Genomic DNA, 53,137 nt, shown 5'->3' with positions numbered 1-53,137 from the left:
CTAATTTTATTGAAGTCAATCATGTGGAAATGTATTTAAATATTTGAATTTCAGACACTTAAATATACTTACATTTCCTTTGATTGGCAAATCTATTCTCAATTATTAATCGAACTCAGGTATATAGTGATTTTCGCCGTTGTTGGTGTTGTCACCAACAACTTACCGGATGTCTTTATTAAACAAAATGCCCGCGCATTTTTCGGCCGTTGTAGCAAAACGGTAAATACGTTGTATTTAAACATCGCGGTTTGTTGGAGACAACTCCAACAAAGGGGTAAAAATGAGGTATTTACCTATAACTCTTCTATTTTAAATTTAAACTGCCCCATACATCGTTCGGATCAACGGTTTTATAACTACCTCTTTTTTCGGCGTTTTTTACCATCGCCACAAAATCAGGGGCGTAGGGGCTTTGCTCTGTTTCAACACTTATTTTTAATGCTTTAGCATTGGCTTTTAAAACTCGCAATTGCTCTTTGTTTTCGGGTTGCATTATCAATTCTCTACATACAAATATAAGAATTTATGACCTGGCAATTACCTGCCCCATCGGGGCAAAAACGTCGGTAGCAAAACCAAAGCAGAATTGCCGTGCCATAGGTACGGAACAACACCATGCAATTTGCGCGTTGGTTAAGTGGCGTACCTACGGCACGCAAATATCAATTCCATTCGTTTCTACCGACGTTTGGCCCCCATGGGGCAGTAAGAGGGAAGTTGAATTTCCGCTGTTGTCAATAGCAAAATAATACTAAACACATTTCCATTGCCCCATCAGGGCAAAACGTCGGTAGCAAACACAAAACAGAAATTTTACCCGTGCCGTAGGTACGGAACAACCGCCATACAATTTGCGCGTTGGTTAAGTGGCGTACCTACGGCACGCAAATATCAATTCCATTCGTTTCTACCGACGTTTGGCCCCCATGGGGCCCATAAGAGGGAAGTTGAATTGCCGCTTTCGTCAATAGCAAAATAATACACAAACTTTGCCATTGCCCCATGGGGCAAAAACGTCGGTAGCAAAAACAAAACAGAAATTTTGCCCGTGCCGTAGGTACGGAACAACAGCATGCAGGTACAGCCGAATCGGCGAGGGCCGCTTTTGCCATTGTTGCCATTGTCACCACCAACACTGGCGGAAATTTATATGGCTAATAGCAAAGTTTTATATCTTAGCTATAATCTTTTATGCAATCATCCAAAAAACAACCAGCCACTAAATTTATCGACCTAAGCCACACTATCGAACATGGCTTGATAACCTATAAAGGCTTGCCCGCGCCAATTGTGTGCGATTACCTAAGCAGGGAAGACTCTAAAAAGTTTTATGACGAAGGTACCGAATTCCAGATAGGTAAAATTGAAATGGTTACCAATACCGGCACTTATATGGACTGCCCTTTTCATCGGTTTGCAGATGGGAAGGATTTCTCTCAGATTGGCCTGGAATGCTTTACCGACCTGGATGCCATTGTAGTAGGGTTGCCGTTTACGGATGAGTTGGCCATTACCGCAGCACACTTAAAGAATTACGAATTAAAAAACAAGGCGGTTCTGCTTTATACCGGATGGGCAGAACATTGGAACACAGAACTGTATTACGATAATCACCCTTTTGTAACTGACGAGGCCGCCCTTTATTTGCGGGACAGTGGCGCAAAACTGGTAGGTATTGATAGCCATAATATAGATGATACCTCGGGCCGTACAAGGCCAACGCATACAACACTTTTAGGAGCGGGTATTTTAATTGTAGAGCATATGTGCAACCTGCACCTGCTTCCATCACATGGTTTTACTTTTAGCGCTATCCCGCCAAAATTTAAGGGTGTAGGTACCTTCCCGGTAAGAGCTATGGCAAAAGTGCCTTGTTAAGGCATTGGCAATTGTAACATCTTTAAAAGCAGGTTTATTAGCGCCTTTGTGGGTGACAACAACAACACCAACAAAGTCGGAACCCTCGAAATAAATTTGGCTTTGTGTCCTTTGTGTTTCTCCCTTTGTGGACTTTGTGGTAAAATTTAACCACCAAGTCCGCAAAGATTAGCATACCGTTTAGCGCAAAGGGCACAAAGCCTATCTTGACCAAATTTAGTTTTGTTGTTAAACACTGTATTATATTTATGATACAGACTCTTCATCCAGGCGGTTACCATCAACACTAATTTACCCCACAGATCTGGTATAGCCTTTTAGCTTTGTTCTATCTCTTTTAAGCTATCCATTTTTTTGTAGGCCAAAAATCCTTTGATATCCTCAAAGTGCTCGCGAACGCGTTTATTGCCAAACTCGAATACTTTTTTGGCCAGGCCGTCCAGGAAATCCCGGTCGTGCGATACCAGTATCAGTGTGCCGTCGAAATCTTTCAGCGCATCTTTGATGATATCTTTCGTTTTCATGTCCAAATGGTTGGTGGGCTCATCCAGTATCAGCAAATTCACGGGTTCTAACAGCAGTTTGATCATGGCTAAACGCGTTTTCTCTCCACCGCTGAGCACCTTTACTTTTTTGGTAATGTCGTCGCCGCTGAACATGAACGCGCCTAAAAGGTCCTTGATTTTTAGCGAGCCATCGCTTAAGGGTATCTGGTCGATGGTTTCGAATACCGTTAAGTTGCCATCGAGCAAGGCGGCCTGGTTTTGGGCAAAGTAGCCTATCTTGGCATTATGGCCCACCTTTAAGCTCCCTTCAAATTCAATCTCGTTCATGATCGCTTTGATCATGGTAGATTTACCTTCACCGTTCTTGCCCACAAAAGCAACCTTTTCGCCCCGCTCAATCACCATAGATGCGTTTTTGAACACCACGTGGTCGCCATAGGTTTTGGTGAGGTCTTCTACCATTACCGGGTATTGGCCCGAACGTGGTGAGGGTGGAAATTTCAGCCTTAATGCCGAGGTGTCTACTTCGTCTATCTCAATCACCTCCAGTTTCTCCAGCATTTTTACGCGCGATTGCACCTGCAGGGTTTTAGAGTAGGTACCCCTGAAGCGGTCTATAAATTCCTGGTTATCGGCAATAAAACGCTGCTGCTCCTCGTAGGCTTTTAATTGGTGTACGCGGCGGTCGGCACGCAATTGCAGGTAATGGCTGTATTTGGCTTTATAATCGTATATGCGGCCCATGGTAACCTCGATGGTGCGGTTGGTAATGTTATCTACAAATGCCCTGTCGTGCGAAATCACCATCACCGCCTTGGCCGAATTGATGAGGAAATCTTCCAGCCACTGTATACTTTCGATGTCCATGTGGTTAGTGGGCTCATCTAATAGGATCAGGTCCGGTTTTTTCAATAAGATTTTGGCCAGTTCTATACGCATGCGCCAGCCGCCCGAAAACTCCGAGGTTTGCCGCGTAAAATCCTTGCGTTCGAAGCCCAGGCCTTTGAGTACTTTTTCTGCCTCGGCATCGTAATTGGTATCTTCTACCGAATACACTTTTTCACTCAGTTCCGATACCCGTTCGATCAGCTTCATGTAGTCGTCGCTATCGTAATCGGTACGGATGGTGAGTTGTTCGTTTACTTCATCCAGTTCCTTTTGCAATTTATTCGCCTCGGCAAAGGCTTTCATGGTCTCTTCAAAAACGGTAACCTTGTCTTCGGTAAGCAGGTGCTGCGGTAAGTAGGCAATTACCGCCTCTTTAGGGCCGGTAACACTTCCGGTAGTTGGTTTGGCTTCACCGGCAATAATCTTGAGGATGGTAGATTTACCGGCGCCGTTCTTACCCATCAGGGCTATCTTGTCGTTTTCGTTGATGGGGAAAGTTACGTCGCTGAACAGGGTGGTTCCGCCAAATGAAACGGAAATGTTATTTACATTGATCACAGTGTGGGCATTTTGATTTGCGGGCAAAGATAAAGAAAGTGATAAGTTTACGGAAACCAGGATTGCACCGGTTAGGAATTGATTCAGGGGAATCGCTTTTAGGTTTTTCATTCCCCTCTTGAGAGGGGGCGTGGTGGATTGTGTAATGGGAGGGGTGTGTTCGCAACATTGCAATGGCACAATGCATAGCGGCAAACACACCCCTCCACCCCTCTCAAGAGGGGAATCGCACGTTCCATCGCGCGCAATATTTTAAAAGCGATTTCCCTGGGAATTGATTACACCGATTTTGTATCTTCTCCCTGAAAATTCTGATTTAAAACCGGTTACTAATTCTCCTCGTTATACGCCAGCTTCATAAATCCAAGCACCTCATCGTTCAAATCTTCAGGCGTCAGCATTCTGAAATGGTGGTTATATTGCTGCTGCCCCGGCACCTGCGCAATCTTCTGAAAGCATAAGTTATCCGGGTACACCTGCTTAAAGGGGAATACCACATGGACGAAGTTCTTCCCCAATTGCGTAAGCCAGGCGATGCGCTTATGGCTGTTGGAGATGCCTATCATGGTTTTGGTAGCTTCCACCTGTATATCGCCTACCTTCCCGAATTCTACTATGAAATGGTGAAATAGCATTAAAGTATGTTCGGATTTACCTGTGAGGAAGGCGGAGAGTTGGAGTTCGTGGGCGGGAGTCATGATTTAAAGATAACAAAATTGTCATATCGAACGAGCGATAGCGAGGAGATATCTTGTTGTTGATGCACGGCCAACCACTTTGCATGACTGCTTTGCATTACTAACAAGATTTTTCGCTGTCGCTCAACATGACAAAGAGAAAAACAATGCCGCTTGTCATGCTGAGGAACGAAGCATCTAATCGCCACAACGCAAACCGGCTATACTTCGTGGCTATTAGATCCTTCGTTCCTCAGGATGACAAAAGAGAAATAATCTTGTTGTTGATGCAAGGCTCACCAATTGCGTGACTGCTTTGCATTACTAACAAGGTTCCTCGTCGCTTCGCTTCCCTCGACACAGGGAGGAGTGTTTTTGGTTAAAACTCCGGCAATATCCCCTCTAAGCCCCACCTTTCCTCAATCCCCAAGCCAAACAACGCGAAATCATATTTCACGGGGTCCAGCGGGTCAAGTTCGCGCAGGTTTTGGGTGAGTTCGAGGGCGGTTTGCCAGTCGGTTTGTTTGCGGGTGATGAGTTTGAGTTTGCGGGCAACACGGTCAACATGCAGGTCGCAGGGGCAAATAAGGTCGGCGGGCTTCAGCTTGTTCCATATGCCGAAATCTACGCCTTGCTCGTCCTTCCTAACCATCCAGCGCAGAAACATGCACAGCCGCTTGCAAGTGGATTTTTGCGAGGGCGAAGAAACATGCTTTTTAGTGCGGTTGGGGAAATCGGGAAACGACATGAAGTAGGAACGGAAATTATTCAATGCAACCGTAGCCCCCTCCGCCCCCTGAAGGGGGAACTTTTGATTTGCACCTTTGGTAGCTGGCTCCCCCTTTAGGAGGCGGGGGGGGCTTGCCATAAAAGCCTCTTCAAGCGATTGATGGCGTTCATAATGATGCCTGAAAAACGAAATAAAGTACAGCGTATCGATATCGTTAAAAGTGCGGTGCTTAAAGTTGAGCAGTTTCTTTAAGTCAGGTTCTTCGTGATTGATGATGAAATCATAAGGCGCGCCATCCATCAGCATAATGAGTTCTTTGCACTTATTGATGATGGTAACGCGCTGCCCCCAGGCTAAGGTTGCCGCCCAAAAGCCCATGATTTCGATATCCTGCTTTTTGGTGAACAGGTGCGGGATGCTCACAGGATCGTTGGCGATAAATTCGGGGCGGCTGTATTGGGAAACTTTTTGGTCGAGGAATGCTTTGAGGTTGTCGTTCATTTTATCTCAAAGCGTCATTGCGAGGCACGAAGCAATCTCCCGGGAAGCAGAGCTCCTTTGCGAGTCGCTTTTCCTGCTTAGAGATTGCTTCGTTCCTCGCAATGACGCGGTGGTTATGTTTTCGTCTTTCTTGACTCTTGCCTCTTATCTCTTCACTCTTCTTACGCAAGCGCCTGTTTCAAATCTTCCAGCAAATCTTCAATATCCTCTACCCCTACGCTTAGGCGTAGCAGGTTATCTACCACGCCGGCTTTGTCGCGCTCGGCTTTGGGGATGCTGCCGTGGGTCATACTTACGGGGTGATTGATCAATGATTCCACGCCGCCTAATGATTCGGCCAAAGAGAACACTTTAAATGAGCCGGCAATGCGGAAGGTTTCCTGTAGGTCGGCATCTTTTAATACGATGGAGATCATGCCGCCAAAATCGCGCATCTGCCTTTTGGCAACCTCGTAGTTCGGCGAATCGGGGAAACCCGGCCAGTAAATTTTTTCTACCCTTGGGTGGTCCTTCAGGAACTCCGCTACGGCCCTGCCGTTCTCGCAATGGGCCTTCATACGCAGGTGCAGGGTTTTAATACCACGCAGTACCAGGAAGCTGTCCATAGGCCCGGGTGTTGCACCGCAGGCGTTGTAAATGAACCAAAGCTTTTTGTATAGCTCCTCGTCGTTCAGCATCAACGCACCCATCACTACATCGGAGTGACCGCCAATGTATTTGGTTACGGAATGCATCACCACATCGGCACCCAAATCTATCGGGTTTTGCAGGTATGGCGAAGCGAAGGTATTATCCACCACGAATAGCAGATTATTTGCCTTGCTTATCTTACCGATAGCCTCGATATCCACCACCTGCATGGTAGGATTGGTCGGCGTTTCTATCCAGATGAGTTTGGTTTTATCATTGATGTATTCTTTTACGATTTCAGGATCCTTCAAATCCAGGAAATGGAATTTGATACCGTAGTTAGCAAAAATTTTGGTGAAGATACGGTACGAGCCGCCATAGAGGTCGTTACCGGTAATTACCTCGTCGCCCGGTGCCAGCAATTTCATCACGGCATCGGTTGCGCCCATACCGCTGGAGAATGCCAGTCCGTATTTTGCGTTTTCCAAAGCGGCTAAGCAATCTTCCAGCGCCTTGCGGGTTGGGTTGGTGCCGCGCGAATACTCGTACCCCTTGTTATCCCCCGGCGATTTTTGCCAGTAGGTGGAGGTTTGGTATATCGGCGTCATGATAGCGCCTGTAGTTGGATCGGGCTCCTGCCCTGCGTGTATTGCTTTTGTTGCGAATTTCATAAGCCCTGTAAAGTCCAGCCCCCCAACCCCCTGAAGGGGGAGCCGAAGGTTGTTATTTAATTATTAATTCCTATTCCCCATGCTTTTCAAAAGCTCCCCCTTCAGGGGGCTGGGGGGCTACCACCCTGCTTTTCAAAAGCTCCCCCTTCAGGGGGTTGGGGGGCTCACCACTTAGTACGCTCGGGCAAACAGCACCCTCTGCGTCGACGGATTCCCCGTCAGGATGCACTTGCCTTCTTCCTGCTTATTGTTCAAAGGTATGCAACGGATTGTAGCCTTAGTTTCATCTTTTATCTTTTGTTCCGTTTCTGATGTGCCATCCCAGTGCGCCGATATAAAGCCCGGTTGCTCATCCAGCATGCGTTTGAACTCTTCGTAAGTATCTACCTCGGTAGTGTTCTCCGCACGGAAGGTTGATGCTTTGGTGTAGATATTCGTCTGTATCTCTTCCAGCAGAGCGGTAATATGCGCTGCCAAACCATCCTGTTGAACGGTTTCCTTGGTTTTGGTATCGCGACGTGCCAATTCTACAGTACCGTTCTGCATATCGCGACTACCAATGGCTACGCGCAATGGTACGCCCTTCAACTCGTACTCGGCAAATTTGGCGCCCGGGCGGTGGGTATCGCGGTTATCGAATTTTACGGTAACATCTTTACTGCGCAGTTCCTTTGTTAGGCCTTTTACGTATTCGCTGATGGCATCCAGCTCTTCGGGGTGCTTGTAAATAGGCACGATAACCACCTGTATAGGTGCCAGCTTTGGCGGCAATACCAGTCCGGCATCGTCCGAGTGGGCCATAATCAAGGCACCTATCAAACGGGTTGACACCCCCCATGAAGTTGCCCAAACAAAATCTTGTTTATTATCGCGGGTGGTAAATTTCACGTCGAAAGCCTTGGCGAAATTCTGACCCAAAAAGTGCGATGTACCTGCCTGCAGGGCCTTGCCATCCTGCATCAATGCTTCAATGCAATAGGTATCCAGTGCGCCTGCGAAGCGCTCGTTGGCGGTTTTGCGGCCTTTTACTACCGGCAGGGCCATCCAGTTTTCGGCAAATTCTGCGTAAACGTCCAGCATTTGTTCGGTTTCTGCTACAGCTTCTTCGGCGGTTGCATGGGCAGTATGGCCTTCCTGCCATAAAAATTCGCTGGTGCGCAGGAACAAGCGGGTGCGCATTTCCCAGCGCATTACGTTGGCCCATTGGTTCACCAAAATAGGCAAATCGCGGTAACTTTGTATCCAGCCGCGGTAGGTGTTCCAGATGATGGTTTCGGATGTTGGGCGAATGATTAATTCTTCCTCCAGTTTTGCTTCTTCATCCACAACAATATTGCCGTTTCCATCGTTCTTTAGCCTGTAGTGCGTTACAACCGCACATTCTTTAGCGAAACCTTCCACATGGCTGGCTTCTTTAGAGAAGAAAGATTTTGGTATAAGCAGCGGAAAATAGGCGTTTTGGTGCCCGGTTTCTTTGAACATTTTATCGAGCTGGGCCTGTATTTTTTCCCATATAGAATAGCCGTATGGCTTAATGATCATACACCCTCTGACAGGCGAATATTCGGCCATATCAGATTTAATTATTAAGTCGTTAAACCATTGCGAATAATCTTCGTCTTTGCTAATAACACCTTTGCTCATATATTGATTTTTGGAATAGAATTTGACTTTATAATTAATAATACTAACCGCCAAATTTATAAATTTATACGTTTATTTGAACTCGAACTTTATACTCTCTGCAAAATGAAAAGGAACCTACTCTTAGGAATCGCAATTATCGGCGCCGTGGCGCTGAGTTCCTGCTCGGTAAATAAAACCGCATCTACCGCAAAAAACAGCGACGACGTGTACTTCTCGCAGGCAACAGCTGGCGAAGCACCCGAATATATAGCACCGAAACCTGTGTACCAGCAGCAGCAGGACGACGTAGCCTATGACGGTGATAACGGCGACGACGATTATTACTACTACGATGATTACTCATCGCGTATTAATCGCTTTGGTTATTATTCACCCTTTAGCTATTACGATAGTTACTATGGCAACTACAACCCATACAATTACAGCAACTACGGTTTTTCTGTAGGCTTAAACTGGAGCCCCTTCACCCTGCCCTATGGTTCGCCTTACGGGTTTTATGGTGGCATAGGCTATGGTTATGGCGCATTTTCGCCTTATGCAGGCTTTGGCAACTACTATGGTTATGGTGGCGGCTTCGGTTATTCGCCTTATTCTTACTGGGGTACCGGTTATGGCTACGGGGGCAATTATTGGGGTGTAATATCGGCCAATAGCACCTACGGTACACCACGGCCTAACCGTGGCGCAGGTAGTCCGCGCGGCATAGGCGTTGGCGGTCGCAATGGTGTAGGCTATAGCGGTGTTGCTAATAACGGCATTGGCTACTATCCAAACCGCCCAACCAGAGGCTCAGACGGCAGTTATACAACCAGACCGGCAGCCAGAGGTTATAGCAATAACGGCAGCTACAGCAATACCCGCCCAACCAGAGACGCACGCGGCGGTAACGACAGCTACCAGCCACAACAACGCCCGGCAAGCTCAGCCCGCACGCCAGATAGGCAACCTTCCTATTCTCCTCCATCTCCTTCACCATCAAGTGGCGGTGGTGGTGGTGGCGGCTCAAGCAGCGGCGGTGGTGGCGGTGGCGGCAGACCTGCACGACCATAATTTTATCACGATACACCTCTTATTTTATGAAAATTAAATATCTACTCAGTGTAATTGCTATAGTAGCAATTACCCAAAATAGTTTTGCCCAATACGCGCAGGATGCGGTGCGTTTTTCTACCGGACAAACCGGCTCTACAGCACGTATTAAAGGCGTGGGCAATGCCGGTACAGCCATTGGCGGCGATCTTAGCTCGGTTAGCGGCAACCCCGCAGGCCTGGGTTTCTTTACGCACTCGGAGTTAAGCATTACCCCTGAATACAATAACATCAAAGTTAACTCGAGCTATTTAAACAGTTCTAAGTTCGATACCAAATCTACCGGCAACCTTAACCACGCTGCCTTTGTAATATACCAGCAGTTGGATAGGCCAAAAGGCTCCGATAAAACCAAAGGCTGGCTTAGCTTTAATTACGGTGGCGGTTACAGCCGTACGGCTAACTTTTACGAGAACATCAATTACGCAGGCAAAAATAGCAACAACTCTATCAATGATTATTATGCAAATCTTGCCAACGACCCCAACGGATCAGGTATTGCTGTAGGAACATTATCGGGTAATGCTTACGACCATAACCTGATCGATAATTACGGAACCAATGCCAATCCCCTTTACAAAAGCAACTCGTTGCCGGGTGTAAATCAGCAGAGCATCGCTACGCGTAGCGGGGGCCTATCGGCTTTAGATTTTGCTTTTGGCGCCAACTACAGCAACAAATTCTACATCGGTGCGGGCGTAAGCTTCGTAAACGTAAGATTCAACTCGTTGAGCAATTTTTATGAGGATGGCGGCATATCTGTATTAGAGGGGCCAGCCGGCAGCCAGGTTCCGGTTAGCCGTAACTACTCATCTAACTTTACGCAAGACCAGGACACCAAAGGCTCCGGCGTTAGTGGCCGCCTGGGTGTTATTTTTAAACCTGCCGATGCGTTTCGTATAGGTGCGGTAATCCACACGCCTACATATTATACCATTGATGATTCGTACAGCGAGAGCCTGGGTACCACCATCAGCAACGGCAGCCGCTTTGAAGATGGTCCGCAAAACTATTCGTTAACCTACACCATGCGCACACCGTGGAAATTTGCCGGTGGTGCATCGATATTCATCAAATCGTTCGGCTTTATTACCGGAGATATAGAATATGTAGATTACAGCAGTACACATATCAGCAGCGATGAAAACTTCAACGCCGATAGGGACGACAACCCCAATATCCGCAGCCTGTACCAATCGGCAGTGAATTACCATTTAGGTGCCGAAGCCAGGCTTACCAGCTTCTTCTTGCTGCGAGGCGGTTACGGCATACAGGGCAAAGCCCGCCGCGATGGCAACGATAGCGACATTAAAACTGTAAGCGGCGGCATGGGCCTGCGCTTTGGCCAGTATTACCTGGATGCTACCTACACCCACGCTACCGGCAGCCAAACCGTATTCCCTTATGAAGTAGGTTCTGCCAGCCCAAGCGCATTGCTCAATAAAACCTTGAACAATGGTTATTTGACTTTGGGATATAGATTCTGATAGATGTGAGACTTTATTGTGGTGATTTAACCGCAGAGTGCGCAGAGTAGCCACAGAGGTTCACAGAGATTTTAATAACTGAGGCGATGAGATTTTTTCATCGCCTCCTTTGTTTGCATTGACTTTAAAATATGGAAATAGAATTGCTGCAAAATCTTAAGGATAATCCCAACTTGAGCCTCTTTGAAAATAAAGGGATATCATTACAAGAAATCACTTTACTGGAATCAGTATATAACAATGGCAATCCATTTCCAACTGCCTTGCGCGAAATGTTATTTCTTGCAGGGGAGTTTTGCGCTGTATTTGATTTTGGACTGGAAGAAACTCAACAAGAAATGCAAGAAGCCGCAAGGAGTCCGATGCCAAAATATAACAGGGAAATATTAAGGCCTTTTTATGTAGTCGATGTTTATAATGCAGGCAGTCAATTTTTATTTGTTTATTTAGATGAAAACCAATTCGACCCTATCATTTACGAGGCTGTTTTACATGAGCGCCATAATGATAGCACACCATGGATACATGCTTTGTTAGATAGAACATTATCCCAATTTATTGACAGTAGATTAGAGAGACTTAAGAGGGGCGAAAATCCTTTTTGAATACGATACTGCATACTTAATATCATAAAACGTTCCGATGGAACGTAAAATGGACGATTTACATGTTTCTACCCATAAGCCGTCCCGAAGGGACGAAGATGGTAAATGCGTATCCCTTCGGGATACCTTATCGGTAGATAAAGAAAGATATGAAAGCGCGTTCCATAGGAACGCTTTATGGGTTCTGACGATTTGATAAGTGGCGCCAAGATTTTGCGGGTTAACTTAAATCTATCGAGTGCCCCTGCGAGGACGGCAAATAAGCAAGGCGATGAAAAATTTCATCGACTTGCTTATTTATGTATGATTGAGCGTATCGATCTTGCAACCATTCACCACTCTCTATTCACCATTCACCCTAAAATTAATCTTCATTCACAAAAGACCTCAACATCCAGGTGTTTTTCTCCTTGAATTGCATAAAACGGTTCACCATATCGTTGGTGCCGCCGCAAGATTTGAGACAAAAATCACGTCCGTAAAAAAAGTGATAAGGATGACTAATCGCTTTTTTTAATTTTCTACCTTTAATAATCCGATTGTTCCATTTGCGATAATTATGCTATTAGGATATCATCTTTTGATTTATGATAACAAAAGCAGCATGTTCAAAGACCTGCAGCTAACGGAATGCGACAGGTTCAGAGATATTTATGCTATCGACAAAATAGACCCGACTATTAAGATCAAAACCAAAAAAACGTTCTCCAGCACGTATGATAACTTCACCATTGTTAACGAACAGGTAAAAGCCTTCTGCGAAGCTGAAGGGTACCAGGGCCTGGAATTCGTACCCCTACCCGCCTCGCGGGGCTTCTATTGGTTCAAAATCCATAACGTGCTTGAGTTCGATCCAATTGCACGCGGAACGCGCTTCTTGAATTATAACGAATCCTGCCAGGGTTATGAAGAAGTAATTGGCGCAACGCCGCCGTGCTTAATATCAAAAGAAGAAATAGGCGACGGCTTTTACCGTACCGACCTCTTTTTCGGCAGCTTCGCCCATAAATCGCCGGTGGAAATCATCGGTATAAAAACAAAAGAGAAGTTGAAAGCAGCCGGCTTGAAGGGGATTGATTATGGCGAGATACATGACAGGTATGAGTGGCAAAAGTGAGCCGGTAGGGGTAGCACGTCTTGGAAAATCCTAAATGGCGACCAAAAGCTTTAACCAGTTCTTGCAATTATAAAATGAGGTCTTTCTTTCTGACCCAACAAATGAATTTTGGCTTTTTAAGATATATTACCTGGCATAAGTCTTTGTCCTCTGAAATTATGCTAACGATGTCCTTGCTTAAAAAATATCCTTTTCTCTTCCCGTTTAAATCGGCAGTTGCATAGCAGATAGCTTTTTTTGATTTCACCATGCTAAAAGTACCGTAGGCGTGTATTGCGCCGTCTAAATCCGTAACATATCCTTTCTTAAAATTGGCAATACGAGAACACGATACATAGTCGCTATTATCAGTTGTAATATGGATTGTACCGGTGCGGCCGCTCTTGTCTCCTTTAGTAAAATAAAATGTACCCTTATAGGCAACTGTATCTCCGTAATAATAAACCCTTAATTGCACTGGCCGCCTCACATTCTTTACATTCTCAGCCAACATCAATGTTTGGCAATTCGCAAAATCGTCCTCAATATCTATTACGATACTGAGTTTCTTTGCTTTTTGATCATAGCAAACTTTCATAACACCCCAATCTCCGGAATAGAGCGAATCGGGTAACAAAGATTGGGCATTACATACCGATGGCAATCGGAAAAAGAGAAACAAAAAAGCTGCAATTTTTATTCGGAGGAATAGCCTATTCATTGGAACTGTATGCTATTTTTAAAGTTGACTAAAATAAACAACATCAAATATAATGTGTGTGTATTTCGATTTTTTGAGGTTGGGATCTTCTAAAAAGCCCCACGTGGAAACGTTGAGAAAAAAAAACGATGAGGGTGACTCATCGCTTTTTTTATGACTAAACTTGGTCTATTAATTTATTAAACTTCAAGATTTCGTCGATATTAGAACCTGTAAGCTCCACTTCTTCAAGAATAGAAATAATGACGTCGACGTTTTTTTCAGACACAGCTTTGTCAAACTTGTCCATTAGGCCGCTTAAATACAAGCGCTCGTTAACGGTTGTTCCTTTATATTTGTCGTCCATCCCTCAACTTAATCTTCATTCACAAAAGACCTCAGCATCCAGGTGTTCTTTTCTTTGAATTGCATAAATCGGTTCACCATATCGTTGGTGCCGTCGTCGCCTGCTTTGTCGGTTATTTCCAGTAGTTCGCGCTCCATTTCAATCAGGGTGGCCATATCTTCGATGATGGCTTTTACCATGTCGGTATCCTTCAGTCCGATGGTTTGGATTTCTTTTAAGGTTGATGTGCCGATATAGTCTTTAAACGTGCTGTAAGGTGGTTTGCCCAGGGTGAGGATACGCTCGGCCAGTTCGTCGATAGTAGTAAGCGCAGCGGTGTATAATTCCTCAAATTTTACGTGCAGGGTAAAAAAGCTTTGACCTTTAACGTTCCAATGGCAGCCGCGCAGTTTTTGATAGTGGATGTGGTAATTGGCCAGCAGGTCGTTCAGGTGATCTACAACCGGTTTTACTGCTTTTTCTTCTAAGCTTATTTCTTTTGCGTTCATAGTGTTGTGATGTGTATGTTTTGGTGTTAACATGCCTTAGCCGACATGGTTTATTTAATTTTGCTTAATTACGTTCAAATGAGGGAACTGCTACGGTATGTTCTTTCATTTTTTGACTCCGGCAGGCACCTCCCCTCTGCGCCTTACGCTACGTTATAAAGGTAGGGTTTTTAATAATATTGACCATATTTGCTTTACAAATGACAATGCTACAACCATTATTCAGCCATCAGTTCGGCGGCACCATCTGGCGGATGGAGATAGACGAGCTTACCGATATCCTGCTGCTGGAAATACGAAATTCCGACGATAAGCAGGTGAGTTTTGCCTCCCTTTCCTTAACTACCGGCCAGCTGTACTTCGAGGGTTTTACAACAGAAGAACGCTGGCTTACGGGGCTGGAGGCAGTGTATGATGGCGTTGCTTTACTTCACTATTACAAGCACGAGGGCAGCCCCGAGCATAAAGGCATCGTCGCTATCGGCGCGCAGGATGCTACAGCCCTATGGAGCAACTACAGCCACGCGTTCGACCATCTGAGCACTAACGGCCCTATAGTTTACGATACCAGCCTGCAGCCCAAAAAACCAATGCTGGCAGATATGATTACCGGTCGCCCGATGCGCAGCTACCAACCGGCCGATGCGCCCCTGCCTAATAGCATAGCCGTACCTGCAAATGCCCCCGCTCGTGATTTCGTCGCCGGCATTTTGCCATTGGAGCCGTATGGAAATATAGTGCACAGCCTGGATTACAATAACTATAGAATCGTATCTTTGCACACTTTAAAAAATGGGGCGCTGCAACAGCACCTGTATATAATGGAGGACCCGGGCGTTGTGTACACCGATTTATTGAATACCAATATACAAAAACTACAACCCGAGGCGTTTGTATTACATAAAAATGTACTTGTTTACATTAAAAATAAAACCGAAATTATCGTATTAGCCCTCTAAAAATACTGTATAATAGCAAATTATGAAGCATAAGTTCTTAGTACTATCTTCCATATCGCTTTTTGCGTCTGCCTCGTTATACGCCCGCCCTGTAGTTGATTCTGTAGGCGTAGAGAACATCAACGGCAAGAAAGTTATCCTCCACAAGCTGGACCCAAAAGACAATTACTACTCGCTCGGTCGTAAATACGGTGTTAGCCCAAAAGCCATCGTTGAGTTTAATAATAACGCCAGCATGCAAATTGGCAAAATTATCAAAGTGCCTACAGAGCGTCCCTTTGGCGATGCACCCGCAGTGGTAACCACCACCCCGGCCCAGCAGCCAAAAACCAAACCGGTAGTGCAGCAACCTGCAACCACGCCCGTAACTACTACCCCGGTAGTAACTACCCAGCCCGTAACCAATACGCCAGTTACCACAACCGCTGCCGACCAAAAAGCAGCTCAACAGGTGGCCAACAGTAACAAAAGCGGCATTACCACGCAGGAATATAAGATATCGGCAGGGGAAACACTTTACTCCATCGCCAAACGCTTTGGCACTACGGTTGATGAAATTACGCAAACCAACAAACTAACCGGCCCTATCAAGCCAGGCCAGGTGCTTACTATACGCTCGGGCGTACCCGCACCGCAGCCCGTAGCTCCACCGGTTACTACGCCTGTGGTTACGCAATCTGTTGCAATGCACACCGATACCTCGCAGGCCAAACGCGACAGCACTTATGTGGCATCGCCTGCAGATTCATTGGCCGATAAACGTGCCGGTAATGCCAAATACGGCTTATTTGAAAAGAACGAGAAAGGCGTAGCCACCTGGATTGAAGACACCAGCCTCGATCCCAATAAAAAACTGATATTGCACCGCACAGCGCCAATTGGTACCGTGATGCGCATCACTAACCCCATGACAGGTAAAAGCACCTTTGCCAAGGTAGTTGGCCGCTTTACCGATAACCAAAACACCCAGGGCGTTGTGGTTGTAATGACCAAGAATGTTGCCGACACAATCGGCGCTATTGACAAACGTTTCCAAGTAACTATTAGCTACGGTACGCCTAATGAATAAACCTTATGTAGTTGGTGTTGCCGGCGGAAGCGGAAGCGGCAAAACCTTTTTCCTGAAATGCTTTCTGGAGCATTTTACGCCCGATGAAGTGTGCCTGGTATCGCAGGATGATTATTACATCCCCGTGGCGCATAACATGACCAAGGAAGAGAACAAGCTCTATAATTTCGACCTGCCGAGCACTATCGATGCCGATCTGTTCGAAAGCGATATCAGCAAGCTGATGCGCGGGGAAACTGTTTATCAAAAGGAATACACCTTTAATAACCCCGATATCGTACCACGGATACTGGAGATAAAGCCCGCGCCTATTATCATCGTTGAAGGACTATTTATCCTTCACTTTAAAAAGGTAGCCAACGATTTGGACATGACTATCTTTATAGAAGCCGATGAAGACGTTGCCCTGGCACGCCGCCTTAAGCGTGACCTGGCCGAACGCGGCTACTCCAACGAAGACGCGCATTACAAATGGGTGAACCACGTTGTACCGGCCTATAAAGAGTACCTGCTGCCACACCGCGACAGATGTGCCAAAGTAGTCATCAACAACGGCGCCGTTGCCGATGATATCCTAAAGGTAACAGATGAAATTTCGCAGGAATTGAGGGAAAGGGTATTCGGGAATAGTTAAAGCAATTTATGAATAACCTGATTGTGATAGAAAGCCCTTTCAATTTGGGATTGAAAGAACTTACGCCGGGCAAACCGCCGGGTGTAGACAAGCTTCCGCAATGGTTAAAGCAACATGGGTTATATGAAGCCCTCTTGCCTAAACAAATCATCAATGTACCCGCACCACCCTACAGCATGGATATTGATGCTGAAACGGGCTTAAGGAATGCGGACGCTATTGTAAATTACGCCAAAGAGTTAGCCCTTACCGTACAGGATACTTTGGCAAAAAAAAAGTTCCCCTTAGTTATCGGCGGCGATTGCAGCATATTGATCGGCTGCATGCTTGGTGCAAAAAAGCAGGGCAAATACGCTTTGTTTTTTATGGATGGGCAGTACCCATTCAATTTTCCGGCACCAAAGCCGCAGCGGGCATGGACCTTGCCTTAGTAACCGGCAACGGCGCAGACAAAATCACCAATATCAATGGCTTAAAACCCTACGTTGAAGAAGCCGACACCCTTGCTTTTGGTAACCGTTGCGAAGATTCCGATTATGTAGGCCTGATCCTCAACTCAGGCATTGCCTATCGCAGCCTGGAACACATCAGGCACATCGGTATCGAAACTATTACAGCTGAATTCATCGCCCAGACCAAATTGAAAAATTCAGACGGCATCTGGATCCATTTAGATGTAGACGTACTGGATAACCACATAATGCCCTGTGTAGATTCCCCGCAGCCAGGCGGATTGTCTTATAGCGAACTGAACGAAACGCTTACCGCGCTTTTCCAATCGGGTTTAGTAAGCGGTATGGATATTACTATCCTCGACCCTGATTTGGATGAAAAGGGCGTATACGCTGGGATATTTGTTGAAGAAATAGCAAAGATTTTTAATCTTGACGAGGAGGATTAGCACGTAACCGTGATTCTGCAGGAATTAAGGGGGAAGACGGTCGGGAAATAGGCACGCAGTCGCAGCTTTGACATTATATACATGCCTTTTTTACTATATCCATCGTTTGCTCGGCAATATTAGCAATCGAATCGGTTACCATATAGTTTTTATACCTTGCATTCATGCATGCATCAAATAGCCACCTGTAGTTACTGGATACTGTTGTGAGATAAACATCAACTAATTCAATTTTCGCTTCGTGTTTACTAAGCGAATTGTGGGTATTCACATAAAAGGCATGGTAGTATGAATTGAAATTCTTGTAGACATTACCATTGATGGTGAGCGGAAAAAGTTTGTGTTCAACAAAGTGAATACAGGAATAAAACGCGGTTGTTACAACCCAATCGTTATACTTATTACCGGGAAGCGCTTTTATAATCTTACATAACTCTTCGTTATGCTCTGCGTGCTTCAGCCTCATCTACAGGTGTAAATTTTATCTTATAGTTATCGCTCATTAAATCCTCATCCAAAGCATCAGGGACCCCATTTAAGAAAGAAATCTTCATGGTATAAAACTCTGTTTTTATCCGCCTTTCAAAATCTCTTAAAAAATCATAATTTTCTAAGAAAGAAGTTTCAACAAAATCCTCCTCTTTAACCAATAAAATAGCTTTGAACGAAAAAAGGGACCGAAACTTAAGATATGCGCCAAGAGGCGTAACATTATGCTTTTCGAGTTGATTTAAAGCTTCGATAACATGCTTTTGCGCAAGCTCGAAGTTTTCAGAAAACTGATTAAATGACAGCTTATCTTGTTGGGCAAGTCCGTCGGCCTTTCCTTTAAAATAGGCTTCAATAATGGCATCTCCATCACAGTATTGTGAAGGGTCGGAGGGCTTAATTACTTCCCATTGACTTAAAGAAAGGCCGGTTATTGTTTCTGCTTGGTTCATCGATGTACGAATACAATACAAATATACTTACAATTATTTTGTAATATATATTTGGCCACGAAATTTGCAAAGGCGTGACGCGCTGAGACTAAAAAAAGCCATGTTGAGGAAACAAAAAGAAACGATGTCGTAAAATAGACCTTACTAATCGCAATTCAGCAGCAACTCGTAGTATTTCTTCATCAGGATGGTGTCGTAGTTCACGAGAGAATTGTAGGCTTCGGTAACCAATTCGGTCAAAATAGACGAGCCGAGCTGCCCTGCCCCGTTTGGGATAGAGTCGTAATACGTAATAAGCTCTTTAACCCTTATAATTTCGTACAATAACTGCTGTATGAGGTCGGTTTGTTGCCCGTTGCCCATACTTCGCGAATTATTGAGAAAACCCAAAGGATCGTTGGTGGTAGATGTCATTTGCAAAACAAAGATCCGTCTAAATATTTCCCGAATTAATTATACCTAACTTGATGTAATTCTACTTAAATAAATGCAACCGCTAAGGTTTGTATTTTGTTTTAAATATTTAAAAAAACATTAAAATAACAAAACCCTCTTTTTAGGGAGGGTTTTGTCTTATACGGATTACGTATGTTATTTGTTCGACTCTGGCCTAGGCAATAAAACCTTACGGGAAAGTTTCAGTTTACCTTGTTTATCCACGTCTAACAGTTTCACACGTACTTCGTCGCCGATGTTGAAGATACCATCCATAGTTTCTATCCTGCGGTGATCTATCTCAGAGATGTGCAGCAAGCCATCTTTACCCGGCATAATTTCTACGAATGCGCCAAACGGCATAATCGATTTCACTTTGCCTTCGTATATCTCGCCAACTTCTGGTTTAGAAGCGATGTTACGGATACGGGTTAAAGCCGCATCGATAGATGCCTTGTTATCGGCAAATACCTGTACTATACCCACGTTGTTAACCTCTTCAATAGAGATGGTAGCGCCGGTTTCGCGTTGCATTTCCTGGATGATCTTGCCGCCGGGCCCGATAACTGCACCAATAAATTCTTTATCGATTTTAATGGTAACAATACGTGGCGCGTGTGGTTTGTAATCTTCGCGTGGCGCGGTCATGGTTTTTGCCATTTCGCCAAGGATATGTAAACGACCTTCTTTTGCCTGGTCTAAAGCGTTAGTCAATACCTCGTAAGAAAGACCGTTAATCTTAAGGTCCATCTGTACAGCAACAATACCGTTTTTGGTACCGGTTACTTTAAAGTCCATATCGCCCAGGTGATCTTCATCGCCAAGGATATCCGATAGGATAGCGTATTTGGTACCCATTTCGTTGGTGATCAAGCCCATTGCAATACCTGATACCGGGTTGGTGATTTTAACACCTGCATCCATCAAAGCTAATGTACCGGCACAAACCGTAGCCATTGACGATGAACCGTTAGATTCCAAAATATCAGAAACGATACGGATAGTGTATGGGTTCTCATCCTCTTGTGGCAACACGCGTTTTAACGAACGCATAGCCAGGTTACCGTGACCAATCTCGCGACGGCCTGCACCCCTGTTAGGCCTAACCTCACCGGTTGAGAAACCAGGGAAATTGTAGTGCAACAGGAATTTTTGGTAACCGTTGATGAAAGCACCGTCAATCATTTGCTCATCGTCCTTAGCGCCTAAGGTAACGGTGGTTAATGCCTGAGTTTCGCCACGGGTGAATACGGCAGAACCGTGTGCAGATGGCAGGTAACTCACTTCGCTCCATATAGGGCGTATTTGTTTGGTGTGGCGGCCATCTAAACGTTTGCCTTCATCTAAAACAAGGTTACGGATGGCATCGTATTCCACATCGTGGTAGTATTTTTTGGCTAACGATTTGGTAATATCGTCAATTTCGCCTAAAGTAGCAATGTAAGCATCACGTACCGCTTTAAAGCTTGCAGAACGCTCGTCTTTTGCAGATGCAGAAGAAGCGATGTCATAAACCTGCTGGTAAGTAGCTTCGTAGATGGCTTTCTTCAGGTCTTCGTTGCTGTGCTCGTGGCTGTAGGTACGTTTAACGGTTTTACCAACTTCTTCAGCAAGCTCAATTTGCGCTAAACACTGAATTTTGATAGCCGTGTGCGCAAATTTAATAGCTTCAACCAGTTCAGCTTCCTGTATCTCGGCACTTTCGCCTTCCACCATGTTGATGTCGTGCTGGTTACCTGCTACAATGAACTCAAGGGTTGCAGTTTTTAACTGGCTAAGGGTTGGGTTGATAACTAATTTGCCATCAACTTTAGCAACGCGCACTTCAGATATCGGCCCGTTGAAAGGGATATCAGAAACAGCTAAAGCTGCCGATGCCGCTAAACCAGCCAGTGCATCCGGCATAATGTCTTTATCGGCAGAAATCAAAGATATCATCACTTGTGTATCAGCGTGATAATCTTCTGGGAACATTGGGCGCAATGCGCGGTCAACCAAACGCGAGATCAAAACCTCGTAGTCTGACAAACGTGCCTCGCGGCGTAAAAAACCACCCGGTATACGACCGGTGGAAGCGTATTTCTCCTGATAATCTACAGAAAGAGGTAAGAAATCAACGCCCTCTTTTGCATCCGGTGATGATACTACGGTAGCCAGTAACATGGTATCACCCATCTTAATCACTACAGAGCCATCTGCCTGCTTAGCCAGTTTACCAGTTTCGATCTCAATGGTGCGGCCGTCACCTAAATCGATAACCTTTTTAATTACATTTAAACTCATCTTGTTTGTGTTGTGGGGCGCTTTTCATCTTCAGGAGCACCCCGGTTTTTATGTGTGTGTATATTGTTTCGATGCGTATGTTTTTGCCGTTCCCTAAGCGGCTTTTGAAGCTATTTCGTTGCGTTAGTTATAGGTTTATAAAAGGCTGCAAAAAATGGTTTCAAAAAGTAAAAAAGCCATCCTGCACAATGCGGACGGCTTTTTGAAAAATATTCAGGAGGATTACTTGATGATATCCCTTAGCGCTAAAGCTTTGATGATAGCACGATACCTGTTGATATCTTTTTTGAAAAGGTATGCCAGCAATCCGCGGCGTTTACCTACTAATTTTTGTAGCGATAACTGGGTAGAAAAATCGTGTTTGTTTTTCTTCAAGTGACCAGTTAAGTGCGCTATGCGGTAAGTGAATAATGCTACCTGTCCTTCGGTTGTACCGGTATCAGCGGCATTCTTACCATGTTTTGCAAAGATCTCTGCCTTTGCTTCGTTACTTAAATACATTACGTAAATAATATTAAAGCGGTTAAAATTCTATTAATTGTGGGGCAAAGGTACGGTTAAGCTTTTACATGTGCAAGGGGTGGTTATAATGTTTTACAGTGCTGTTGTAAGGTTGAAAGATTTTAAAGTTGAAAGGTTAAGGCGCTGGTTTTGATGAGGTTGTTTATTGTCGAAAGGTGAAGGTTGATAGGTTTTGTGAAGATGTTATTGGGGGTGGTAGGATGGGTGATGGTAGATTGAATTCGTTGGATGGTTTTGGTTTTGCGAGTTGTGAATGAGGTTACTTGGTAAATGCTGACTGCTGATAAAAAAGCGGGGCCATGTGCGATTCCCCTCTTGAGAGGGGTGGAGGGGTGTGTTAGCCAGTTGGCAATTCCTCACTCACCAATTATGGCGTTGACTGCGGCCCGCGCTATCCGTTGCAACTCCTCATTCCGCGCTGCTGATAGAAGCAGCGCTGCATTCCGGGGTTTTCGCTACTATCTACAACGCACCCTAAACGCCTGGCTACTATCGCAACTACTTTAATAATATATCCTTTGCCCTATCAAGCAATTCATCGCTGCCTGCTTTTATGCCTGCAATGGTTGGTTTTATGGGAACATCTATTTTTACACCTTTCCGCTGCGTTTCTGTACCATCAGGATAGTAAACACCTATCCCCGATATCATGGTAGAAATTCCGCCGGGCAGAGCTATGGAAGAAACGTTGCCATCTGCCCCGGCGGTTGTACTACCTATTACCGTAACATTTGGCGAGCTTTGGAAACACATAGTGGTGTATTCTGCCTGGCTTTGCGATGTCTCATTAACAATAATTACTATTTTACCTTTATACACACCGGAGGGTGCCGGCGGTATAGCTATTGGTTCGCCAATAACAAATAAACCCGGCCGGCCAATGCTGCCCGTGGAAAATTTTACAAATGGAGTATTATTGGTTTTTATGTACGGCCCGAAAGTGTAGGGCATAAACTCCGATGGATAGCAACGCATATCTATAATGATTCCTTTGGTTTGCTCAAACAGGGCCTTGATACTGTCAAGATCATTATTGTGATACTTACCAGGATATAAATAGCCTATGTTTTTATCCATTATATAAAACCCTTTTGCTTTTGGGTTGGGGTAATAATCTGCAGCGTAATTTATCTTAGCCATTGGCAGCGTGTAAACTACGGCCGTGAATTGTTTACCGTCGCGTTGCAATTTAAGTGTAAGCTTACCTGCATTACTCCGCAATAAAAAGGCTAGAGGCAAATCCCGTAATTGCGCAGCGTAATTAGATGCTGGCGTATAAGGCAGGTACTTTTTTATAAGTTCGGTTACCGGTTTGCCGTTTATCGCGGTGATCATATCCCCCGGCTTTACCAATTCTTTAATGTTTAAAGTATCGTTATAATAACCTGTTACCACCAACTGCTCTTCTACAAATTTGGCCTTAAAAGGAACCGCATTTTTGCCCTTATAATCATTTAGCACCCGGTTGCTGCCCCAGATATTGGCATGCGTATCGTGCACACGTGCGATGAGGGCTAGCGTATTCAGCGTATATTCCGTCGCATTGGCCGATCGCACAAATTTCGGTATGCAATCTGCCAGTACATCGTTCCAATTCTCAGCAATCAGATATTTGTAAGGAAAGTAGTAGTGAATCATGTTCCAATACCTGAATAAGCTGAGCAACCTGAAGCCGGCATCGGGGTATTTCATGTCGCTATAGGCCATTTCGTTTGTAAAAACAGGGTTGCCAACGCCTTGCGCCAGGCTCACATAATAGTTTTTGGCGATTACCTTGTTATTCAACAAGTTACTTAACTCATCCGTTAAGGTCTTGCTTAATATCGTACCGTTAAATAACTGCCCGTAATTAGGTTCCAGTTTAATGTTATTGCCTTTATAAGGCACGCAAGCAATACATTTTGGCACAGGCCCAAGGCTTTTAAGCCAGTTTGCAAGTGACGCGCTTAATTCTGCATTGTTACCTGCTTTTAATACAGCAGGCATTACCCTGAATAATTCGGCATCCATATTTACATCACCATTGGCAACATTTGGATGATGATACTTCACAAAACCCCATACTTGCCCAAGCATAACTAAATTGCTTACTTGCTGCTTGCCTAACAATACCGTATCTATTTTCGAACCTTTGTTAAAAGCGGTGTCGCGTTCTGCTCTCGCCAACTGCCTTTCTACCGCTTTTACCTGCTGTATAGGCTGCCCATCAATAAACAGCCTAAAATTATCAACCCACATTTTCCCCTTGCCCACCAGCAACGCACCCAAGTGTATGTTTACAGCTTTAGTTTCGTTGTAGGGCAATTCAATAACATATTCTTTCCAGTCGGTAGTGCCGGTAATCCCCCTGCCCTGCATGTTATCAAATGCCTCGCTGCCGTCCATACGCATCCATAAGCCGGCATAGCCTGCAGTTACATTTTCGGTTTTAATATATCCTCTCAGCTCTATTTTGCTGCCTTTAAATGATTTGGGAATAACATAATCTATCACACCAAAATCTGCGGCCTCGCCAGTTTTCTCAATAGATACCGCGTATTTCCCCTGCTGTTTTGTAACGCTGTCTATTTTTACAGGGTACGATTTTAACTGTTCGGGTTGAAAATAGGTGATCCACCCAACCGGTTTCGACCTGTCGGCGCTCAGCGTTTCTAAATCACCATTAAATTGGGTTTGAGAAACAGCAGGCCTGCAACTTAGTAAGCCAAAAATTAAACACAACGGAGAGAAACACTTCATAAAGGCGGATTAGGTGGTGTGATTTTATTAGTATGGTATCTAACGGGCTTTTATTGGTTTTAATATCAAGGTATTGCCACTAAAACAAAAAACGTCAATTATACTTTTTACTTTTGAATTTAACTTTTGATTTAAATGCCCTACTCCACCTTCGAAACCGAGCACCGCGTACGCCCCGATGATATCGACATGTTTCGGCATGTGCATAACAGCAAGTATTTTGATTATGTGCTGGCTGCCCGTTACGAGCAGATGGAAACCTGCTACGGCATGGGCATGGAGAAATTTATGGAACGCGGCTTTGGCTGGGTGGTGCGCGCTGTGTATATGGATTACAAACGCGCCCTGGTAATGGGCGATTACTTTTTAGTGCGCACCGGTATAGAAAGCATTAACGATAAAGGCTGCCGCGTTGCCTTCACCATCACCAATAAAGCCACCAACAAGGTTTGCTGCGATGGTTATTTTGATTATGTAATGATTGATATGGCCACCGGCAGGGGTGCCAAAGTGCCCGAGGATGTGATTGAGCATTATGGGATTTGATGCGTTTACCCCCGTGATTGCGACCGATAGCGTGGTAACCATCGGTGAGCAGGTGCATTAAGCAGGGCAGGTTTTCAAGGTGGCTCTTCTTACCGATGATTGCCGCGTCGCCCCGTTGCTCAAGCCCTCCGCGCCGCTCCATATAATGACGTGATATTAAGTTATTGATTATCAGTATATATTTTTGCACGTCATAACCTTTTTTTTCAGGGTTACCCCCTGATGGATACTCGCAAGGACGATGAGGAATTATCGCTTGTCTTTCCCATCACCTGCACATCTGAAATCCGCACAACCGCAGCTTAGTTCGCCAGTATTGCATCTCCGCAGCAGTTCACATCACTTACCAATAAGCCTTTTGAGCCATTGATGGTTTCGATGGTATGAATGTACTTGTTGGTTTTAGTTAGATGGTCAAAGCCCTCACCTATCAATTTTATATTGAGGTCGGCAATGTCAAAGTCTACACTATCCTGTAGGCACAGGAAATGCTGGTTTTGCATAGGCAAAAAATCGTGGGTGTAGCCTTGATCGTGCAGGGCTATAACGCGGTTGGTAATGGCGTTATTGAGTTTACGGGCGCTGTTTTTTAGGATCTTCATGGTCTCTTAAGATTTTTACGGTGAATAGGACGCTCGGCCCGGATAAACTGTTACAAATGAACATTTTAATACCGGCAGGTTTATCACAACAATATACGTACCAAGAATACAGTAAGTTTCAATTAATTTGAATTTAACCGAAGAAGGGACAGCCGTACGGAGATTTTAGAGGAGATAATCTCCAGCTTTGCCGTATTTTTCTAACTGACGGATTCCGGTGCTGGAGATATGCTCAAACTCCATATCGCAAAAAATGGCAATAACGCTGATATTTTTATCACTCAGCTCCTGCAGGTAGCGATATTGATTAAGCTCGTACTGCAAGTCGCTGCCGTTGCGCAAGCCGCGGATAATGGCAACATCATAACCAAGGCTTTGTGTAAAATCGGTTAACAAGCCCTCGTATTGAGACACTTGCCTAAAATTCAATACAGCAGGCAAGGAATAAGTAGCCGCATCCTTACCCGGGTTTAGGCCTCGGGCGATGATCACCTTATCAAATAGCTGCTCGGCCTTTTGCAAAATGTTATAATGCCCTTTATGGAAGGGGTTAAAACTGCCGGGGTAAACCGCAATACGGGGCACACGGCTGTTGACGTAAGTTATGAGTGCATCCACCGCTGGGTTATCAATACTTTGCCTTAACGTTTGCAGCACCTCTACTCTCTTTTGCTTATAAACCTTGTAATCAACAAACTGAAACTCTTTAAATATCCGGTGTTCGTAGTCCAGCAGCCTGTCAAGTGGTTGGTATAAGATATTTAAATCAGCTGCAGAAAATATTTCGGACAGCGGGGTTTGAGGCTGATGCGTTTTGGTATCCAGGATAATGGCTGTTACCTCTTGTTTCAGCTGCTCATCGCCATGAAAAACTTCTTGAAAATAAGCGGCGGAATCTTCCTCGTTGGTGGACGATTTGGGGTCGTAAACGATGTCATGAAAAACGGTTGCCAATAGCAGGGCATCGTTTTCACCATGGCCTTGCATGGTCAACAGGCTCCATATCTCATCGAGATGGGCAAGGGTATGATAAAAACGATACGACTGCCGGTAATTATCCAATACACCGTCATCGATGCCTAAAGCTACGAGCCGCGCCGTTTCGTCTGTAATTTTCATTTGGTAAGTATCCACTTTATGTAACACGCTTGCGTTCCGCCGAAGTAATTTTCTTAATTCGTGAAATTCGAATCAATTAGCGCAATTCGTGTTAACTTACATGGCACCTTCTATCAGTTCGCTGTAAAACTCAGGAACGCTCATGCCTGCTGCCCTTACCTGCTGCGGTATCAAACTGGCGGACGATTGTCCGGGAGTGGTATTTACTTCTATAAAGTAGAATTCGTCGGTATCCTCCAGCAATATAAAATCAATCCGCACCATGCCACGGCAATTGAGGCGCAGGTATATCTGGGTAACAATCTCCCCTATCTCGTGTACTTTTTCGGCAGGGAGACGTGCCGGGGTAATTTCCTCGGTAAAGCCAGGACTATACTTGGCTTCGTAATCAAAAAACTCTTTGGTGGTAATCAGCTCGGTAGCGGGCAGTACGGTTATCTTGCCCTTCAGGCGGGCAATACCTATGCTGAACTCGCGGCCTTTAATGAATTCTTCTATCAGTATCTGGCTATCCTCGTGAAAGGCTTTGTCCAGCGCATCCTGCAAGCCTGCTACGTTTTGCACCTTGCTCATGCCTACACTACTGCCGCCATTGTTGGGTTTAATAAACAAAGGAAACTTAAGGTTAGCCGCAATGGTAGCGGTATCGTGCATATCGCGCTGGTGCAACTGCATCGATTTTGCCGTATGCAAGCCATGAATGCCATGCACCAGGGCCTTGGTGTAGGCCTTGTTCATGGTAATGGCAGATGTGGTAGCATCGCAGGTGTTGTATGGGATACCCATCATATCCAGGTAGCCTTGCAGCTTACCGTCTTCGCCGGGGGTGCCATGCACGGTAATGAATGCAAAATCAAATTTTATCTTTTCGCCGTCAAGAGTCAGGCTGAAATCATTTTTATCCACGGCAATGGTTTCACCATTATGATCGTAAGCCCAGCTATCGCGATGGATGAGGATGGTATAAATGTTGTATTTACCGGTTTCGGCAAGGTTAGCGGCGATGTTTTTGGCGCTGTTGAGCGATACTTCGTACTCGCCGGTGAATCCCCCGGCCAAAAGGGCTACGTTAATGGTTTTCATATAGCCCAAAGATAGTTTTTTTTAGAAGTTGAGGGGAAAGAAAGAGGGATTTTGGAGGTGGAGATCGCTTTTAAAACTTGCTGAATGTTTTTGGCTAAAGCCCGCGTGTTTGTTGATCAATTTCCGTCCACTAAAGTGGGACGGCAATGAATTAGCGTTGCAATTCCATTTAAATGTTCCTGTTCATTGCCGTTTGGCTTCAGCCAACGGTCAATAAAAAGGCTTTTAGGAGGCTTTAGCTAAAATTTGACAGTTGCAGATTTTAAAAGCGATTTCCCTGGCATGTAGAAGTGGGAAACGCTTTGGTTATTTCCATTCAGAACGCCAGACACGCCGTCGTCATGCCGAATTTATTTCGGCACCCCACACGGCAGGTCTGCGGCAAGCAAAGCGCATAAGCAAGGTGGCGACTTTTATGATGGGGTCCTGAAACAAGTTCAGGATGACGTTTATGCAACTATTCTGAAAATTCTAAAATTCTGTTAATTCTGATTCAGACAGCCAATCGCCTTCAGCTGCTGATAAACTTTCTCGGTGGGCAGGCCTACCACATTGGTGTAAGAGCCATTAATACGTTCGATGCCGATGAGGCCGATGCGCTGCTGTATGCCGTAGGATCCGGCTTTATCAAAGGGTTGGTATTCGGCCACATAGCTCCTGATCTCTTCATCCGAAAGCTTGCGGAAGAAAACTTCCGACATATCATAGAACTTATTGTAGCGGCCTTTGTAAAGCAGGCAAACACCGGTGTACACCTGGTGCAGCTTGCCGCTTAGTTTGTGCAGCATGGCAATGGCGTGCTCGGCATCGTTGGGCTTGCCCAGTATCTCGCCATCAATGCAAACGATAGTATCGGCGGTGAGCACCACCTCATCAGTAACATCTTCATCAAAGGCTTCCGCTTTTTTTTGGGCGATGTAAAGGGCAATCTCAGCCGGTGCCAGGCCATCGGGATAGGATTCATCTACCTCTTTCAACACTACCCGGAAATCGATATCCATCAGTTTCAAGAGTTCTTGCCGCCTTGGCGATTTGGATGCGAGAATTATCTGAGGGAAATTTGACATACCGGAACTTTTGACTTTTGACTTAAAACTTTTGACTTAAACGTTACCAGCTATACGCCTGTTCGTTCATCCACTTGCCTTGTATCTTCATCACCTTTTCAATGATATCGCGTACGCAGCCTTTGCCACCGGCATAGGGCGATACAAATGCGCTTACGGCTTTGATCTCTTCGCAGGCATCAGCGGGGCAAACCGGCAGGCCCACCATCTTCATTACGCCCAGGTCGGGGATATCATCGGCCATGTAAAGTACGTTGCTGGGGTGGATGCTCTTTTCTTCTACGTATATCTTAAAGCGTTCGGTTTTAGTATGCGCACCCAGGTAAACATCGTTTATGCCCAGGCTATTTAAACGAAACAGGGCGCTTTTGCTCCTGCTACCCGATATGGCCGCTACATTGTAACCGCTCTTTACAGCCAGCTGCAAAGCATAACCATCCTTAATGTTGAAGGCACGGCTCTGTACGCCGGTTTCGGTAACGAATATCGAACCGTCGGTTAGTACGCCATCCACATCAAAAATAAAAGTGGTTATATCTTTAAGCTTGTTTAAAAAGGACTCCATAGTTTGTTTTTTTGGATTTCACCGATTACTTTTTGTGATTACACCGATTCAGGATGATTTCACCGATGGGTTAAAACGATTTCATAGGTTGAAATGATAATAGTTGCAGGTTTAGAACATTTCAACTTTCCAACCTTACAACTTTTTTAACTTCTCCAACCTTTCTAACTTTTACTGGTTATCCCGCCACTCGTATACCCAGGCGCTTTGTATCTGCTCCAGGTGGCCCTCGCTTGATTCCTCGCGTGTGCCGGCAAAGTTGGGCAGGCTCAGCACCCATTCCAGCAAGTCGGTAAAGCGGATGCGGTATATCTTCGATTCGCCAAAGTCGTCGCCAAACTTTTCGTAAAGGCTCATAGCTATATCTTCGTGATCGTTCCAGTGTATGGGCAGGGCGAATTTATCGTCGTTCATTTCTTGCTTCGTAAGTATTAGTCTTATTAATAATTAATGCCCCATAAAGCCCGACTGATCGGGCAGGGTAACCTCTATGTCGCCGTCAATAATTACGCACTGGCAGCCCAGGCGCGATGTAATGCGCGGGTTTACGGCCCTGTCAATAAAGTCCTCTTCCTTGTCAGAGATCTCCTGAATGTGGTCCATCCCTTTATTAACATACACATGGCAGGTGCTGCAACCGCAAACGCCGCCGCAGTTGTGCTGTAAATCAATGCCGTTTTCCAGGCAAACGTCTAAAACAGATTCCCCTTCGGCAATAGGCAAAACGATGGTATCGTGGTCGGCCTCTTCAAAGTTGATCGTTATATTAAAAATATTCATTATTGGCAAAAGTAACAAAATTACTTATCCCCGTGAGGTACGTTGCTGTTTTTGATAATATCCTGACTGAGCAAGAGGTAAATTTGCTGTAAATCTTCCCTCCCCTCCAACATGTTCAGGTGTGCCTGCATCGTTTGCTCGTCTTTACGCGCTGCCGGGCCGGTTTGTACGGTGGCGGGCGAATGCGCCTTTATTTTATCAGCAGTTTCCAATATGAGCGGGCGCAGCATATCAAATGGCATATCGTGCTCCTTCAGCAAGCCTTCGGCAACCGCATACAGGTGGTTGGTGAAATTACAGGCAAACACGGCAGAAAGATGCAATATTTTGCGCTGTGCAGAATTTACCCGGTAAACATTATTGCTGATGGTACGGGCCAACTCTTCCAGCTGTTTGGTTATGGTTTCATCGGCACCTTCAATGCACATGGGCACATCCCCAAAGTTAAGCTCCTTGGTTTTGCTAAAGGTTTGCAGCGGATAAAATACGCCTGCGTTGGCGGTATGATCTGTAAGTGCCTGTAAACCTACCGCGCCTGAAGTATGCACCACCAACTTACCATATGGCAACAAAGACGGAATAATTTCTTTTATGGCATCGTCTTTTATGGCAACCACTATAATATCTGTTTCAACATTAATATCTTTGAGGCTGCCAATACCATCAGCGCCAACATGATAAGCCAGCAATGCCGCATTATGTATGTTTGGACTATAAACCTGCACCACGCGGTGCCCCGCATTTTTAAATGCTGCTGCCAAGTGAGTGGCCACATTGCCCGAGCCGATGATGGTGATGCGCATGAGTGTTAATATCCTTTTATTGCAAAAATAAATATTTGGGTTACTTTTATTTCTTAATTCAAAATTCATTATTCCCTCACCAAAATGAAGTTTCTTAAACGTACTATTACATTTCTGCTCGTACTTATCATATTCGGGGCGGCGGCTGTCGCCATCCTGTATTTTACCAAAAACAAAGAAACAAAAGAAATTACTTACAACCTCCGCAAAAATACCAACGGCAGCTACCTGGAACTGAGCGGCGGCATTACCCATTATGAACTCGACGGGCCCGACTCCGGCAAAGTAGTCGTCATGATACATGGCTTCAGCGTGCCTTACTACATCTGGAACGGCACCTACGAGTACCTGACCGAACACGGTTTCCGTGTGCTGCGCTACGATGAATTTGGCCGGGGTTACTCTGACAGGCCCGACACCGTGTACAATAAACAGCTTTATATGGACCAGTTGAAAGATTTGTTAACCAAACTGGAGGTTAAGATGCCCGTGAGCCTGGTGGGCGTGTCGTTCGGCGGAGCCGTGGCCACAGATTTTGCCTGTGCATACCCGGATTGGGTGAACAAAGTGGTACTGGTAGACCCGGTTTACAATTTCGGTCACCCCGATTTCTCGCCTTATATTACTACCGTAAAAGAACTGTTCGGTGCCGACAAGCGGGCACTTGGCCAGATGGAGGACTTTAAATACCCCGATAAACACCCCACATGGGTAGACCAATATGTGCCCCAAATGGAGTACAGAGGTTTCCGCCATGCACTGATATCTACACAATACAACTACGATTTTAATCCGCAGGAAAGTTACGCCGCACTCAACAGCAAAAACAAACCGGTGATGCTGATTTGGGGCAAGGATGATAAAACCGTACCATTTACCTTTGCCGATTCGGTAAACAAACTGGTAAAAACCGAGTTTTTGCCGGTTGATGATGCAGGGCACCTACCCTTTTTAGAGCAACCCGAAATTGTAAACCCTACTTTGGTAACATTTTTGAAGAAGTAGTGTCTAATTAATAAAAACACTAAACACCTTATGGATACTTCACTAATTACCACCAGCAACACTTTAGAAGGTTATAAAGTAACCAAACACCTGGGCGTAGTGCGCGGCATTACCGTGCGCAGCCGTAGCGTTGTGGGCAACTTTGCCGGTGGCATACAGTCGCTGTTTGGCGGCAGGCTTTCGGTTTACGTAGAGCTTTGCGAAAACGCCCGCGAAGAAGCTTACCAACTATTGATACAGCATGCCCGCGCATTGGGTGCCAATGCCATCATCAACATGCGCTACGATGCCAACGAGGTGATGCAGGGCATTACCGAGGTTTTGGCCTATGGTACTGCGGTGGTGGTAGAGAAAGCGTAAGTATTGTTTCGACCAGTTAAAACCGACGGCAATGAAGGTGGAATCGAGAAGATTTGTAGTTTCCCCACCTTCATTGCCGTCCCTTTTAAGGGACGGATGTAAGCAGTGCAAGCCGCCCGTCGACTGAAGTCGACGGCAATGAAGTTGTCGCGCGTATAGCATCCTCACAGCATTGCACCTTCATTGCAGTCCCATTTATGGGACGGATACGAGCGGGCTCAGTTTGTTCTTTACTGCTCTGCCAAAAATTCTCCCAACAACACTATATTTGCCTCAAATACATTTACCATGCAGGCAATAAAGCAATATATAGAAACTCATAAACAGCGTTTGCTGGACGAACTGTTCGAACTGCTGCGCTTCCCATCTGTTAGCGCCGACCCAAAATACAAAGCCGATGTTTTGAACGCTGCCGATTACGTGGCCAAAAAATTGACTGATGCGGGTGCAGATAAGGTAGAGGTTTGCCAAACCGCAGGCTACCCTATTGTGTACGGCGAAAAGATAATTGATGGCGGCTTGCCAACCGTGCTGGTTTACGGACACTACGATGTACAACCGGCAGATCCATTGGAACTTTGGCTCACCCCGCCATTCGAGCCCACCATCCGCGATGGCAAGATTTACGCCCGCGGTGCCTGCGACGATAAGGGCCAGTTTTATATGCACGTAAAAGCCTTTGAGCTGATGATGCAGACCGATACCCTTCCCTGCAATATCAAATTCATGATAGAGGGCGAGGAAGAAGTAGGCTCCAATAACCTGGGCATCTTTGTAAAAGCAAACAAAGAACGCCTGAAGGCAGATGTGGTGCTGATTTCCGACACCTCGATGATCAGTATGGAGCACCCGTCTTTAGAGACCGGCTTACGTGGCTTATCATACCTGGAAGTAGAAGTAACCGGCCCTAACCGTGATTTGCATTCGGGCGTGTATGGTGGTGCGGTAGCCAACCCGGCGACCGTATTGGCAAAAATGATCGCCTCCCTGCACGATGAGGATAACCATATCGCCATCCCCGGTTTTTATGCTGATGTGCTGGAATTAACAGAATCAGAACGTGCCGAACTGAATGCCGCACCTTACGACGAGGAAGAATACAAAAAGGATTTAGACATAGCCGAAACCTGGGGCGAGAAAGGCTACACCACTTTCGAGCGCACCGGCACCCGTCCTACACTGGAGGTAAACGGCATTTGGGGTGGTTATATAGGCGAAGGCGCAAAAACCGTGTTGCCATCAAAAGCCAGCGCAAAGATCTCGATGCGTTTGGTGCCTAACCAAACCAGCGAAAAGATTACGCAGCTATTTACCGATCATTTCCTGAAGATCGCACCGAAGTACGTTAAAGTAAAAGTTACGCCGCACCATGGTGGCGAGCCGGTGGTTACCCCTACCGATAGCATTGCCTACAAGGCAGCACAGAAGGCTATAGCCGAAGCATTCGGCAAGCAGCCCATCCCAACCCGCGGCGGCGGCAGCATCCCCATCGTAGCTCTATTCGAAGCTGAGTTGGGTTTAAAAACCGTACTGATGGGCTTCGGCCTGGATAGCGATGCCCTGCACTCGCCGAACGAGAAGTATGATATCTTTAATTATTACAAAGGGATAGAGACGATACCGTTGTTTCATAAGTACTTTGCGGAACTGACCGCTGATTTTTCGTAGGTTAATTTCTTTTATTCGGCACTCAAGAGGACTTCGCCGTTTTAATGATTAAATGATTGCGTTGATTCCAATCATTATTTTCTGAACCATGATTTATAAGATTAGGGGATTTTCTTGATTTCCAAAATCAGGTCATCCTATAATCAAGCGCATCATGGTTCAGACAATCATCAGCGACATCATGGTTCAGACAATCATCAGCGACATCATGGTTCAGACAATCATCAGCGACATCATTTAATCATTAAAATCAACGGTCCACTTCTCACACCCCGCCAAAAACACCTCATCCGCATCCGCCCCTATACCAGGCGCATCGCTGATATCTAAATGATAGCCATCGTATTGCGCGCCGCCAATGCATGGATCTATCAGATGGCCGAGTTTGCAGGTATCCATATCGTAGAATTGGATATTAGGACTGGCGTAAACAAAGTGCAGCTTGCTGCTGAGGGCTATGCGACTTTCGAGCATGCCGCCCATCATACAGGGGATGCCGCGTTCGGAGCAGGTATCGTGGATCTTCTTCGCTTCGGTAATACCCCCGGCTTTAGCCATTTTGATGTTTACGTAATGGCAACTGCCGCTTTCAATTTGCTTGCGGGCATCGTGGTGGATGTACACGCTTTCGTCGGCCATGATTTTGACTGGGGATAGGCCCATAAGTTCGGGCAGTTTATCGTCGTACCAGGTGCGCATGGGTTGTTCGCAAAATTCGATGTCGTATTGGCCCAAAGCCTGCAGGGCAAATACTGCTTCGTCAAAACTCCAGCCCTGGTTAGCATCTATGCGTATTTTCATTTCGGGGCCAACCGCTTCGCGTATTTGTTTGATACGCTCCACATCAATAACAGCGCCCTTACCCAGCTTTACTTTTAATATGGTAGCGCCGGATGATTTAAAGTCGATGGCTTTCTTAGCCATCACTTCGGGTGTGCCGATACCGATGGTGATATCGCTCTCTACCACGCGCTTTTCTCCTCCCAAAAATTGGTATAATGGCAGTCCAGCATTTTTAGCGGCGATATCATAAAGGGCCATATCAAATGCGCTTTTAATGGTGCCGTTGCCGGCGGTAGCATCGTGCAATTGCTGCATACGCGCGGGGATATCCAGCGCATCGTGTCCCTTCCATAATTTGGCAAAATCTTTGGCCATTACCAGGCAGGTGTCCTGCGTTTCGCCTACGATCATCGGGAAGGCCGAGCACTCCCCCACCCCATAAAAACCGGCATCGGTATGTATGCGAATAAAAGTATTGGCGGCATGATCCATCGTACCGGTGGCAATGGTAAAAGGTTCCATGGGGATGCTGAAACGAAATATATCTACGGAGGTGATAGTAACCTGTTGTTTGCTCATATAAGTGAATGCGTTAAAGCGAAAATAAAACAAAAATTGAGTGAACACGAATTTCACGAATTAGGGAGGATTTTCACAAAACATATAGGCGAATGGGCATCAAACACTATTTAAAATGAGTGAACACGAATTTCACGAATTAGGGAGGATTCACACTAATCGTGGATGTGCAATAGGTAGCTAAATCAAAGCGTTAACTCCTTTTTTTAAAAATTCGTGAAATTCGATTCAATTAGAAAAAATTCGTGTTCACTCAATTCGTCTGTAATCTTTCAATTTGCACAGCAACACAAAATCTCTATCTTTGCAATCGTACTTCGTACACATTCATTCTGTTGCTCCAGTTTCTGCCCTCTGAAACTGTCCATGCACCAGGAAATTCTTTCAAACGATTTTATTCAATTAAAAAATATTTACATGGCATTAACCACTTTGCCTGGCGAGTTTGATTATAACTCTACCAGGAACAAACTTTTACTTACCGAATACGGCCGCAACGTTCAAAACATGGTGAAATACATTGTTGCGCTGCCCACTAAAGAAGAACGCAATAAATACGCCCAGGTAGTTATCGACCTGATGGGCTTTTTAAACCCGCACCTGCGCGATGTGGCCGATTTTAAGCACAAGCTTTGGGATCACCTGCACATCATCTCCGATTTTCAGCTGGATGTTGATTCGCCTTACCCAAAGCCTAGTCCGGAGGCGATACACCTTAAACCCGAGCCACTTAAATACCCGCACCAGCGCATCCGCTACAAGCATTACGGCAAAACCATCGAAATGATGATCGAGAAAGCCAAAAGCATCGAGGAGCCGGATCGCAAACGCCACATGGTACAGGCTATTGCCAACTTCATGAAAATGGCTTACGTACAATGGAATAAAGACTCAGTTGCAGATGATTTAATCATATCGGATCTGTTGCACCTATCGGGCGGCGAACTGAAGCTGGAAGAGAACGTAAACCTTAACCGGGTAGAGTTCCGCACCAACCCATACAACAACCAAAGCAACAACAACAACCGCGGCGGGCGCACCAATAACCAAAACAATAACAACAACCAAAACCGCAGCAATGGCGGCGGCGGCGGGCGCACCAACAACAATAACAACCAAAACCGCAACAACAATAATAATAACAACAACCAAAACCGCAACCGTAATACCGGCGGGGCTAAGAAGTATTAATTTGTCATTGGGTCATTGGGTCATTGGGTCATTGGGTCATTGGGTCATTGGGAAAACTTTTTAGGGTTTGATTGTTTGTGCTTGTTGAATTTATTTATTGGATAATTTTATAATCTTTGTTGCTTTAAAACCATTGCACTTCCTGCCATGATTTATGAACGATCAGCTGTAAACATCGGCACGAAATATAAACCGTCAACCAAATGAGAAACGCATTCGAGATACAAGGTGGCAAGAAACTTAAGGGCGAGATTATCCCGCAGGGCGCAAAAAACGAAGCCCTGCAGATCATTTCCGCTGTGTTGCTTACCGGCGAAAAAATGACCATCAATAATATCCCCGATATACAGGATGTTAATAGACTAATAGAACTGCTTGGCGATATGGGCGTAGAGGTAAACCGCATCTCGCGTTCGGTTTGCACTTTCGAGGCCAAGGAGATTGACCAGGATTTCTTCAATTCAGAAGCATTCAAAACCAAGGGCGGCGGCTTACGCGGCTCTATCATGATACTGGGCCCGCTGCTGGCACGTTTCGGCAAGGCATCTATCCCCAAACCGGGCGGCGATAAAATCGGCCGCCGCAGGCTGGATACTCACTTCCTCGGCTTCGAGAAACTGGGCGCACGCTTTGATTACAACCCCGAAACCGGTTTTTATAACGTAGATGCATCCAACCTGCGCGGCACCTACATCCTGCTTGATGAAGCATCGGTAACCGGTACGGCCAATATTGTGATGGCGGCTGTATTATCAAAAGGTACTACCACCATCTACAACGCCGCCTGCGAGCCATACCTGCAGCAGCTTTGCAAAATGCTTAACCGCATGGGTGCCAAAATCAGCGGCATCGCATCCAACTTATTAACGATAGAAGGTGTTGAAAGCCTTGGCGGTACCGAGCATACCATGCTGCCGGATATGATTGAGATTGGCTCGTTCATTGGCCTTGCCGCCATGACAGGTTCCGAAATTACTATCAAGGATGTTAAATATGCCGAGCTGGGCATGATACCCGATGTTTTCAAACGCCTGGGCATACAAATGGAACTTCGCGGCGATGATATCTACATCCCTTCGCAAGATCATTACGAGATCGATACTTTTATTGATGGTTCGCTGCTTACCGTTGCCGATGCACCCTGGCCGGGCTTCACGCCCGATTTGCTCAGCATTGTACTGGTGGTAGCTACACAGGCAAAAGGTTCGGTGCTTATCCACCAGAAAATGTTCGAGAGCCGCTTGTTCTTTGTGGATAAGCTGCTGGATATGGGCGCCAATATCATCCTTTGCGATCCGCACCGCGCTACCGTTATCGGCCTGGATAAGCAAATACAGTTGCGCGGCATCTCCATGACCTCGCCGGATATACGTGCCGGGGTATCCCTGCTGATCGCTGCGCTATCCGCGCAAGGCAAATCCACCATCTACAATATCGAGCAAATTGAGCGCGGCTATCAAAATATCGATGCCCGCTTAAAAGCGCTAGGGGCAGATATCGTGAGGGTATAAAAAAAAATATCGAACACCGAATATTGAATTTCGAATAATGAAGTAAGAAGCAGTAAACTTCGAAATTCGATATTTAGCGTTCATTATTCGACATTAAACTAAAGATATTGATTAATAAGGTTCTAAATAGTTTCGTAACGGCATGGCGGGGCCTCACCCTCACCCTGAAGCATCTTTTTGTGGGAAACCACAAACGCGAGGTAGTGCCTATTAAGGACAATAACTACTTTAGCCGCCAAAACGATACCAATACCATCCAATATCCCGCGCAGCAATTGCCAACGCCCGAGGTGGGCCGCTACCAGCTGGATGTAGAGATTGACGATTGCATTGTGTGCGACCTGTGCGCCAAGATTTGTCCGGTGGATTGCATTGACATCGAATCGATAAAATCTACAGAAGGCTCCATCGGGGAAACCAGCGATGGTTCCAAAAAACTACTTTACGCCGCCAAATTCGATATCGATATGGCCAAGTGCATGTACTGCGGGCTATGTACCATTGTCTGCCCAACGGAATGCATCATAATGACCAACCAATACGACCGCACGGTTTTTGAACTGAAGGATTTGAACTACGAATTCTCGGATATGTCGCCGGAGCTGGCTGCTGAAAAACGCGCTTTGTTGGAAAAGCAGCAGGCCGAAAAACAAGCCGCCAAATTAGCTGCCATGAAGGCAAAGGAGGGCACCGCATGAGCTTAGTACAAGTACTCTTTTACGTAATGGCTTTTGTAACGTTAGGTTCGGCCCTGGTGGTAGCGGCAAGCAAGAATCTGGTGCGCAGCATATTCATGTTCTTCGTAACGCTGTTTGGGTTGGCGGGCCTTTACGTATTGGCCGTTGCCGATTTTGTGGCCGTCACTCAGATTGTGATATACGTGGGCGGCATTTTGGTGCTGATACTGTTTGCCTTTATGCTATCGGGCAAAGAATCGCTGGCCGCTGTGGAGCAGCATCAGAACCGTTTCATCAGCCTGAATACTCTGGCCGCCTTTGTACTCGCCGCATTGTTTTTGGTGGTGATGGTAAACGTGGTATTCAAGGCCGATATCGCTAACCTTGCCTGGGTAAAAACAGCAAAAGATACGGGCAATATTATCCCGGTGAACCAATCGGGCATCAACAACATCGGTATCAATTTAATGACGAGGTACCTGCTGCCATTCGAGGCCATCAGTATTTTGCTGATGATTGCCCTGGTGGGTTCGGCGCATTTGTCGCGCAAGGAGGGCAACCCATGATTGGCTTGCAGCACTTTATGCTGGTGAGTGCGGGGCTGTTTTGCATCGGTTTGTTCATCATCGTATCAAAAAAGAACGCCATACAGATATTGATTGGCATCGAACTGATGCTGAATGCAGCCAACCTCAATCTGGTAGCCTTCGGCCGGTACGACCGTATCAACAACGGCGGGCAAATGTTTGCCCTGTTCGCCATTGTGCTGGAAGCGGCTACAACTGCGGTAGCTTTGGCCATCATCCTGAACGTGTACCGCCGGTATAAAACCATCGATGCTGATAAAATTAACCAGTTAAAGGATTAGGGGGATGAGGAATTACTATTTGAAATTGTTCTCTTCTTTAATAGCACTTGGCTTGGTAATATTGGGGCTGGTTTATTATACATTGAAACAGCCTGTTGAATTATCAACGGACTTATTGTTTATTGACGGCTTATGGTATAAGCAGGATAAAACATTGTTTACCGGCAGTTTCGTTAGCCATACTTTTGAGGGGAAACTATATTCTACAGGAAGCATAAAAAACGGGATGATGGATGGCTTGTTAACAACGTATTATGATAATGGGTCTAAAGAATCCGAATGCAATTTTGTTAATGACACAATAGTAGGAGATTGCATAGAGTACGATGGACACGGTAAAATAAAAGCTTCAAAGACAAATAAAAATTGAACCCAAACACCCCCCATACCGACGCGCAAACCGTTGCCCTTGCTGTCATAGCAGTGGTATTACATTTTGCTGTTGGTAAAATCAACCAGTTAAAAAATTAAAAATGAGAAGGTTGAATTTGTTTGCTGTGTTTGTTTTGCTGATGCTTGCCATTAAGGCTGATGCGCAGGTAAACGTACCAAAAAAGCATCCGCTGATCGTAATTGACGGTGTAATCTTTAAGGGCAGTATAGAGAGCATCGATCCCAATAGCATTGCAGAGACTGCAGTGCTAAAAGGGCCTGTAGCTAAAAAAGTGTACGGCGACCAAGCGGCAGACGGGGCAATACTTATTGTAACCAAGCACGATAGGAAACCGGATTCGATAAGGAATGCGTTGCTGAATGACCCAGCTTTGGCTAATGAGCGGCTGATTATTGTAGACGGAGAATTATCAGAGAAGAAACTAAATGAAATTGATACAAGTACGGTGTTTTTAATAGATTCGATAAAACGGGAAAAAGCATTCGGCCAATTCCAGGGTAGGGCCAGAAACGGGGTTGTTAGCATCCTCACAAAAACCGCTGCCATAAAAGTTTATGAAGACAAGTTAGCAGGTTGGTCGCCGGGGTATCAAATTTATATTGACGAATTGGGCGATGATACAAAAGTAATTTATATACTCAACGGCAAGAGAGTAAGCAGCAACCAGGTTCTGCGGACCAAAGTGTTGTTCAATTTGGATAATAAAAAAATAAAGAGCGTAAACTTTAACAATGGCGAGCGGGTAAAAAAAGGCGTTAAACCTGTTTTAATCATCACAACCAAAAAGTAAAAATTGAACCCAACCACCCTCCATACCGACGCGCAAACCGTAACCCTGGCTATTATAGCCGTGGTGTTGCCATTTGCTGCCTTTGTGGTTAACTTTTTGGTGCTGGGCAAAAGTAAGGCTTCGGGCTGGGTGTCTACGCTGGCTATATTGGGCAGCGCGGTGTTGTCGCTTAATGTATTCTTTAGGGTTTGGGATAGCCATACCATCCATATGCAGCAGGTTTGGTTTACTATTGGTGCAACCAAGGTGCAAATAGGCATATTGCTCAATAACCTTTCGGTGCTGATGCTGGTGCTGGTATCGCTGATAGCCTTGCCGGTACATATTTATTCTACCGCCTACATGAAGGATGATACGGGCTACAGCCGTTACTTTCGTTATCTCAGCTTCTTCTGTTTCAGTATGCTGGCGCTGGTGGTGGTGGATAGCCTCATCACCTTCTACGCTTTTTGGGAGCTGGTGGGTTTCTCCAGCTACCTGCTCATAGGTTTCTGGTACGATAGGGATAGCGCCGTACAAGCCAACAAAAAAGCCTTTATCATGAACAGGATAGGCGATATCGGCTTGCTATCTGCCATTATTATCCTGTTTACACAATTCGGTACTTTCGATATTGACCTTTTATTTGGTGAGCATGGGCGGGTTTCCCAATCTGTAATATTCGAGGGGTTTTGGAACGCAGTTCCGCTACATGATTATGAAAAAGGCACATCGCTTCCCGCCATCTGGCACTACATCGCATTCGGCGGTATCCTCTTAGCAGTCGCCGCAAAATCGGCGCAGTTCCCTTTACATACCTGGCTACCCGATGCAATGGAAGGCCCAACGTCGGTTTCGGCATTGATACATGCGGCTACCATGGTAGCGGCAGGCGTCTTCCTGTTAGGCAGGGTTTACCCGTTTTTTAGTCCCGAAGAACTCACCATATTGGCCGCCGTCGGTTGTTTCACTGCGTTTATGGCTGCTACCATTGCCCTCACGCAAAACGATTTGAAACGCATTTTGGCGTACTCCACCATATCCCAATTGGGCTACATGGTCATGGCGATGGGCGTTGGGGCGTATTCCTCCTCGCTGTTCCATTTGGTAACGCATGCCTTTTTCAAATGCCTGCTTTTTTTGGTGGCGGGTATAGTTATCCACCAGATCAAACACATCAAGGAAGATAACCACCTCGATATCGACCCGCAGGACATCCGCCACATGGGTGGCCTCCGCAAAAAACTGCCGCTAACTTTTATTGCTGCGGTAATAGCCGGTTTAGCTTTGGTCGGCTTCCCGCTTACGTCGGGCTTCCTTTCTAAAGACGGTATCCTCATCCAAGCCTTCGAATGGTCGGAGGGCAAAAACATCCTGTTGAATATCATCCCGATAATGGCATTGCTCACCAGTTGGCTTACGGCTTTCTACGTGGCCAGGCTCATCTTTAAAGTGTTTTTCGGCGAGCTGAGCTTGCTCAAAACCTTCCCATCGCTGCAAATCCACATCGGCGACGGGCATTGGGCATACAAACTACCGCTGGTATTTTTGGCGCTTTGCTGTTTGTTCCCGCTATTTTCGTTTAATCCCATTTCGTACGAAAACTCTTGGTTATATCATGCTTTCGCGCTAAAGCATGAGGCTGCAAGTAATTATCATTTGATAATTCCCGTTTTGGTGACCGTAGTGAGTTTGCTGGTAATCTATCGTGCTTACCTGCTTTATGCAAAACGCGAAGGCAGGATAATCGCCGAAACCGGCCTCCTCTACCGCATCTCTTTCAACGAATGGTATATAGACCGTTTTTATAGGCGCGTAATCGTAAAGTTCGTAATTTGGCTGAGCGGCGCAGCCTACTGGTTTGACCGCAACGTTATCGACGGATTTATTACCCTGCTGGAGCGCATTAACCTCTGCATAGCCAAAGCTGCTGCCTGGTGCGATAAATATATTGTGGATGGCGTGCTGTGGCTCGCCGCAGAGACGGTGCAATACATCGGCAACTTTGCGCGCCGTTTCCATGGCGGCAAGGTGCAATACTATTTGTACAGCATGCTGCTTGCCGTAATTGCTGTTTTTATTATTAAACTGATTTGGGCCTGATGAACATATTAACCCTGCTGATATTCACACCTGTACTGTTCGGATTCATCATCCTGCTGCTGCCCTCATCCATGCGGGCCAGCTTTAAATATATTACCCTTTTGGCCACGCTGGTACAGTTGGGGCTGAGCATTTGGATGTACCTGAATTTTAAGACGGGTGCGCCATTCGCCGGCATCAGTCACGAAGAGCAGTTCCAATTCGTGCAGAAAGTCCCCTGGATACACCTGGATTTGGGTGCGGCAGGCAAAATGCAGATAGAATATTTCGTGGGGATTGATGGTATCTCCATCACCCTCATGGTGATGACTTGCCTCGTAATGGTCGTAGCTGCCGTTGCTTCCTGGGAGATAAAAAGTAACCTCAAAGGCTTCTTTGCGCTGTTTTTACTGCTGGATATGGCGGTAGTCGGCGTGTTCTGCGCGCTGGACTTCTTCCTGTTCTACACCTTTTACGAACTGATGTTGCTGCCCCTGTACTTCCTCATCGGCATGTGGGGCGGCGCCCGGCGCGAATATGCGGCCATCAAGTTTTTCCTCTACACACTCTTCGGCTCGGTATTTATGCTGCTGGTGATGGTAGGTCTATACCTATCGGTAAAGGACCCGGCAACGGGTAACCATACCTTCAACATCATCCAGATGATGAACCCGACCAATTATATCAATGGTTCGGTGTTCTCTACCTTAGCGCACAGCACCATATTAGGCATGCCTGCGCGCTCGGTGGGTTTCGTGGTATTGTTTATCGCCTTTGCTATCAAAGTGCCTGTAGTGCCGCTGCATACCTGGCTGCCCGATGCACACGTAGAAGCGCCAACGCCGGTATCCATCATCCTGGCGGGCATCCTGCTAAAAATCGGCGGTTACGGTATTATCCGCATCTGCCTGGGCATTTTCCCGGATGTTGCTCTTAGCGGTGCCTTCTGGATTGGCTTACTCGGCGTTATCTCGATATTATACGGCGCGTTCAACGCCCTTGCCCAGCGCGATTTAAAACGGCTTATCGCCTATTCATCCGTATCGCATATGGGTTTCGTGCTGCTGGGCATTGCCTCCAACACGGCGGAGGGTATCAGCGGTGCCATGATGCAGATGGTGAGCCACGGCTTCCTATCCACCATGCTGTTCTTTTTGGTGGGCGTTATCTACAACCGCGTGCACGACCGCGACATCTACCATTTCCGCGGCCTCGGCTCATTGATGCCACGTTATACAGCTTACGTCATGGTGGCCTTCTTTGCCTCATTAGGCTTGCCAGGCTTCTCGGCTTTCGTGGCCGAGGCGTTCTCACTGGCTGGTGCATTTAAATCGCATTCCACCAATGGCCTCTTGCCTTATTGGATGGCGGTTTGCGGTTCGGTAGGTATTTTGCTGAGCGCCGCTTACTTCTTGTGGACCCTGCAACGCATGTTCTTCGGCAAGTTGAGCCTGAAAGGGGGAGAAATATGGAAGATTGCCCTCACGGATATCAGCCTGCGCGAAACCCTTACGCTGTTGCCGCTGGCACTCATCGCTTTAGGTTTAGGTTTGATGCCGTCGCTGGTGTTCGATAAAATAAACGATTCGGTGTTGGCGCTGGTGCAATTCATCGGCATAAAATAATTGTTGCAGACTTATGGAAACCAACAGGCAAACGCATCTTACAGGTAAATAAAATAAATTATGAAGAAGCTATTGCTTGTTACCTGCCTGTTAATATCCATCCAAACCCTTCGTGCCGATGACGGCCAGAAGGTACCCACCAAAGTAGAAAAGGTTACCGTGTTCCTCAGCGGAGCACAGGTTACGCGTACGGCTATTGCGAGCGTGGTGCCGGGTACCTCCACCCTATCGTTCGAAAACCTTTCGCCAGAGTTGGACCCGGCCAGCATCCAGGTGCGCGCAACCGGCGATTTCACCATCCTATCGGTAAAGCACGAACTGAATTACCTGGGCGAGCAACTGAAAACCAAAAAACTGGAAGAACTGCAAGCCATGCAGCAAACCCTGCGCGATAAAATATCCCTGCAAACAGCCCTGCTAAACATTAACCAGGAGGAAGCCAATATGCTCACCAAAAACCAGGTAAGCAACGGCCAAACCGCCGGACTGGATATCATCAAACTACGGGCCGCGCTCGATTTCCAGACTGCCCGTCTCACCGAAATAAAAAAGAAGGAACTGGCCATCAATGCAGAAATTGCGCAACTGAACGTGCAATTAAGGAAGTACGACAGCCAGGTAAACCAATTGATAAACACCCGCGGCATCGCCAGCAGCAATATTTTGGTCAACGTATCTTCGGGTGCAGCTTTGCAATCAACTTTTACCATTACTTATGTGGTGGGGCAGGCCAGTTGGCAGCCCACGTATGATATCCGCGCCAAAAATGTAAGCAGTCCGGTGGTTATCGCTTATAAAGCCAACGTGTCGCAGCAATGCGGCGAGGATTGGAAAGACGTAAAACTTACGCTATCTACCGGCGACCCATCGGTTAGCGGACAGAAACCGGATTTGAGGCCGTATTATTTGAATATTCAGCCGCCCGTTCAATATGACACAAACGATGACAAAAGCCTAAATGAAGTGGTGGTGACTGGCGCTTTAGGGGTAAAGAGAGTTGCAAAGCCTATGTACTATTCCACAAGCGTTGCAGTTAACACCACCGAGAACCAAACCAGTATGGAGTTCAATATCCAGAACCCCTTCTCTATACCCAACGACGGCAAGCAATACGCCGTAGAGATAGACCAGGTAACCACCAACGCCACTTACCAATACTACGCCGCGCCGAAACTAAGCACCGATGTATTCCTTACCGCCCGCATTACCGACTGGACCAAGTACAACTTCCTTTCGGGAGAGGCTAATTTGTTCTTCGAGGGTACGTTTATCGGTAAATCGAGGCTGGATACCCGCGCTGCGAATGATACCTTAAGTTTATCTTTGGGCGTGGATAAAAACATCGTGGTGAAACGCCTGATGCAAACCCAACTGGCCGACAAGCAAGGCATATTCGGCTCGAGCAAAAAAGAAACCCGCGACTGGAGCATCTCCATCAAAAACCGCAAAACGCAAGCCATCAACCTGTTGATAGAAGACCAGGTGCCGGTATCGCAAAATGCAGCTATCGAAGTTGATACCCAGGACATCAGCGGTGCCGAAATGGACAAAGCCACCGGCAAACTATCGTGGACATTTACTTTAGAGCCGCAGGCCGTAAAACAATTGCGCGTAAAATACACGGTGAAGTACCCCAAAAACCAAAGCGTACTCGTACAATAATAAAAAATGCAGCAGCTAACGCACGACATCCCCAACCAGTTAAGTAACGTTTTAGGCAGTTTAACCTACTTTAAGCCCGAGATTTACTTAACTGTGTTGTTTATTTTGGTGCTGCTTACCGATTTGTTCTTTGGCAAAACCTCTACCTGGCTATGCCGTGCCATAGCCTGCATGGGCATGGTGATGGTGCTGGTGATGGATTACGACCAGAAATTCCTGCTGATGAAGGGCAGCGGCCTGCAATACCTTTTCGGTAATATGCTGGCGCTGCATGGCCCGGCGGTTAGTTTCAAGATGGTTATTGATGTATTAACCTTTATCCTGCTGCTATACTTTACCTGGGATAATAAACTGAAGGCGCATAAGAAGGGCCTGTCGGATATGTATACCATCGTCGTAGGTTCGGTGTTAGGTCTGCACCTCATGATCATGGCGGTAAACCTGCTGTCGATTTACCTGGCTATAGAGATGGTATCCATTGCGTCGTATCTGCTGGTGGCCTATAAATCAGAACGGCTGACAACCACCGAGGCAGGGCTAAAATACGTGCTTTTCGGCGCGGCATCATCGGCAGTGATGCTCTATGGCATATCGCTTGTTTATGCTTTTACGGGTTCGCTAAACTTAACCGTTGGCAGCCCCATGATTGCCCATCTGATGCAGGTGAACCCGCTTAGCGTATCTTTTGCGTTGGTATTGGTTTTGGTGGGTATCGGGTTTAAATTGTCCTTCGTACCCGTGCACTTTTGGGTACCCGATGTATATGAGGGCGCGGCAACACCGGTTACGGCCTACTTGTCGTCGCTGCCCAAAATTGCAGCTTTTGCACTGCTGGTAAACTTCGTAACCCCGTTTGCCTTTTATAAGGGTTGGCAGGGTTTCGATTTCCGGCTGGTGCTGGCGGGTATCGGCATCGCCACCATGATAGCCGGTAACTTTGCCGCTGTACTGCAAAACAATGTAAAACGTATGCTGGCCTATTCGGGCATTGGGCATACCGGCTTTGCGCTGATGGCATTGGTAACTTTTACGCCCGATGGCTTATCTGCCCTTATCTATTACCTGTTTGTATACGGCCTCGGCATCATTGCCGCTCTGGCGCTGACCAATTACTTCGAGAACGCCGAGGGTATTACCGATGTGCGCGATTATAAGGGCCTGGGCTTTAAATACCCGCTGGCCTCGGTTTGTTTTGTGGTAGTGCTGGTATCTTTAACGGGCATCCCGGTGAGTGCTGGTTTTACGGGCAAGCTCTTCGTGTTTTCGGCCACCTACAGCGTTTACCAGCAAACTAAGGACCCATGGCTGCTGGCTATGCTAGGCACCGGGGCGTTAACAACCGTGGTGGCCTTGTTCTACTATATCAAAATACCGCTCAACCTTTTCCTGAAGCGTAGCGAGCTTTTGCTGAGCGAGAACAAGTGGTCGATAAAGCTGGTGGTGCTATCTGTTGTGATTGCGGTAGCACTGATCGTATTCGGGGTATTCCCGGATTTGCTTAAGGGGCACCTTTAGTCATTCCTTTGAGGACTTGTCAGCTTACAGCGCGGTTTACTACCAGTTATCCGTACGGAACGGTTCTGCCGGGAGGCCTGCTGAATTTTGCAGGTTGGTTACAGGCGCATTGGTAAAAGCATACCTGATGGCTTGAACTTTTGCACTGGTAGTCAATACAATAGTTTTTCCCTGGATTGCGGCAACCACGGGGCGGAAAACATGGTCGGCACCCGCTACATAAAAGTGTTGGTTAAGCGTGTTATTATTCAGGGTGTTTAGTCCGTTTGCTGTTCCGCTGATAAAGTTAACCGTAACCTTATCGCCCGTTTGCGACCATGATAAATACTGCGGGCCCGTACAATCCACCGGCAACCCATAGGTATTCTTTAAGGCTAACAGCGCTAACCGTTCGCCTACAGGTTTTTTATTTTTCGGATGATGGTTATCGGGCTCCCCTACATCCATGGTAACAGCCATCCCGCTGTTGGGCATTTGCCGCACATTGCTCTGCGCTTCCCTAAACCGCGCATAATAATCAGATTTCAGATTCCCGCCCTCAGGTGTGGTTTGGTAATAATCTTCGGCAAAAGGTGTCATCTGCACATAATAAAAAGGCAAGGCACCCTGTTTAAAACCGGCTCTCCACTGGCTGATGAGGGTTTTGTTAAGGCTGGTGTAGCTGCTTGCCGGCGTAACATGCGAGTCATTTTCGCCCTGGTACCAGATGAATCCTTTGATGGAAAGCCTGTTTAACGGGCTGATCATGCCGTTAAACTCGTCTCCCCCCTCCGACCAATCCCTGCAGTAGGAGCCGTTTACGCCCGATACAATAATTCCTATCGGCACTTGTAGTGAGTTGAACAGTTTTTGCGCAAAAAAATAGGCCACGCCACTCCATTTACCTACGGTGGCCGGCGAACAAGCATCCCAGCCCGCAGGCGATTCAAAAGCGCTTAAAGGTAGCGATGCCAGCTTTTGGCGTACGGTGCTGGCACGGATCAGCGGGTAATCGGCCGCCGCAATCTCGCTTTTGTAATTGGTAACGCCATTGAATGGAGCAATCATATCAACCGGCATCACCATGTTTGATTGACCGGCACACACCCACACATCGCCAATTAAAATATTGGCTAGTACCACAGGATCCTCCGAACCTGTTTTACAAGTGATGGTTTGTGGAGTGCTATTTGCCGATGCGGCAGGGATGGCGATGGCCCAGTTGCCATCTTTATCGGCGGTGCCTGCAAAATCGTTTCCATTCCAGCTCACCTTTACCGTTACTTTATAGCCTGCGGTAGCCATTCCCCATATGGTAAAGGGTTTGTCGCGCTGTATCACCATATTGCTTTGCAAAACGTTGTTAACAGCAAATGGAACAATTTTAGGCGGGGTGGTAACATCCGGCTTAGGGTCGGGCTTCGCATCCGGGATAACTACGGCATCCTTTCTACAGCCTTGTACAATCAGCAGCAGTACTAATGCCAGGTAAAGCAGGGGTTTAAGGTTCATTCTATCGTAAAAATATAAAGCGCTCACCTGTTTAAGCTATTGTATTCCTATCTGGCAATAAACGTTCGGTTTAAAATACTTACAGGTTTATGGTGGTGATAAGGCTAAAACAAGGGCTGCATAAAAATGAGCTTTTCTATTTTAAATAACAACTGGTTTTATGATCTCGGCTTGTTGAATAATGTTCGAGCCCCTATCCTCATCTTAGAACGCAGATGTATTTACCTTTCCATAACCAAAATATCATTTTAGAAAGCGAGTTTTTAGGCTTAACCTTTTTTTGCTAAAGGCGCATATGTAAGCGAGGTTTAAACGCTAAATAGTCTATTTTGTATATTTGTGTAACAATATAACATCATGGCAAATTCAAGTAAAAAAGAAATACCGGATGGTATTCCGACTTTCATGAAAAAAATGATGGAAGATAAAAGGGATATCAAAGAAGCTATTCGCGATAAAAAATCATTGACAGAGTTGGCAAAAGAGAAAGATATTAAACTTGCAAAACTCATATGATATAAAGTGATGCCCACAGGCATACCAAACCTAAACCCGATAGGAGCGTAAAGCCCGGACGAAGGAGGACTTGGAGTGGATAGCGGGGCTGCCGGAACCGAAGAACCAAGGCAATTGCTTTTCTAAATCCACCAGCCATTAATCACATCCTCCTACAGTACAGATGTATTTACCTTTCCATAACCAAAATATCATTTTAGAAAGCTAATTTTGAAGCCTAACCTGTTTTATATATAGGACTGGTAGATATTTAGATTATGTGGTATAACAACATCCTCGAAACCATTGGCAATACGCCACTGGTGAAGCTGAATAAAGTAGTAAAAGACATCCCTGCCACGGTTTTGGCCAAAATTGAAACCACCAACCCGGGCAACTCTATAAAGGACCGTATGGCCCTTAAAATGATTGAGGATGCCGAGAAAAGCGGCAAACTGAAACCTGGCGGCACCATCATCGAAGGCACATCGGGCAATACAGGCATGGGCCTGGCCATTGCTGCTGTTATAAAAGGTTACAAGTGTATTTTCACCAGTACCGACAAGCAATCGAAAGAGAAATTCGATGCCCTTCGTGCTTTTGGTGCCGAAGTAATTGTATGTCCAACTAATGTAGAGCCGGAAGACCCGCGTTCTTACTACTCCGTATCGTCGCGCCTGGAGCGCGAGGTACCCAACTCCTGGAAGCCTAACCAATACGATAACCTCAGCAACTCGCAGGCCCATTATGAGCAAACCGGCCCCGAAATATGGGCACAAACCGAAGGCAAAATAACCCATTTAGTAGCAGGCGTTGGTACAGGTGGCACGCTATCGGGTACCGCACGTTACCTTAAAGAGCAAAACCCCGATGTCAAAATCATCGGTATAGATACTTACGGCTCGGTATTCAAAAAATACAAGGAAACCGGCGAGTTTGATAAAAACGAGATATATCCATACATCACCGAAGGCATTGGCGAAGACTTTTTGCCGGCCAACGTTGATTTTAGCCTGATAGATCATTTTGAGAAAGTGACCGACATGGATGCCGCGCTCATGACCCGCGAAATTGCCCGCAAGGAAGGCATTTTCGCCGGTAACTCAACCGGCTCGGCTATTGCAGGCGTGCTGCAGATGAAGGATATGTTTAAAGAGGGCGATGTGGTAGTGGTGATATTCCCCGACCATGGCACCCGCTACCTGGGCAAAATGTATAACGACGACTGGCTGCGCGACCGTGGTTTCATCAAAGAAGAGAAACTCACCGCCCGCCATATCATTAGCAAAAAGGAAAGCCAGGATATTGTTACTATCGACTGCGAGAAGACCGTACTGGAGGCCATCAACACTATCAAGTCGCTCAATATATCACAGATACCGGTTACCCAAAAAGGTATGGTGATAGGCAAGATTACAGAAAGCGATATCCTCACCTCGCTGATGGAAAACCCCGGCATCAAATCGCAGCCGGTAAAAAGCATTTCAACAGCCCCCTTCCCTTTTATCGATTTGAATACTTCGATTGATAAGATTTCGGGCATGATCAACAAGGATAATATCGCCGTGCTGGTAGAGGATGATAACGGAAAGATTGAAATTATTACGCAGTACGATATTATCAATGCGATATCGGCGTAGATTATAAAGGTTTAAAGAACAAATAATTCATGTAGAGGCGCAATATTTTGCGCCTTTTTTTTTCATATCGTCATTGCGAGGAACGAAGCAATCTCCTGATAAGCAGAGCGGCTTGCATAGTGGATTGTCTTGCGTAGAGATTGCTTCGTTACTCAATGACGTTGTGGTTAAGCTTTCTCCTGCATATCCGCTCTACCATTTTAAAGTTCACAGATAACCCGAATAAAACTTTTCATTATATTTAGTTTGTGAAAAAAATCCTCCTTATCGCATGTTTGTTTCTACTGGCCGGTTGTGACAATACCTGGCAGACGATGCACCTTTCGATCGAAAAATCGAGAAACGCTATAAGTTATTATGTAAAACGACATAAACTGCCTGAACGGGTATTTGCGAAAACGGTGATAACAGACGAGGCGAGCGCAGCAGTTGCAGCCGAGGAGGTACTATTCCCCATATATGGCAAAAAACAAATCAGAGCAGAAAGACCTTATACAGTTGGCAATGCTGATGGCTATTGGATAGTTTATGGGTATCTACCGCCTGATACCGATGAAGATGTTTTCATCATTATATTCTACGGAAAAACCAGCGAGATTATGTATTGGGAGCATGGAAATTAGGGTGGCACATCCTCTCTACCGTCATTGCGAGGAACGAAGCAATCTCCCGATAAGCAGAGTCGCTTGCACAGTAGATTGTCCAGCATAGAGATTGCTTCGTACCTCGCAATGATGCGGTGGGGCAGTTCTCCACCCTCACCATTTCTTAAATATCACAAACACGGCCAATACGATCAGCGCGAAACCAACCAAATGGTTCCAGCCGAGTTTTTCTGTTTTGAAGAATACGATAGTGAATACCATGAACAAGGTAAGCGTAATAGCTTCCTGTATGGTTTTCAGCTGCACCAGGGTAAATGGCCCGCCATCGTCCTTAAAGCCGAGGCGGTTTGCCGGCACCTGGAACATATATTCGAAAAAGGCCAGTCCCCAGCTGATGAAGATGATAGAGATCAATCCGAGGTTTTTGCCCCACTCGTACTCTTTGAATTTAAGGTGCCCGTACCAGGCAAAGGTCATAAACATGTTGGAGACGGTGAGGAGAAGGATAGTTTTTAGTCCGCGCATAATGTCTGAATCAGAATTGCTATGTATAAAAGTGATAGGACAGCATACGGCAAAGGCCGGATGCTATTATAATTAAAAGAAAGATACCTCAAACTGCTATGTGCGGTCATTCCTAAGCCGGGA

Annotated in this window: 53 protein-coding genes; 28 read left to right on the top strand and 25 right to left on the bottom strand. The window is 46.0% G+C overall.

The genetic code is table 11. From position 1 onward, the window contains the following. Positions 1–307 precede the first annotated feature (307 nt). Positions 308–496, bottom strand: a complete 189-nt coding sequence (locus E2R66_RS24590; protein ID WP_133235928.1) for a DUF2683 family protein — start codon at positions 494–496, stop codon at positions 308–310. 698 nt (positions 497–1,194) lie between these two features. Between E2R66_RS24590 and E2R66_RS24585 the strand changes: the two genes are divergently transcribed. Beyond that, positions 1,195–1,881, top strand: coding sequence for a cyclase family protein (locus tag E2R66_RS24585; RefSeq protein ID WP_133235926.1), 687 nt, complete (start codon positions 1,195–1,197; stop codon positions 1,879–1,881). A 317-nt stretch (positions 1,882–2,198) separates the two neighbouring features. Here E2R66_RS24585 and E2R66_RS24580 read toward each other — a convergent pair whose 3' ends face one another. The 5 genes from E2R66_RS24580 to proS all read right to left on the bottom strand — a co-directional run bounded on the left by E2R66_RS24580 (position 2,199) and on the right by proS (position 8,686). Continuing rightward, positions 2,199–3,833 carry an ABC-F family ATP-binding cassette domain-containing protein gene (locus E2R66_RS24580; protein WP_133235924.1) on the bottom strand — a complete coding sequence of 545 codons (1,635 nt, stop codon included), beginning with the start codon at positions 3,831–3,833 and terminating at the stop codon, positions 2,199–2,201. Positions 3,834–4,162: 329 nt separating this feature from the next. Continuing rightward, positions 4,163–4,531, bottom strand: a complete 369-nt coding sequence (locus E2R66_RS24575; RefSeq protein ID WP_133235922.1) for a DUF5655 domain-containing protein — start codon at positions 4,529–4,531, stop codon at positions 4,163–4,165. 358 nt (positions 4,532–4,889) lie between these two features. Continuing rightward, the gene (locus E2R66_RS24570) at positions 4,890–5,741 is read right to left on the bottom strand and encodes a TIGR02757 family protein (protein ID WP_133235920.1); all 852 of its coding nucleotides are present in this window, start codon (positions 5,739–5,741) and stop codon (positions 4,890–4,892) included. A 161-nt stretch (positions 5,742–5,902) separates the two neighbouring features. Then, positions 5,903–7,042, bottom strand: coding sequence for a cystathionine gamma-synthase (locus E2R66_RS24565; RefSeq protein WP_133235918.1), 1,140 nt, complete (start codon positions 7,040–7,042; stop codon positions 5,903–5,905). Positions 7,043–7,213: 171 nt separating this feature from the next. Next, on the bottom strand, positions 7,214–8,686 hold the full coding sequence (gene proS / locus E2R66_RS24560; RefSeq protein ID WP_133235916.1) for a proline--tRNA ligase: 1,473 nt from the start codon (positions 8,684–8,686) through the stop codon (positions 7,214–7,216). Between the two features lie 105 nt (positions 8,687–8,791). On the opposite strand from proS, the gene E2R66_RS24555 reads away from it, so the two are divergent. The 4 genes from E2R66_RS24555 to E2R66_RS24535 all read left to right on the top strand — a co-directional run bounded on the left by E2R66_RS24555 (position 8,792) and on the right by E2R66_RS24535 (position 12,987). Then, positions 8,792–9,739: a hypothetical protein gene (locus E2R66_RS24555; RefSeq protein WP_133235914.1), complete on the top strand. Its 948-nt coding sequence runs from the start codon at positions 8,792–8,794 to the stop codon at positions 9,737–9,739. Positions 9,740–9,765: 26 nt separating this feature from the next. After that, on the top strand, positions 9,766–11,265 hold the full coding sequence (locus E2R66_RS24550; RefSeq protein WP_133235912.1) for an OmpP1/FadL family transporter: 1,500 nt from the start codon (positions 9,766–9,768) through the stop codon (positions 11,263–11,265). Positions 11,266–11,396: 131 nt separating this feature from the next. Further along, positions 11,397–11,870, top strand: coding sequence for a hypothetical protein (locus E2R66_RS24545; RefSeq protein ID WP_133235910.1), 474 nt, complete (start codon positions 11,397–11,399; stop codon positions 11,868–11,870). A 604-nt stretch (positions 11,871–12,474) separates the two neighbouring features. Continuing rightward, positions 12,475–12,987 (top strand): hypothetical protein, encoded by a 513-nt coding sequence (locus E2R66_RS24535; protein WP_133235908.1) that lies wholly within the window; start codon positions 12,475–12,477, stop codon positions 12,985–12,987. Positions 12,988–13,054: 67 nt separating this feature from the next. On the opposite strand, the gene E2R66_RS24530 is transcribed toward E2R66_RS24535, so the two are convergent. Beyond that, the gene (locus E2R66_RS24530) at positions 13,055–13,687 is read right to left on the bottom strand and encodes a hypothetical protein (protein ID WP_133235906.1); all 633 of its coding nucleotides are present in this window, start codon (positions 13,685–13,687) and stop codon (positions 13,055–13,057) included. A gap of 354 nt (positions 13,688–14,041) precedes the next feature. Next, positions 14,042–14,521, bottom strand: a complete 480-nt coding sequence (locus E2R66_RS24520; protein ID WP_133235902.1) for a Dps family protein — start codon at positions 14,519–14,521, stop codon at positions 14,042–14,044. Between the two features lie 206 nt (positions 14,522–14,727). Here E2R66_RS24520 and E2R66_RS24515 point away from each other — a divergent pair, with 206 nt between their 5' ends. Genes E2R66_RS24515 through E2R66_RS24495 form a run of 5 tightly spaced genes read left to right on the top strand, consistent with a single transcriptional unit; the run spans position 14,728 to position 18,084 of the window. Beyond that, complete coding sequence (locus tag E2R66_RS24515) at positions 14,728–15,480, top strand: DUF4905 domain-containing protein (protein WP_158288501.1); 753 nt, start codon at positions 14,728–14,730, stop codon at positions 15,478–15,480. Positions 15,481–15,502: 22 nt separating this feature from the next. Continuing rightward, positions 15,503–16,549 (top strand): LysM peptidoglycan-binding domain-containing protein, encoded by a 1,047-nt coding sequence (locus tag E2R66_RS24510; RefSeq protein WP_133235898.1) that lies wholly within the window; start codon positions 15,503–15,505, stop codon positions 16,547–16,549. Then, entirely contained in the window at positions 16,542–17,183 is a 642-nt protein-coding gene (locus E2R66_RS24505) for a uridine kinase family protein (protein ID WP_133235896.1), read from the top strand. Before E2R66_RS24510 ends, E2R66_RS24505 begins: the two co-directional genes overlap by 8 nt. An 8-nt stretch (positions 17,184–17,191) precedes the next feature. Further along, a complete protein-coding gene (locus E2R66_RS29170) occupies positions 17,192–17,614 on the top strand; it encodes an arginase family protein (RefSeq protein ID WP_133235894.1) in 423 nt (140 codons plus the stop codon). Further along, positions 17,599–18,084, top strand: a complete 486-nt coding sequence (locus E2R66_RS24495; protein WP_133235892.1) for an arginase family protein — start codon at positions 17,599–17,601, stop codon at positions 18,082–18,084. Before E2R66_RS29170 ends, E2R66_RS24495 begins: the two co-directional genes overlap by 16 nt. 73 nt (positions 18,085–18,157) lie before the next feature. On the opposite strand, the gene E2R66_RS24490 is transcribed toward E2R66_RS24495, so the two are convergent. From E2R66_RS24490 to E2R66_RS24465, 6 genes are all read right to left on the bottom strand, one after another. Beyond that, complete coding sequence (locus E2R66_RS24490; RefSeq protein WP_133235890.1) at positions 18,158–18,550, bottom strand: hypothetical protein; 393 nt, start codon at positions 18,548–18,550, stop codon at positions 18,158–18,160. Further along, entirely contained in the window at positions 18,525–19,025 is a 501-nt protein-coding gene (locus E2R66_RS24485; RefSeq protein ID WP_133235888.1) for a hypothetical protein, read from the bottom strand. Before E2R66_RS24485 ends, E2R66_RS24490 begins: the two co-directional genes overlap by 26 nt. 144 nt (positions 19,026–19,169) lie before the next feature. Beyond that, the gene (locus tag E2R66_RS24480) at positions 19,170–19,439 is read right to left on the bottom strand and encodes a hypothetical protein (RefSeq protein ID WP_133235886.1); all 270 of its coding nucleotides are present in this window, start codon (positions 19,437–19,439) and stop codon (positions 19,170–19,172) included. Between the two features lie 177 nt (positions 19,440–19,616). Continuing rightward, complete coding sequence (gene pnp, locus E2R66_RS24475; protein WP_133235884.1) at positions 19,617–21,743, bottom strand: polyribonucleotide nucleotidyltransferase; 2,127 nt, start codon at positions 21,741–21,743, stop codon at positions 19,617–19,619. A 222-nt stretch (positions 21,744–21,965) separates the two neighbouring features. Then, complete coding sequence (gene rpsO / locus E2R66_RS24470; protein ID WP_133235882.1) at positions 21,966–22,244, bottom strand: 30S ribosomal protein S15; 279 nt, start codon at positions 22,242–22,244, stop codon at positions 21,966–21,968. A gap of 519 nt (positions 22,245–22,763) precedes the next feature. Continuing rightward, positions 22,764–25,004, bottom strand: a complete 2,241-nt coding sequence (locus E2R66_RS24465; protein WP_133235880.1) for a S41 family peptidase — start codon at positions 25,002–25,004, stop codon at positions 22,764–22,766. A gap of 135 nt (positions 25,005–25,139) precedes the next feature. Between E2R66_RS24465 and E2R66_RS24460 the strand changes: the two genes are divergently transcribed. Then, positions 25,140–25,550 (top strand): acyl-CoA thioesterase, encoded by a 411-nt coding sequence (locus E2R66_RS24460; protein WP_133235878.1) that lies wholly within the window; start codon positions 25,140–25,142, stop codon positions 25,548–25,550. Positions 25,551–25,852: 302 nt separating this feature from the next. Here E2R66_RS24460 and E2R66_RS24455 read toward each other — a convergent pair whose 3' ends face one another. The 8 genes from E2R66_RS24455 to E2R66_RS24420 form a co-directional block, all read right to left on the bottom strand. Continuing rightward, positions 25,853–26,152: a hypothetical protein gene (locus E2R66_RS24455; RefSeq protein ID WP_133235876.1), complete on the bottom strand. Its 300-nt coding sequence runs from the start codon at positions 26,150–26,152 to the stop codon at positions 25,853–25,855. Positions 26,153–26,317: 165 nt separating this feature from the next. After that, positions 26,318–27,271: an adenylyltransferase/cytidyltransferase family protein gene (locus E2R66_RS24450; protein ID WP_133235874.1), complete on the bottom strand. Its 954-nt coding sequence runs from the start codon at positions 27,269–27,271 to the stop codon at positions 26,318–26,320. A 96-nt stretch (positions 27,272–27,367) separates the two neighbouring features. Beyond that, the gene (locus tag E2R66_RS24445; RefSeq protein WP_133235872.1) at positions 27,368–28,354 is read right to left on the bottom strand and encodes a D-alanine--D-alanine ligase; all 987 of its coding nucleotides are present in this window, start codon (positions 28,352–28,354) and stop codon (positions 27,368–27,370) included. Between the two features lie 482 nt (positions 28,355–28,836). Further along, positions 28,837–29,421, bottom strand: a complete 585-nt coding sequence (locus E2R66_RS24440) for a Maf family protein (RefSeq protein WP_133235870.1) — start codon at positions 29,419–29,421, stop codon at positions 28,837–28,839. A 43-nt stretch (positions 29,422–29,464) separates the two neighbouring features. Then, the gene (locus tag E2R66_RS24435; RefSeq protein ID WP_133235868.1) at positions 29,465–29,986 is read right to left on the bottom strand and encodes a KdsC family phosphatase; all 522 of its coding nucleotides are present in this window, start codon (positions 29,984–29,986) and stop codon (positions 29,465–29,467) included. 171 nt (positions 29,987–30,157) lie between these two features. Continuing rightward, complete coding sequence (gene iscX / locus E2R66_RS24430) at positions 30,158–30,400, bottom strand: Fe-S cluster assembly protein IscX (protein WP_133235866.1); 243 nt, start codon at positions 30,398–30,400, stop codon at positions 30,158–30,160. A gap of 33 nt (positions 30,401–30,433) precedes the next feature. Next, complete coding sequence (locus E2R66_RS24425; RefSeq protein ID WP_133235864.1) at positions 30,434–30,766, bottom strand: 2Fe-2S iron-sulfur cluster-binding protein; 333 nt, start codon at positions 30,764–30,766, stop codon at positions 30,434–30,436. Positions 30,767–30,786: 20 nt separating this feature from the next. Then, a complete protein-coding gene (locus E2R66_RS24420; RefSeq protein WP_133235862.1) occupies positions 30,787–31,569 on the bottom strand; it encodes a Rossmann-like and DUF2520 domain-containing protein in 783 nt (260 codons plus the stop codon). Positions 31,570–31,653: 84 nt separating this feature from the next. On the opposite strand from E2R66_RS24420, the gene E2R66_RS24415 reads away from it, so the two are divergent. The 3 genes from E2R66_RS24415 (at position 31,654) to E2R66_RS24405 (ending at position 34,602) form a co-directional block, all read left to right on the top strand. Next, entirely contained in the window at positions 31,654–32,574 is a 921-nt protein-coding gene (locus E2R66_RS24415) for an alpha/beta fold hydrolase (protein WP_133235860.1), read from the top strand. Positions 32,575–32,604: 30 nt separating this feature from the next. Continuing rightward, positions 32,605–32,934, top strand: coding sequence for a YbjQ family protein (locus tag E2R66_RS24410; protein ID WP_133235858.1), 330 nt, complete (start codon positions 32,605–32,607; stop codon positions 32,932–32,934). A gap of 288 nt (positions 32,935–33,222) precedes the next feature. Next, the gene (locus E2R66_RS24405) at positions 33,223–34,602 is read left to right on the top strand and encodes a dipeptidase (protein ID WP_133235856.1); all 1,380 of its coding nucleotides are present in this window, start codon (positions 33,223–33,225) and stop codon (positions 34,600–34,602) included. A 237-nt stretch (positions 34,603–34,839) separates the two neighbouring features. On the opposite strand, the gene E2R66_RS24400 is transcribed toward E2R66_RS24405, so the two are convergent. Beyond that, positions 34,840–35,964 (bottom strand): mandelate racemase/muconate lactonizing enzyme family protein, encoded by a 1,125-nt coding sequence (locus tag E2R66_RS24400; protein WP_133235854.1) that lies wholly within the window; start codon positions 35,962–35,964, stop codon positions 34,840–34,842. A gap of 417 nt (positions 35,965–36,381) precedes the next feature. Between E2R66_RS24400 and E2R66_RS24395 the strand changes: the two genes are divergently transcribed. From E2R66_RS24395 to E2R66_RS24345, 11 genes are all read left to right on the top strand, one after another. Then, positions 36,382–37,155, top strand: a complete 774-nt coding sequence (locus E2R66_RS24395; protein WP_133235852.1) for a DUF4290 domain-containing protein — start codon at positions 36,382–36,384, stop codon at positions 37,153–37,155. Between the two features lie 203 nt (positions 37,156–37,358). Next, positions 37,359–38,666 carry a UDP-N-acetylglucosamine 1-carboxyvinyltransferase gene (gene murA / locus E2R66_RS24390; RefSeq protein WP_133235850.1) on the top strand — a complete coding sequence of 436 codons (1,308 nt, stop codon included), beginning with the start codon at positions 37,359–37,361 and terminating at the stop codon, positions 38,664–38,666. Positions 38,667–38,773: 107 nt separating this feature from the next. Then, complete coding sequence (locus E2R66_RS24385; protein ID WP_133235848.1) at positions 38,774–39,364, top strand: 4Fe-4S dicluster domain-containing protein; 591 nt, start codon at positions 38,774–38,776, stop codon at positions 39,362–39,364. Next, a complete protein-coding gene (locus E2R66_RS24380; RefSeq protein ID WP_133235846.1) occupies positions 39,361–39,909 on the top strand; it encodes an NADH-quinone oxidoreductase subunit J family protein in 549 nt (182 codons plus the stop codon). Before E2R66_RS24385 ends, E2R66_RS24380 begins: the two co-directional genes overlap by 4 nt. Further along, positions 39,906–40,211, top strand: coding sequence for an NADH-quinone oxidoreductase subunit NuoK (nuoK, locus tag E2R66_RS24375; RefSeq protein ID WP_133235844.1), 306 nt, complete (start codon positions 39,906–39,908; stop codon positions 40,209–40,211). Before E2R66_RS24380 ends, nuoK begins: the two co-directional genes overlap by 4 nt. A gap of 4 nt (positions 40,212–40,215) precedes the next feature. After that, positions 40,216–40,581 carry a toxin-antitoxin system YwqK family antitoxin gene (locus tag E2R66_RS24370; protein WP_133235842.1) on the top strand — a complete coding sequence of 122 codons (366 nt, stop codon included), beginning with the start codon at positions 40,216–40,218 and terminating at the stop codon, positions 40,579–40,581. Positions 40,582–40,684: 103 nt separating this feature from the next. Next, positions 40,685–41,395: a hypothetical protein gene (locus tag E2R66_RS24365; protein ID WP_133235840.1), complete on the top strand. Its 711-nt coding sequence runs from the start codon at positions 40,685–40,687 to the stop codon at positions 41,393–41,395. A gap of 3 nt (positions 41,396–41,398) precedes the next feature. Then, complete coding sequence (nuoL, locus tag E2R66_RS24360) at positions 41,399–43,477, top strand: NADH-quinone oxidoreductase subunit L (protein ID WP_133235838.1); 2,079 nt, start codon at positions 41,399–41,401, stop codon at positions 43,475–43,477. Next, positions 43,477–45,081, top strand: a complete 1,605-nt coding sequence (locus E2R66_RS24355; protein ID WP_133235836.1) for a complex I subunit 4 family protein — start codon at positions 43,477–43,479, stop codon at positions 45,079–45,081. The genes nuoL and E2R66_RS24355 overlap by 1 nt, the downstream gene beginning before the upstream one ends. A 60-nt stretch (positions 45,082–45,141) precedes the next feature. Continuing rightward, positions 45,142–46,743 carry a DUF4139 domain-containing protein gene (locus E2R66_RS24350; RefSeq protein WP_133235834.1) on the top strand — a complete coding sequence of 534 codons (1,602 nt, stop codon included), beginning with the start codon at positions 45,142–45,144 and terminating at the stop codon, positions 46,741–46,743. 6 nt (positions 46,744–46,749) lie between these two features. Then, complete coding sequence (locus E2R66_RS24345; RefSeq protein ID WP_133235832.1) at positions 46,750–48,258, top strand: NADH-quinone oxidoreductase subunit N; 1,509 nt, start codon at positions 46,750–46,752, stop codon at positions 48,256–48,258. Positions 48,259–48,297: 39 nt separating this feature from the next. On the opposite strand, the gene E2R66_RS24340 is transcribed toward E2R66_RS24345, so the two are convergent. Beyond that, entirely contained in the window at positions 48,298–49,749 is a 1,452-nt protein-coding gene (locus tag E2R66_RS24340) for a sialate O-acetylesterase (protein ID WP_133235830.1), read from the bottom strand. A gap of 357 nt (positions 49,750–50,106) precedes the next feature. On the opposite strand from E2R66_RS24340, the gene E2R66_RS28555 reads away from it, so the two are divergent. The 3 genes from E2R66_RS28555 to E2R66_RS24330 all read left to right on the top strand — a co-directional run bounded on the left by E2R66_RS28555 (position 50,107) and on the right by E2R66_RS24330 (position 52,507). Then, positions 50,107–50,265: a hypothetical protein gene (locus E2R66_RS28555; RefSeq protein WP_158288500.1), complete on the top strand. Its 159-nt coding sequence runs from the start codon at positions 50,107–50,109 to the stop codon at positions 50,263–50,265. 257 nt (positions 50,266–50,522) lie between these two features. After that, positions 50,523–51,884, top strand: a complete 1,362-nt coding sequence (locus E2R66_RS24335) for a pyridoxal-phosphate dependent enzyme (RefSeq protein ID WP_133235828.1) — start codon at positions 50,523–50,525, stop codon at positions 51,882–51,884. 314 nt (positions 51,885–52,198) lie between these two features. Next, positions 52,199–52,507: an NTF2 fold immunity protein gene (locus E2R66_RS24330; RefSeq protein WP_133235826.1), complete on the top strand. Its 309-nt coding sequence runs from the start codon at positions 52,199–52,201 to the stop codon at positions 52,505–52,507. A 135-nt stretch (positions 52,508–52,642) separates the two neighbouring features. Here E2R66_RS24330 and E2R66_RS24325 read toward each other — a convergent pair whose 3' ends face one another. Further along, positions 52,643–53,014, bottom strand: a complete 372-nt coding sequence (locus E2R66_RS24325; protein ID WP_133235824.1) for a DMT family protein — start codon at positions 53,012–53,014, stop codon at positions 52,643–52,645. Between the last annotated feature and the right edge of the window lie 123 nt (positions 53,015–53,137).

It is taken from the genome of Mucilaginibacter psychrotolerans (assembly GCF_004519315.1).
Lineage (GTDB): Bacteria > Bacteroidota > Bacteroidia > Sphingobacteriales > Sphingobacteriaceae > Mucilaginibacter > Mucilaginibacter psychrotolerans.
This window is presented reverse-complemented; position numbering and strand designations above follow the sequence as displayed.

What these genes read in the sequence shown, in the direction of transcription:
- E2R66_RS24590 (WP_133235928.1), bottom strand. Translation starts at nt 496, where the DNA reads ATGCAACCCGAAAACAAAGAGCAATTGCGAGTTTTAAAAGCCAATGCT.
- E2R66_RS24585 (WP_133235926.1), top strand. Translation starts at nt 1,195, where the DNA reads ATGCAATCATCCAAAAAACAACCAGCCACTAAATTTATCGACCTAAGC.
- E2R66_RS24575 (WP_133235922.1), bottom strand. Translation starts at nt 4,531, where the DNA reads ATGACTCCCGCCCACGAACTCCAACTCTCCGCCTTCCTCACAGGTAAA.
- E2R66_RS24570 (WP_133235920.1), bottom strand. Translation starts at nt 5,741, where the DNA reads ATGAACGACAACCTCAAAGCATTCCTCGACCAAAAAGTTTCCCAATAC.
- E2R66_RS24565 (WP_133235918.1), bottom strand. Translation starts at nt 7,042, where the DNA reads ATGAAATTCGCAACAAAAGCAATACACGCAGGGCAGGAGCCCGATCCA.
- proS (WP_133235916.1), bottom strand. Translation starts at nt 8,686, where the DNA reads ATGAGCAAAGGTGTTATTAGCAAAGACGAAGATTATTCGCAATGGTTT.
- E2R66_RS24555 (WP_133235914.1), top strand. Translation starts at nt 8,792, where the DNA reads ATGAAAAGGAACCTACTCTTAGGAATCGCAATTATCGGCGCCGTGGCG.
- E2R66_RS24550 (WP_133235912.1), top strand. Translation starts at nt 9,766, where the DNA reads ATGAAAATTAAATATCTACTCAGTGTAATTGCTATAGTAGCAATTACC.
- E2R66_RS24545 (WP_133235910.1), top strand. Translation starts at nt 11,397, where the DNA reads ATGGAAATAGAATTGCTGCAAAATCTTAAGGATAATCCCAACTTGAGC.
- E2R66_RS24535 (WP_133235908.1), top strand. Translation starts at nt 12,475, where the DNA reads ATGTTCAAAGACCTGCAGCTAACGGAATGCGACAGGTTCAGAGATATT.
- E2R66_RS24530 (WP_133235906.1), bottom strand. Translation starts at nt 13,687, where the DNA reads ATGAATAGGCTATTCCTCCGAATAAAAATTGCAGCTTTTTTGTTTCTC.
- E2R66_RS24520 (WP_133235902.1), bottom strand. Translation starts at nt 14,521, where the DNA reads ATGAACGCAAAAGAAATAAGCTTAGAAGAAAAAGCAGTAAAACCGGTT.
- E2R66_RS24515 (WP_158288501.1), top strand. Translation starts at nt 14,728, where the DNA reads ATGCTACAACCATTATTCAGCCATCAGTTCGGCGGCACCATCTGGCGG.
- E2R66_RS24510 (WP_133235898.1), top strand. Translation starts at nt 15,503, where the DNA reads ATGAAGCATAAGTTCTTAGTACTATCTTCCATATCGCTTTTTGCGTCT.
- E2R66_RS24505 (WP_133235896.1), top strand. Translation starts at nt 16,542, where the DNA reads ATGAATAAACCTTATGTAGTTGGTGTTGCCGGCGGAAGCGGAAGCGGC.
- E2R66_RS29170 (WP_133235894.1), top strand. Translation starts at nt 17,192, where the DNA reads ATGAATAACCTGATTGTGATAGAAAGCCCTTTCAATTTGGGATTGAAA.
- E2R66_RS24495 (WP_133235892.1), top strand. Translation starts at nt 17,599, where the DNA reads ATGGACCTTGCCTTAGTAACCGGCAACGGCGCAGACAAAATCACCAAT.
- E2R66_RS24490 (WP_133235890.1), bottom strand. Translation starts at nt 18,550, where the DNA reads ATGAGGCTGAAGCACGCAGAGCATAACGAAGAGTTATGTAAGATTATA.
- E2R66_RS24485 (WP_133235888.1), bottom strand. Translation starts at nt 19,025, where the DNA reads ATGAACCAAGCAGAAACAATAACCGGCCTTTCTTTAAGTCAATGGGAA.
- E2R66_RS24480 (WP_133235886.1), bottom strand. Translation starts at nt 19,439, where the DNA reads ATGACATCTACCACCAACGATCCTTTGGGTTTTCTCAATAATTCGCGA.
- pnp (WP_133235884.1), bottom strand. Translation starts at nt 21,743, where the DNA reads ATGAGTTTAAATGTAATTAAAAAGGTTATCGATTTAGGTGACGGCCGC.
- rpsO (WP_133235882.1), bottom strand. Translation starts at nt 22,244, where the DNA reads ATGTATTTAAGTAACGAAGCAAAGGCAGAGATCTTTGCAAAACATGGT.
- E2R66_RS24465 (WP_133235880.1), bottom strand. Translation starts at nt 25,004, where the DNA reads ATGAAGTGTTTCTCTCCGTTGTGTTTAATTTTTGGCTTACTAAGTTGC.
- E2R66_RS24460 (WP_133235878.1), top strand. Translation starts at nt 25,140, where the DNA reads ATGCCCTACTCCACCTTCGAAACCGAGCACCGCGTACGCCCCGATGAT.
- E2R66_RS24455 (WP_133235876.1), bottom strand. Translation starts at nt 26,152, where the DNA reads ATGAAGATCCTAAAAAACAGCGCCCGTAAACTCAATAACGCCATTACC.
- E2R66_RS24450 (WP_133235874.1), bottom strand. Translation starts at nt 27,271, where the DNA reads ATGAAAATTACAGACGAAACGGCGCGGCTCGTAGCTTTAGGCATCGAT.
- E2R66_RS24445 (WP_133235872.1), bottom strand. Translation starts at nt 28,354, where the DNA reads ATGAAAACCATTAACGTAGCCCTTTTGGCCGGGGGATTCACCGGCGAG.
- E2R66_RS24440 (WP_133235870.1), bottom strand. Translation starts at nt 29,421, where the DNA reads ATGTCAAATTTCCCTCAGATAATTCTCGCATCCAAATCGCCAAGGCGG.
- E2R66_RS24435 (WP_133235868.1), bottom strand. Translation starts at nt 29,986, where the DNA reads ATGGAGTCCTTTTTAAACAAGCTTAAAGATATAACCACTTTTATTTTT.
- iscX (WP_133235866.1), bottom strand. Translation starts at nt 30,400, where the DNA reads ATGAACGACGATAAATTCGCCCTGCCCATACACTGGAACGATCACGAA.
- E2R66_RS24425 (WP_133235864.1), bottom strand. Translation starts at nt 30,766, where the DNA reads ATGAATATTTTTAATATAACGATCAACTTTGAAGAGGCCGACCACGAT.
- E2R66_RS24420 (WP_133235862.1), bottom strand. Translation starts at nt 31,569, where the DNA reads ATGCGCATCACCATCATCGGCTCGGGCAATGTGGCCACTCACTTGGCA.
- E2R66_RS24415 (WP_133235860.1), top strand. Translation starts at nt 31,654, where the DNA reads ATGAAGTTTCTTAAACGTACTATTACATTTCTGCTCGTACTTATCATA.
- E2R66_RS24410 (WP_133235858.1), top strand. Translation starts at nt 32,605, where the DNA reads ATGGATACTTCACTAATTACCACCAGCAACACTTTAGAAGGTTATAAA.
- E2R66_RS24405 (WP_133235856.1), top strand. Translation starts at nt 33,223, where the DNA reads ATGCAGGCAATAAAGCAATATATAGAAACTCATAAACAGCGTTTGCTG.
- E2R66_RS24400 (WP_133235854.1), bottom strand. Translation starts at nt 35,964, where the DNA reads ATGAGCAAACAACAGGTTACTATCACCTCCGTAGATATATTTCGTTTC.
- E2R66_RS24395 (WP_133235852.1), top strand. Translation starts at nt 36,382, where the DNA reads ATGGCATTAACCACTTTGCCTGGCGAGTTTGATTATAACTCTACCAGG.
- murA (WP_133235850.1), top strand. Translation starts at nt 37,359, where the DNA reads ATGAGAAACGCATTCGAGATACAAGGTGGCAAGAAACTTAAGGGCGAG.
- E2R66_RS24380 (WP_133235846.1), top strand. Translation starts at nt 39,361, where the DNA reads ATGAGCTTAGTACAAGTACTCTTTTACGTAATGGCTTTTGTAACGTTA.
- nuoK (WP_133235844.1), top strand. Translation starts at nt 39,906, where the DNA reads ATGATTGGCTTGCAGCACTTTATGCTGGTGAGTGCGGGGCTGTTTTGC.
- E2R66_RS24370 (WP_133235842.1), top strand. Translation starts at nt 40,216, where the DNA reads ATGAGGAATTACTATTTGAAATTGTTCTCTTCTTTAATAGCACTTGGC.
- E2R66_RS24365 (WP_133235840.1), top strand. Translation starts at nt 40,685, where the DNA reads ATGAGAAGGTTGAATTTGTTTGCTGTGTTTGTTTTGCTGATGCTTGCC.
- E2R66_RS24355 (WP_133235836.1), top strand. Translation starts at nt 43,477, where the DNA reads ATGAACATATTAACCCTGCTGATATTCACACCTGTACTGTTCGGATTC.
- E2R66_RS24350 (WP_133235834.1), top strand. Translation starts at nt 45,142, where the DNA reads ATGAAGAAGCTATTGCTTGTTACCTGCCTGTTAATATCCATCCAAACC.
- E2R66_RS24345 (WP_133235832.1), top strand. Translation starts at nt 46,750, where the DNA reads ATGCAGCAGCTAACGCACGACATCCCCAACCAGTTAAGTAACGTTTTA.
- E2R66_RS24340 (WP_133235830.1), bottom strand. Translation starts at nt 49,749, where the DNA reads ATGAACCTTAAACCCCTGCTTTACCTGGCATTAGTACTGCTGCTGATT.
- E2R66_RS28555 (WP_158288500.1), top strand. Translation starts at nt 50,107, where the DNA reads ATGGCAAATTCAAGTAAAAAAGAAATACCGGATGGTATTCCGACTTTC.
- E2R66_RS24335 (WP_133235828.1), top strand. Translation starts at nt 50,523, where the DNA reads ATGTGGTATAACAACATCCTCGAAACCATTGGCAATACGCCACTGGTG.
- E2R66_RS24330 (WP_133235826.1), top strand. Translation starts at nt 52,199, where the DNA reads ATGCACCTTTCGATCGAAAAATCGAGAAACGCTATAAGTTATTATGTA.
- E2R66_RS24325 (WP_133235824.1), bottom strand. Translation starts at nt 53,014, where the DNA reads ATGCGCGGACTAAAAACTATCCTTCTCCTCACCGTCTCCAACATGTTT.